48 protein-coding genes and 4 tRNA genes are annotated in these 52,579 nt (G+C 56.3%); 26 read left to right on the top strand and 26 right to left on the bottom strand.

From position 1 onward, the window contains the following. The 3 genes from ACYVG7_RS06660 to ACYVG7_RS06650 form a co-directional block, all read right to left on the bottom strand. Positions 1-296 (bottom strand): DUF6531 domain-containing protein (locus ACYVG7_RS06660; protein ID WP_460882430.1); only part of this gene is annotated, 296 nt, incomplete at its 3' end. A gap of 394 nt (positions 297-690) precedes the next feature. Next, a complete protein-coding gene (locus ACYVG7_RS06655; RefSeq protein ID WP_460882429.1) occupies positions 691-894 on the bottom strand; it encodes an antitoxin Xre/MbcA/ParS toxin-binding domain-containing protein in 204 nt (67 codons plus the stop codon). 57 nt (positions 895-951) lie between these two features. Then, positions 952-1,152 (bottom strand): helix-turn-helix domain-containing protein, encoded by a 201-nt coding sequence (locus ACYVG7_RS06650; protein ID WP_460882428.1) that lies wholly within the window; start codon positions 1,150-1,152, stop codon positions 952-954. Positions 1,153-1,283: 131 nt separating this feature from the next. Here ACYVG7_RS06650 and ACYVG7_RS06645 point away from each other — a divergent pair, with 131 nt between their 5' ends. From ACYVG7_RS06645 to ACYVG7_RS06630, 4 genes are all read left to right on the top strand, one after another. After that, positions 1,284-1,493, top strand: coding sequence for a hypothetical protein (locus ACYVG7_RS06645; protein ID WP_223938684.1), 210 nt, complete (start codon positions 1,284-1,286; stop codon positions 1,491-1,493). Positions 1,494-1,502: 9 nt separating this feature from the next. Further along, positions 1,503-2,675, top strand: coding sequence for a tyrosine-type recombinase/integrase (locus tag ACYVG7_RS06640; RefSeq protein WP_460882427.1), 1,173 nt, complete (start codon positions 1,503-1,505; stop codon positions 2,673-2,675). A 125-nt stretch (positions 2,676-2,800) separates the two neighbouring features. Continuing rightward, positions 2,801-3,091, top strand: coding sequence for a type II toxin-antitoxin system TacA family antitoxin (locus ACYVG7_RS06635; RefSeq protein WP_460882426.1), 291 nt, complete (start codon positions 2,801-2,803; stop codon positions 3,089-3,091). A 65-nt stretch (positions 3,092-3,156) separates the two neighbouring features. Next, positions 3,157-3,582 carry a GNAT family N-acetyltransferase gene (locus ACYVG7_RS06630; protein WP_460882425.1) on the top strand — a complete coding sequence of 142 codons (426 nt, stop codon included), beginning with the start codon at positions 3,157-3,159 and terminating at the stop codon, positions 3,580-3,582. Between the two features lie 13 nt (positions 3,583-3,595). On the opposite strand, the gene ACYVG7_RS06625 is transcribed toward ACYVG7_RS06630, so the two are convergent. The 7 genes from ACYVG7_RS06625 to ACYVG7_RS06595 form a co-directional block, all read right to left on the bottom strand. After that, positions 3,596-6,733, bottom strand: coding sequence for a tyrosine-type recombinase/integrase (locus ACYVG7_RS06625; protein WP_460882424.1), 3,138 nt, complete (start codon positions 6,731-6,733; stop codon positions 3,596-3,598). 89 nt (positions 6,734-6,822) lie between these two features. Continuing rightward, positions 6,823-9,204 (bottom strand): site-specific integrase, encoded by a 2,382-nt coding sequence (locus tag ACYVG7_RS06620; protein ID WP_460882423.1) that lies wholly within the window; start codon positions 9,202-9,204, stop codon positions 6,823-6,825. Then, on the bottom strand, positions 9,194-9,784 hold the full coding sequence (locus ACYVG7_RS06615; RefSeq protein WP_460882422.1) for a hypothetical protein: 591 nt from the start codon (positions 9,782-9,784) through the stop codon (positions 9,194-9,196). Before ACYVG7_RS06615 ends, ACYVG7_RS06620 begins: the two co-directional genes overlap by 11 nt. 390 nt (positions 9,785-10,174) lie before the next feature. Continuing rightward, positions 10,175-10,258, bottom strand: a tRNA-Leu gene (locus ACYVG7_RS06610). A gap of 55 nt (positions 10,259-10,313) precedes the next feature. Further along, positions 10,314-10,389: transfer RNA gene (locus tag ACYVG7_RS06605), tRNA-His, on the bottom strand. Between the two features lie 39 nt (positions 10,390-10,428). Further along, a tRNA-Arg gene (locus ACYVG7_RS06600) sits at positions 10,429-10,505 on the bottom strand. Positions 10,506-10,521: 16 nt separating this feature from the next. Beyond that, a tRNA-Pro gene (locus ACYVG7_RS06595) sits at positions 10,522-10,598 on the bottom strand. Positions 10,599-10,791: 193 nt separating this feature from the next. Between ACYVG7_RS06595 and folD the strand changes: the two genes are divergently transcribed. Continuing rightward, on the top strand, positions 10,792-11,646 hold the full coding sequence (folD, locus tag ACYVG7_RS06590; protein ID WP_460882421.1) for a bifunctional methylenetetrahydrofolate dehydrogenase/methenyltetrahydrofolate cyclohydrolase FolD: 855 nt from the start codon (positions 10,792-10,794) through the stop codon (positions 11,644-11,646). A gap of 83 nt (positions 11,647-11,729) precedes the next feature. Here the strand turns inward: folD and hutZ are convergent, their stop codons facing one another. From hutZ to ACYVG7_RS06570, 4 genes are read right to left on the bottom strand one after another with little or no spacing between them, the layout of a single operon-like run. Then, positions 11,730-12,275 carry a heme utilization protein HutZ gene (hutZ, locus tag ACYVG7_RS06585; protein ID WP_460882420.1) on the bottom strand — a complete coding sequence of 182 codons (546 nt, stop codon included), beginning with the start codon at positions 12,273-12,275 and terminating at the stop codon, positions 11,730-11,732. Positions 12,276-12,286: 11 nt separating this feature from the next. Then, complete coding sequence (gene hutX, locus ACYVG7_RS06580) at positions 12,287-12,799, bottom strand: heme utilization cystosolic carrier protein HutX (protein WP_460882419.1); 513 nt, start codon at positions 12,797-12,799, stop codon at positions 12,287-12,289. Then, the gene (hutW, locus tag ACYVG7_RS06575) at positions 12,786-14,177 is read right to left on the bottom strand and encodes a heme anaerobic degradation radical SAM methyltransferase ChuW/HutW (RefSeq protein ID WP_460882418.1); all 1,392 of its coding nucleotides are present in this window, start codon (positions 14,175-14,177) and stop codon (positions 12,786-12,788) included. Before hutW ends, hutX begins: the two co-directional genes overlap by 14 nt. A 37-nt stretch (positions 14,178-14,214) precedes the next feature. Then, positions 14,215-16,212 carry a TonB-dependent hemoglobin/transferrin/lactoferrin family receptor gene (locus tag ACYVG7_RS06570; RefSeq protein WP_460882417.1) on the bottom strand — a complete coding sequence of 666 codons (1,998 nt, stop codon included), beginning with the start codon at positions 16,210-16,212 and terminating at the stop codon, positions 14,215-14,217. 224 nt (positions 16,213-16,436) lie between these two features. On the opposite strand from ACYVG7_RS06570, the gene ACYVG7_RS06565 reads away from it, so the two are divergent. From ACYVG7_RS06565 to ACYVG7_RS06550, 4 genes are all read left to right on the top strand, one after another. Beyond that, on the top strand, positions 16,437-17,168 hold the full coding sequence (locus ACYVG7_RS06565; protein WP_460882416.1) for an energy transducer TonB: 732 nt from the start codon (positions 16,437-16,439) through the stop codon (positions 17,166-17,168). 120 nt (positions 17,169-17,288) lie between these two features. After that, positions 17,289-18,158, top strand: coding sequence for a heme/hemin ABC transporter substrate-binding protein (locus ACYVG7_RS06560; RefSeq protein WP_460882415.1), 870 nt, complete (start codon positions 17,289-17,291; stop codon positions 18,156-18,158). Between the two features lie 3 nt (positions 18,159-18,161). Then, a complete protein-coding gene (locus ACYVG7_RS06555) occupies positions 18,162-19,172 on the top strand; it encodes a FecCD family ABC transporter permease (RefSeq protein WP_460882414.1) in 1,011 nt (336 codons plus the stop codon). Further along, entirely contained in the window at positions 19,169-19,930 is a 762-nt protein-coding gene (locus ACYVG7_RS06550) for a heme ABC transporter ATP-binding protein (RefSeq protein ID WP_460882413.1), read from the top strand. The genes ACYVG7_RS06555 and ACYVG7_RS06550 overlap by 4 nt, the downstream gene beginning before the upstream one ends. 143 nt (positions 19,931-20,073) lie before the next feature. Here the strand turns inward: ACYVG7_RS06550 and fabV are convergent, their stop codons facing one another. Together fabV and ACYVG7_RS06540 are read right to left on the bottom strand one after the other, a co-directional pair. Then, entirely contained in the window at positions 20,074-21,273 is a 1,200-nt protein-coding gene (gene fabV / locus ACYVG7_RS06545; RefSeq protein WP_460882412.1) for an enoyl-ACP reductase FabV, read from the bottom strand. A gap of 144 nt (positions 21,274-21,417) precedes the next feature. After that, positions 21,418-21,846 carry a type 2 periplasmic-binding domain-containing protein gene (locus ACYVG7_RS06540; RefSeq protein ID WP_460882411.1) on the bottom strand — a complete coding sequence of 143 codons (429 nt, stop codon included), beginning with the start codon at positions 21,844-21,846 and terminating at the stop codon, positions 21,418-21,420. A 422-nt stretch (positions 21,847-22,268) separates the two neighbouring features. Between ACYVG7_RS06540 and ACYVG7_RS06535 the strand changes: the two genes are divergently transcribed. The 9 genes from ACYVG7_RS06535 to ACYVG7_RS06495 all read left to right on the top strand — a co-directional run bounded on the left by ACYVG7_RS06535 (position 22,269) and on the right by ACYVG7_RS06495 (position 33,111). Next, a complete protein-coding gene (locus ACYVG7_RS06535) occupies positions 22,269-24,032 on the top strand; it encodes a DEAD/DEAH box helicase (RefSeq protein ID WP_460882410.1) in 1,764 nt (587 codons plus the stop codon). A gap of 13 nt (positions 24,033-24,045) precedes the next feature. Continuing rightward, positions 24,046-25,521 (top strand): D-alanyl-D-alanine carboxypeptidase/D-alanyl-D-alanine endopeptidase, encoded by a 1,476-nt coding sequence (gene dacB / locus ACYVG7_RS06530; protein ID WP_460882409.1) that lies wholly within the window; start codon positions 24,046-24,048, stop codon positions 25,519-25,521. 399 nt (positions 25,522-25,920) lie between these two features. Beyond that, on the top strand, positions 25,921-27,135 hold the full coding sequence (locus ACYVG7_RS06525) for a pyridoxal phosphate-dependent aminotransferase (RefSeq protein WP_460882408.1): 1,215 nt from the start codon (positions 25,921-25,923) through the stop codon (positions 27,133-27,135). A gap of 101 nt (positions 27,136-27,236) precedes the next feature. Further along, on the top strand, positions 27,237-27,551 hold the full coding sequence (locus ACYVG7_RS06520) for a hypothetical protein (RefSeq protein WP_460882407.1): 315 nt from the start codon (positions 27,237-27,239) through the stop codon (positions 27,549-27,551). 54 nt (positions 27,552-27,605) lie between these two features. Continuing rightward, positions 27,606-28,208 carry a 5'-deoxynucleotidase gene (yfbR, locus tag ACYVG7_RS06515; RefSeq protein WP_460882406.1) on the top strand — a complete coding sequence of 201 codons (603 nt, stop codon included), beginning with the start codon at positions 27,606-27,608 and terminating at the stop codon, positions 28,206-28,208. A 159-nt stretch (positions 28,209-28,367) separates the two neighbouring features. Continuing rightward, positions 28,368-29,687: a DUF945 family protein gene (locus ACYVG7_RS06510; protein WP_460882405.1), complete on the top strand. Its 1,320-nt coding sequence runs from the start codon at positions 28,368-28,370 to the stop codon at positions 29,685-29,687. Positions 29,688-30,051: 364 nt separating this feature from the next. After that, the gene (locus ACYVG7_RS06505) at positions 30,052-30,177 is read left to right on the top strand and encodes a hypothetical protein (protein WP_460882404.1); all 126 of its coding nucleotides are present in this window, start codon (positions 30,052-30,054) and stop codon (positions 30,175-30,177) included. Between the two features lie 527 nt (positions 30,178-30,704). Further along, entirely contained in the window at positions 30,705-31,124 is a 420-nt protein-coding gene (locus ACYVG7_RS06500; RefSeq protein ID WP_460882403.1) for a DsrE family protein, read from the top strand. Between the two features lie 271 nt (positions 31,125-31,395). Further along, positions 31,396-33,111, top strand: a complete 1,716-nt coding sequence (locus tag ACYVG7_RS06495) for a bifunctional diguanylate cyclase/phosphodiesterase (protein ID WP_460882402.1) — start codon at positions 31,396-31,398, stop codon at positions 33,109-33,111. On the opposite strand, the gene ACYVG7_RS06490 is transcribed toward ACYVG7_RS06495, so the two are convergent. From ACYVG7_RS06490 to ACYVG7_RS06475, 4 genes are all read right to left on the bottom strand, one after another. Further along, positions 33,075-33,554: a DUF2059 domain-containing protein gene (locus ACYVG7_RS06490; protein ID WP_460882401.1), complete on the bottom strand. Its 480-nt coding sequence runs from the start codon at positions 33,552-33,554 to the stop codon at positions 33,075-33,077. The genes ACYVG7_RS06495 and ACYVG7_RS06490 overlap by 37 nt on opposite strands. A 94-nt stretch (positions 33,555-33,648) precedes the next feature. Further along, positions 33,649-36,054 (bottom strand): YgiQ family radical SAM protein, encoded by a 2,406-nt coding sequence (locus ACYVG7_RS06485; protein ID WP_460882400.1) that lies wholly within the window; start codon positions 36,052-36,054, stop codon positions 33,649-33,651. Between the two features lie 189 nt (positions 36,055-36,243). Further along, on the bottom strand, positions 36,244-36,453 hold the full coding sequence (locus tag ACYVG7_RS06480; protein ID WP_460882399.1) for a cold-shock protein: 210 nt from the start codon (positions 36,451-36,453) through the stop codon (positions 36,244-36,246). Positions 36,454-36,796: 343 nt separating this feature from the next. Then, entirely contained in the window at positions 36,797-37,177 is a 381-nt protein-coding gene (locus tag ACYVG7_RS06475; RefSeq protein ID WP_460882398.1) for a diacylglycerol kinase, read from the bottom strand. A 151-nt stretch (positions 37,178-37,328) separates the two neighbouring features. Between ACYVG7_RS06475 and ACYVG7_RS06470 the strand changes: the two genes are divergently transcribed. Continuing rightward, positions 37,329-38,390 (top strand): 3-deoxy-7-phosphoheptulonate synthase, encoded by a 1,062-nt coding sequence (locus ACYVG7_RS06470; protein WP_460882397.1) that lies wholly within the window; start codon positions 37,329-37,331, stop codon positions 38,388-38,390. Positions 38,391-38,480: 90 nt separating this feature from the next. Here ACYVG7_RS06470 and ACYVG7_RS06465 read toward each other — a convergent pair whose 3' ends face one another. Continuing rightward, positions 38,481-39,290, bottom strand: a complete 810-nt coding sequence (locus tag ACYVG7_RS06465) for an ATP-binding cassette domain-containing protein (protein ID WP_460882396.1) — start codon at positions 39,288-39,290, stop codon at positions 38,481-38,483. Beyond that, positions 39,283-40,317, bottom strand: a complete 1,035-nt coding sequence (gene btuC, locus ACYVG7_RS06460) for a vitamin B12 ABC transporter permease BtuC (protein ID WP_460882395.1) — start codon at positions 40,315-40,317, stop codon at positions 39,283-39,285. The genes ACYVG7_RS06465 and btuC overlap by 8 nt, the downstream gene beginning before the upstream one ends. A gap of 164 nt (positions 40,318-40,481) precedes the next feature. Between btuC and ACYVG7_RS06455 the strand changes: the two genes are divergently transcribed. From ACYVG7_RS06455 to ACYVG7_RS06445, 3 genes are all read left to right on the top strand, one after another. Further along, positions 40,482-40,838 carry a DMT family protein gene (locus ACYVG7_RS06455; protein WP_460882394.1) on the top strand — a complete coding sequence of 119 codons (357 nt, stop codon included), beginning with the start codon at positions 40,482-40,484 and terminating at the stop codon, positions 40,836-40,838. 149 nt (positions 40,839-40,987) lie between these two features. Continuing rightward, entirely contained in the window at positions 40,988-42,130 is a 1,143-nt protein-coding gene (locus tag ACYVG7_RS06450) for a PilT/PilU family type 4a pilus ATPase (protein ID WP_460882393.1), read from the top strand. Between the two features lie 149 nt (positions 42,131-42,279). Next, complete coding sequence (locus ACYVG7_RS06445; protein ID WP_460882392.1) at positions 42,280-43,173, top strand: DMT family transporter; 894 nt, start codon at positions 42,280-42,282, stop codon at positions 43,171-43,173. A gap of 25 nt (positions 43,174-43,198) precedes the next feature. Here ACYVG7_RS06445 and rsuA read toward each other — a convergent pair whose 3' ends face one another. Then, positions 43,199-43,888, bottom strand: coding sequence for a 16S rRNA pseudouridine(516) synthase RsuA (rsuA, locus tag ACYVG7_RS06440; RefSeq protein ID WP_460882391.1), 690 nt, complete (start codon positions 43,886-43,888; stop codon positions 43,199-43,201). 137 nt (positions 43,889-44,025) lie between these two features. On the opposite strand from rsuA, the gene ACYVG7_RS06435 reads away from it, so the two are divergent. Beyond that, the gene (locus tag ACYVG7_RS06435; protein ID WP_460882390.1) at positions 44,026-45,228 is read left to right on the top strand and encodes an HD-GYP domain-containing protein; all 1,203 of its coding nucleotides are present in this window, start codon (positions 44,026-44,028) and stop codon (positions 45,226-45,228) included. A gap of 85 nt (positions 45,229-45,313) precedes the next feature. Here the strand turns inward: ACYVG7_RS06435 and fabB are convergent, their stop codons facing one another. Then, the gene (gene fabB / locus ACYVG7_RS06430) at positions 45,314-46,528 is read right to left on the bottom strand and encodes a beta-ketoacyl-ACP synthase I (protein ID WP_460882389.1); all 1,215 of its coding nucleotides are present in this window, start codon (positions 46,526-46,528) and stop codon (positions 45,314-45,316) included. A gap of 118 nt (positions 46,529-46,646) precedes the next feature. On the opposite strand from fabB, the gene mnmC reads away from it, so the two are divergent. Next, positions 46,647-48,779, top strand: a complete 2,133-nt coding sequence (gene mnmC, locus ACYVG7_RS06425; protein WP_460882388.1) for a bifunctional tRNA (5-methylaminomethyl-2-thiouridine)(34)-methyltransferase MnmC2/FAD-dependent 5-carboxymethylaminomethyl-2-thiouridine(34) oxidoreductase MnmC1 — start codon at positions 46,647-46,649, stop codon at positions 48,777-48,779. 267 nt (positions 48,780-49,046) lie between these two features. Here mnmC and ACYVG7_RS06420 read toward each other — a convergent pair whose 3' ends face one another. Next, positions 49,047-49,652, bottom strand: coding sequence for a DUF922 domain-containing protein (locus ACYVG7_RS06420; RefSeq protein ID WP_460882387.1), 606 nt, complete (start codon positions 49,650-49,652; stop codon positions 49,047-49,049). A gap of 261 nt (positions 49,653-49,913) precedes the next feature. Between ACYVG7_RS06420 and corA the strand changes: the two genes are divergently transcribed. Further along, positions 49,914-50,861: a magnesium/cobalt transporter CorA gene (gene corA, locus ACYVG7_RS06415; RefSeq protein ID WP_460882386.1), complete on the top strand. Its 948-nt coding sequence runs from the start codon at positions 49,914-49,916 to the stop codon at positions 50,859-50,861. A gap of 294 nt (positions 50,862-51,155) precedes the next feature. On the opposite strand, the gene yfcD is transcribed toward corA, so the two are convergent. Continuing rightward, positions 51,156-51,710, bottom strand: a complete 555-nt coding sequence (yfcD, locus tag ACYVG7_RS06410) for an NUDIX hydrolase YfcD (protein WP_460882385.1) — start codon at positions 51,708-51,710, stop codon at positions 51,156-51,158. Between the two features lie 148 nt (positions 51,711-51,858). Between yfcD and ACYVG7_RS06405 the strand changes: the two genes are divergently transcribed. Further along, a complete protein-coding gene (locus ACYVG7_RS06405) occupies positions 51,859-52,350 on the top strand; it encodes a GNAT family N-acetyltransferase (RefSeq protein WP_460882384.1) in 492 nt (163 codons plus the stop codon). Positions 52,351-52,579: the final 229 nt, after the last annotated feature.

Here is a 52,579-nt window from a genome sequence, read left to right as displayed (position 1 = left end):
GCATTGATGCTGCCACTCAGGCGAACAGTCCGCTCGAAGCCAAAACGCCAGCCATTGGCATCGGAATCATCCCAGGCCCCCAGACTGTTGTAGGTGCGCTCGGCAATCACATCCAGACCACGTCCAACAAGAATTTCGTCCTGGTCGGAGAGGACCAGGTTGCCGGTTGCGGCATTGACGTAGTTACTGACTTTACCTTGACCGATGGAGGAAGAGCCGGCACCGAACTGGCCATTGAGGCGTTGCAGGGAGGAGCCGGTAAGGCCGAGGCCATCGTTAAAGATAAGAGCGGTCATGAGGAAATCCTTGTCACACGCAGGGCTGGGCCACAGGCGCAGCACGATGCTGGGTTAATGCGTTACAAGGGAGATCCGTGGGTTCGGGAAAATGTTAAGGGGTGAATTGAGATTCAAATCACAAATCGAAGGAAAGAAAGACGTTCAGGGATTAAACCTTCGCAATTGGATTGGCCATGGGGCCTAGGTTGCAGCTGCATATATTCGACACAGAAAGCATAATTGAGTAGATGTTTACAGTCCCCCTCCACACATAAAGCTGACGGGCACCTTTAAACTTTGCAAAATTCCGACACGAACTTTGCAAAAACTGGACGATATTATCGCCCTCACGGCTAGGAGCTCTGCCCTACCCCAGTGGGCTTGCGTAAACGTCGCCTGTGCGTGACGAAATTCAAATGATAACCCCATGCTCAATCTGACCGACCAACGTGACGACCTGGTCAACGCCGCCTTCGGTTTCAAGCATCGCCAACGGTGTCAGCCCCGCAAAAGCTCTGGCCGGCTTGGCCAACCAATCGACAGCTTTACGCTCATCACCATCAAACAAACGTGTTGCAGCCTGCAAGGCAACAAGATAATCCGACTCTTTGAACATGCGCAGCCTCCTGCCAATGAATGGCGGAATAGCAAGGACCCGTTGGTCACGAAGACTTCAATCCACTAACTCGTAGAGATCCGCAATACCAACCTGTAGATATTTGCAGAGCGCCTCGACCACATCGAGTTCGATGCGTGTCGCGGTCTCGTTATAAAGCCGGGTGATGGTGCCACGATTGATACCCGTGTCCCGTGCAACATCAGCGATTTTTAGCCTGCGCTCACCCATGATCCGTGACAGATGACACTTAACCATTATCTCCCCCGACAAAAAATAACCCACAGGAGATTAAAATAATCTTGCGGGACACAAAAAGATGTCCAATAATGCTCTACAGGAGAACATCAAGAGCTCCTGAAGATGATAATGCATTTTGGAGAGCCATTATGACATACACCTATCTTACAACAGAAGAGTTGTCGGCCCGGATCAAATACGACTCTCGTACCATCCGCAACCAGCTGAAGGATTCCATCTTCATCGAAGGAACCCACTACATCCGCCCCTTCGGTGGCCGCAAGCTGCTGTTCCTCTGGGAGCCCATCGTCGAAGAGCTCCATAAGCACAGTGTCTTTTTTGAATCCTTCCACGGCTAAGGACAGACTATGGCGACCATCTATACCAACCGCGATGTGCTCTACATTGATTTTCGCTATAAAGGAAAACGTTGCCGCGAACGAACCGGGCTGCCAGACACAGAATTGAACCGCCGCAAGCTGCTGCAGTTTTGTGAGCGCATGGAAGCGCAACTAGTTCTCGGACAATTCGATTTCTGTAAAACGTTCCCTAATAGCCCACGCTGTGCATATTTCCATCAACTGGCACACCGTGAAGCACTCTACAAAGCCGGTTGTCCCGCTTTTTCCGAGTTTGCCGAGCAATGGTTCCTTGAAAAACAGGCAGAATGGCGTACCTCTCATAAAGAGACCATTCGCCAGATCCTTGATTTACACTTGCTACCACGCTTTAGCGCCCTCGCCGTCAACCTCATCACCAAAAATGAGATCATGTCGTTTAGGGCCTCCATTGCAGGCCTATCCGGGCGGGGCGGTAAACCAATCTCGGCCTCGCGGATCAATCACATCATGACACCGCTGCGCATGATCCTCAATGAAGCAGCAGACCGTTTCGAGTACCCATCCCCATGGCGCAATATCCGCGCCGTCAAGGTCCCAAGAACCACCATCATGCCGTTTAGCTTGCCACAGATCGACAGCATGCTGCGTATGGTGCGGCGCGATTTTCACGCCTATTACACGGTGCGCTTTTTCACTGGGTTGCGCTCCAGTGAGTTGCATGGATTAACTTGGCGCCACGTTGATTTTGAGCACCGACAGCTACTGATCTACCAAGCCTGGGTACGCAACGAGTTGATCCCAACCAAAACTGATGGCTCCTATCGCTGCGTGCAGATGAGCGCTCAGGTCTTTGAGGTGTTACATCAACACAGGCAGACACAGCATCGGACACAGCCAGATGATTTTGTATTCTGCTCCCGCAGCGGCACGCCACTGGAAGATAGGAATGTGGCGAATCGCGTCTGGTATCCGCTGTTGAAGCTTCTCTCTTTGGAGGCTCGCAAGCCTTATCAAACTCGACATACCACCGCTACTCTCTGGCTAGCGGCCGGTGAAAGCCCGGAATGGATTGCCCGACAACTGGGACATAGCAGTTCCCAGATGCTGTTTCGCGTGTACTCACGTTACGTCCCTGATCTGGCAGGCCGTGATGGCAGCGCATTTGAACAGTTGATGCAACAGCAAGGCATCCACTCATGAACGCTCAGCAGCACCGGAGCGAGACGATGGTGGACTGAAGCTCCGGCCACTTCATGCCGCACTGGATGCCGTGCGTCAAATGTACTAACATCCACCCATTAGCAGATTTTTACCGAGGGATCATCATGTCCACCATCACCGCTTCCCCATCGAGTCATCGCATAGGCTTTCGTGTTACACCAGAGCAGGATGCCATTTTGCGCAGGGCGGCCAAGGTAGCCAACAAGACTATCACCGACTTCATCCTGGATAGCGCTTGCCTTGTTGCAGAGGAAACCTTGCTCGATCAGCGATTGTTCATGGTTGAAGGTGAACAATATGCCTCATTGCTGGAGCTACTTGAGCGCCCCGCGCAGGTCAACGAGGGAGTACAAGACTTGTTCTCTCGCAAGGCACCCTGGGATACCCAATCATGATCCTCGGGCCTATGCCTCTTGATGCGCATCACGCGCTCGATAACTTTGACTGCGGGAAGTTGTCCTTGAATGACTGGTTACGACGCCACGCAAGGCAAGCACAGGGCGGTGGCTCGGCTAAAACATTTGTGGTCACGGAGAATGAACGTGTCATTGGCTATTTCAGCCTAACCGTTGGGCAAGTCGATACTCTGGACGCCCCCGAACGGATAAAAAAAGGAATGGGTCAATATCCTATTCCGGTTGTCATCCTGGCTCGCTTGGCGGTGGCTAAACAAGACCAAGGGCGGGGAATTGGCCCTGGCATGCTCCAAGATGCCATCCGTCGCTCACTTCTCATCGCCGAACAAGCAGGCATTCGAGCAATACTGACACACCCGATTGACGGGGAAGCCTCGCAATTTTATACCCGCTTTGGATTTATCCCTTCACCGCTCAATGAACAGCAATTACTGCTACTTCTTAAAGATGCAAAACGCTCGCTAGGTTGAATACTGTTTAGCTTTAAATGCCCAAAAAATCACGTTTTTTCTTGGTTCTTAACTGATGTAACTCCTCAACACTCAGTAGACGCAGCGCCAATACAAAGCCAAGCGTTCTCAGCAGCGGCGTGCTGTAGCGCCGGTAGAAGATCGGTTTCATTTCAAGTTGCTGACGAGCAAGCCTCCTCTGCAGGATCCCCTCTTCGTCTGGATGAATGACTCGCAATAAAGCGCGGTGACTACCTGAGCGTTCGAGGTATTCCACTCTTATCGCCTTGCTTTTAATGGCTCTGCGCCATGTATCCCGACCCGATTGATCCGTGCCACACATCACCGTGATTGCGATCCGAGAGGCGGGCACCAGCTCCAACGTCACCGACAAAAAACGCAATAACTGATCCGGATCGGTAAACGGCAATTCGGTGTTGTGTGAATTGCTGCGCACCAACAAATATCCGACCCATGTAATCAATTCCTCTTTTCGAGACCGGTATATATCTCGAGCCTTATCGACCACCCGTACCAGCTCGGATTTTTCAGCGTAACTGCGCAAATCACCCGGCAATATGGCCTGTCTGGATGGCGAGGACAGACGTTTTCTATGCCGCTGCGTCATAAATGACCCCAGCAGCGAAAGCTTCTGCAGCCATTCCGTCAATTCCGCAGGTGTCACATCGTAGCGATCCAGCATCGACCTCACATTTTCACGACGGGCCAGCATGGTCAGCAGATCCAGAACTGCAAAAAAATCCAACTTGAGCTTGATCTGAGGTGGTATGGGCAGCAGCTCTATGCCCCCCCAAAAAACCTCAACCAGATACGGTGCCAGCGATCGATATAACTGGGTGTGACAGCGTTCAGATGTCAGGCTTCCCTGCATCCAACCGAGTTGCTGCATAGTCGCCTGCGGCTGCCCAGTGAAGTATCTGCGGACTTCGGGGTTCCAATCGTAGCGAGCTTTCATCAAACAGCAGGAAGAAACCAGGTCGCTAAAGTGTAGATAGTTACAAAGTGTCGTTTCTGGGGTCAGATGCCCCGCAAATTCCGCCAGCCCCCAGTAGTCTGCCCGGCCATGTCCATAGGCGATAGTTTGGCGGATCTGTTCACATTGTGTGGCATTCCACGGCAAATAATGCTGCCAACCCGGCCACTGATGAATATCCAGTACCGCGTGATGCAACACTAGTTGCAGCCGACTCAGTGCCGTATGTCTCAGATGATGAAAGGTTAAGTGCAGGCCTGTTATTGGCCATAGTAAACGCGTCAATGGTCCTGTTACCTCGGCAGGACTTAATGGGATCAACGCCCCCTCCTCCGATGGAAATGCCAGAGCCTGAGTATTCCTCTTGATGCGTGACCATAACGGCCGAAAATAGGCGTCGAGATACTGCCGTTCATCATCGGTCAGCAGTGTGCCTAAATGAACCCGACGCGTTGCACTCGCACTTTTCCCATCATCCAGCTGGGTATTGCGGATCTCGATTAACAGCTCCGGCCCTTGTTCGATATCCTGGAGTCGCAATTTTAATAGCTCGCCAAGGCGCAATCCGGCCCGATATCCCACGAGATACAACGCGACGAGCATCTGCCTGTATCCCGGCGATAGCTCGGAAATGCGTTCGACTCCTCGTAAGAACAGGCGGAATTGGGGTTCACTTATATAGGCCGCCCGTACATGGGGGGTCTCACGTACACGCGACAGCAGATCTTCAGGCAAGGGAGCCAGTCCATATTTCAAGACAGCAAAACGATGCAGATGACTCAATCGCTCGGCGATATAGCGAACATTTTTCTGTGCTACTCGCGGCGGACTGGCATCTTGCCTCCCCTTATCATCACGCAGCTCATCGGCAGGACTGAATTCATCCAGTACACACTCAACATCAGCGATGTTGTCGCCTTGATATTCCTCCAGTAACGCACGATAACGCTGCAAAAAATCTTCGCCACTCCAGTCATTCAGCGATTGGCCATAACACACATTCAGCCACTGCTGCCCACCTCTGCTTAGATAGGAGCGCGCCGTTGACGGCTTATGGTTCTGGATCTTGAGCCCATCAAGTAGCCAGTCCGTTAAAATCTGTTCTGTTCGACTTAGCTTATGGTCCGATAGCAACGCTTCCAGACTGGCGATACACTCTTTGGCTCTCTTTTTATGCGTGGCGTCCGACTTTTCCGCAAACAGAATACGCAGTTGTGATAACAAAGGGGAATAGGCGCGATCTTTACCATGATAGCGACGAGCAGGCGCCAACCGATCCAGTTCCACATCCAATTCAGACGTCGATTGCAGCAACAACTGCGACTCAACCGGCAACGCTGGATGATGCAACGCTAACCAATGCGCATGCGGAAGGGGAACCTGCTTGAAAAAGCCGCTCGCGGTATGTGTCAGGATCTGTGGCCATTGAACCCCCGGTTGTAGGCTGCTCCACAATGTCGCAGCCTGACAAAACGATTTGATACTCCGCAGGGGTGAAACCAAACGAGAAGAAGCCCAGCTACTGAAGGCATCCAATCGCTCCGGTAACACAAAGCGCGCATTCCTGCGGCGATACCAACGATACAGCAGTCCCTGCAATGGCATCGTCAGAAAAATCTGCAACTGGGTGACAGCATGTTCATCACCATGGTGGTTGGTAGCCATACCCTCGTAGCGGACGCTCAGCTGCATCCAGACCAGACGGCCATTCCCGCATAGGGGCTTTTTGGCCACGATGGCTTGCATCAGCGAATGCAGGATCGGTAGTTGATGAACGCCACTAAAAAAGACGGCACAATGCAGAATATCAATTAACAATTTTTCATCAGAAACATGCACCGCAGTCCGGCTGGCGATATTTTCCAACCATGCATGATGGGCCTGCGCACAGAGCCGGGCTTGATCAAAAAACGACTCGTCATAACGGGAAGGTGTTCGTTGAATGGTTAACGGAATAGCCGGCAGTGGCAATTGCCATATTCCACTGCGGTTGCCCTCATGCAAACAGCCCAGCAAAAATTGCACTCCTCGCTTAAACTCGCTCTGCTGTCGATATACATCCGCCATTTTTTCCAGGAGATGGGGCCAAGCATCCTCGAATCCCTGCACATCCGGTACGTCATTCAGCATGCCAGGCATATAACGCAACAGGACAGCAAGGGCTCGACGATATAGCATGTTCTGTTCGCGCCTTGCTCGTGCTGCACGGCCCCGCCGCCCAATGGTCGGGACATTTTTTTGCTCTTTGAGATACTCTCGCCAGCGGTTTAGCGGGTTTTCCATCCAGGCAGAACCTCCAGACCCAAAGACTGATGCCAACGATCCAGGATCTCGACCAGTTGGTAGAGATCACTAATCGGCGCACCGCTGCATGGATGCGAATATTCAAATCCCATCGCCTCATGTCCCAGTAAGGCGTCGATCAAATCACTCTGAACCTGCAGCTCCAGTAGATGCGAACGAACAGCATGCCGGTGCCAATTAGACGGAAACGGGAACAAGCTATCGAAATGCAAATCCATATTGGATGGGGCTAGAGGCTGGATCTCGAGCGTCCCTCGTTCATCGCCCGCTTCGCCCCAGAACAATAGTGCGCCTCGATTATCAAGCGCCTCTCTAGCGGCCTGAGCCAAGACTGTATAAATAGGCTTCCGCAAACGAGACAAAAAATCGAGATGCTTTTCCCAGATGCGTAGCTGCTGAATAGCCAACTCACTTAGGGGAACCATCCGTGCGGAGCTAACCGCACGGGCCTCCTTATCTGTTAAACGGATCAGGCGCAGATCCAGACAATAATCTTGACGCCGACCATACATTTCAGTAACAGGTCGAGCTGCCGTTGATAAGTTCAGGATCAACAGGCAATGGCGAACGAGCAGGTTGTGATACTGCACCAGCGATACATGCCCTTGTTGGGCCGCAACAACTTGCGAGGATAAATAGTGCTGGTATTGCGTGAGAAGACCTTTGAAATGCACTAAGTCCGGATAAAACCGCGACCCCACGGCCTGACCTGCTTGGCTCGATTGCAAGGACGGGGCAGTAATTTCCATCCCCAGCTCAGCCAGATAACGAGTCCAAATCCGAATGATCTGCTCCTGATGAACATGGCTGTAGGCCATCGGAGAACACTGTTGTGCCGTTTTCCCACTTAAAATCCCGACAATGGCGCTATCCACCCCCTCGCGCAGTAACCAGGACATCAAGTAGGTTTGAAGCTGACGACGAGTTAACTGTGTTCCTGCTCGATGATTGGCCGATTTAAGGGCTTCATCCAACTCTGCTGCCTTAAAGCTTGACCAAAGCCCCGTCTCCAGCAAACGACTAGTCCACGTTGGTAACGGCAGCCATAAAAACAGTGTCACAGGCGGTAAAAAGCGGTTGAGCTCTTGGTGAACACGGCTGTTAGCAACTTCAATAAACCGCTGCAACCAGACACCATCTGAAACCAGCCAAACACCATTTCCATTCAGATACTCTAATTTTTTCGAAAAAACATGACCTGCAGTTGACCGTTTGATCGAGGGAGCCCGCCAGACCGGTAAACGCTCCCGCTCCTGTCCACTCATTCCAAGCACGATTTGCAACAACCACCAATACGCAGGATGAGGGCCTTCGGCCGGAGCATACTTTAACAGGGCCAAAACGAAACGCCGGATCTGTTCAGGTGTGGCGACAGCCAGATTTGCCGGTAACATCTGTGCTCGTTTGGATAGAGACTGAGCCACAGAACGACATTGTAAAAACCGAGCCTGGATATCCATAGAGCCAGTCTGCGCGCCAATAACCAGTGCCGTCTGTACTACATGGCTCGCGCTGCGCTCCTCCTCTATTTGCCAATTCCGCGCTTTATATCGTCCCTGCCTGAGAGACACCTCGCTTAGGATCTTGATTCTGGTAACGTCATCAATCCACAGCTCGGTGTGCCATTCCAGGCGACTTTTAGGCTTTTCACCCGGACTCCGTGCTCCTACTTTTCGATCCTTTCTACGGGCTTGATATAAACGATTTAACAGCGCTTCCAACGCGGTCGTATTGATGACTACTTTCTTATTCTTAGAATACTGATCGCGCTGCTCTCGGATAGCGATCAGTAACTGCTGGATCGGCTGCAAAAAATTAACCGCTGAAAGCGCTTTGATCATCAAGTCACGCCGATTATCGACAAACAACCGGACATTGCGCAGCGCCTCTTCTATGGTGTTGTCATGCATGATCCCCTGCTGAAAGTTAATATGCGTCAAGGCGAGTGCCGCCAAAACCGTGACGCTTTTTAAATTTGCAAACAGCTTATCGTTGAGAGCTTTACCGATTTGCAACTCGGCCAGTAACGTATCAACCAGGTAGTGCTGACTGACGATGCGTTGTTTAACCAGGTATCTGCGCATTTTTGCAGGAGAAAGCCCCTCATCAGCCGGAGGCCACTCCATGCCAGACAGTCTGTGGATCCACTGCAACTCAGGCTCCAACAACGCACGAAACGATGGTTCAAAGTGATCCATCACCGCACAACAGGCCGTCAATTCGCTCAACAGTTGCAGATGCCAACCAGGTAGCGCCACCGGGAAAACCCATTCGCGTGATAACGCTCGCCCGGGCTCTGCATCGGGAGACGTCATCGTAGTATCAACAACGGAGTCATTTTGCATCGCCGAGATACTCGCTAAAAAAAGCGGGCTCCTCTGCCTGACGACAAGATGCCGAATCAGCCAACATTAATCGACGGGATGCCTGCGCACCTCGAGCCAGTTGAGACCGAGACAAACCTAGCGACCCAGCCCAATAGTCCTGAGTGATATGAAGGTCGTTGAACCATTGAAAACACTGCTTTTCGTCAAATACCTCCTGAAACATCTTACGAACCCGTTCGATGATCAAACGACTACCCGATTGACGCATCAAACGGACCCATTCTGCGATCGCCAAGCGACAGATTTCATCGTCATCCAGAGTCAAACGAACCAGATGAAAACCAGCAGGTGGTTCTGTCGGGGTTTTCCATGAAAAAAGTGGGAGAACGGGACCAATGATCTGCATCTTAGTAACCGTCTTACCCTCTTCAAGAACATCCACTTCTCGATAGTAGATTACTGACGGTTCAGCCGCTGTCTGAAGCCAGTTTGCAGCGCCGGAGATTAAGCCGCTCCCGCCACCATACTGACTCCATTCGTCATAAAAACGAGTCAATACCGGATGCAACGAATAGCAATGCGATGGTTTTGTTTTCATGCTGACCAATCCGAAACGGGCACCATGCAATGACAATACTACAACCTGATATATGCAGGTAACTCATTGTCAAATAATGATAAACCTATCGCAAACACGCTCTGGTATGGAAAACCGTACGCAAAAGACCCTGCGATACAAACGAGGGTTGAACAGTAGGAATAAACAGGATGGTGATCGACGCGATGATCAGCAACAACACCATTGCACCAACATCGTCATCCCAACACAGCGCAAATTCATAGCCAAACGAGGCCAAAATACATACGAGCCAGCCATTCGCATAGCCAGCTGGATAGTTTTTGAATCGGTAGCCCGAGAGACTACGAATGGATTTTCAAGACACAGAAACCAAAAACCCGGCACGATGGCCGGGTTTTTGGTTTTTCATGGTGCGGAAGGAGGGACTTGAACCCACACGCCTAAGGCGCCAGAACCTAAATCTGGTGCGTCTACCAATTTCGCCACTTCCGCAAAGAGGGCTTGGTTTTCGTCATCAACACAACTGATAACGCCAACCTGGTAATGATGGGGTGGCTGATGGGGCTCGAACCCACGACAACAGGAATCACAATCCTGGACTCTACCAACTGAGCTACAGCCACCACAGAACTTTGTTACTACTGCGTATTACGCAGGTCTAATGGTACGCCCTACAGGATTCGAACCTGTGACCTACGGCTTAGAAGGCCGTTGCTCTATCCAACTGAGCTAAGGGCGCACTGCCTTGCAAAGCGTGGTCGGTGATAGAGGATTCGAACCTCTGACCCTCTGGTCCCAAACCAGATGCGCTACCAGACTGCGCTAATCACCGACATTGTTGTAAGCGTACCGACAACGGAGGCGAATACTACCGATTAGAGTATGAGGCGTCAAACACTTTTCCCCCCAATAGTTTCAATCGCCTACTTCTTATTCTATGCCTCTTTTCCAACCGAGCCACACTAACGATTTGGTTAAAAAAATGCGACAATGCGCGCCACGAATACGCAAGGTGAGAAGGAAGCATGTCAGCCAAAATTATCGATGGAAAGGCAATTGCGCAGTCGGTACGTCACACTGTTGCCGCCCGAGTTCAACAACGGATTGCCGCCGGATTACGAGTCCCGGGCCTCGCCGTGGTGCTGGTCGGGGAAGATCCCGCCTCTCAGGTCTATGTCGGCAGCAAACGCCGCGCCTGTGAAGAGGTCGGTTTTGAATCACGCTCTTATGACTTACCGGTCTCCACAACGCAAGAAGCCCTGCTGGCCCTGATCGATGAATTGAACCAGGATCCGGCCGTCGATGGCATTCTGGTGCAACTCCCCCTGCCCGCGCATATCGATTCCACCTTGGTGATTGAACGGATCCAGCCCGATAAGGATGTAGACGGCTTCCACCCTTATAATGTGGGCCGACTGGCGCAGCGAATTCCCGCCCTGCGTCCGTGCACCCCCAAGGGCATCATGACGCTGATCCAGCATACCGGGGTCGATACCTATGGCCTGAATGCGGTGATCGTCGGCGCTTCCAATATCGTTGGCCGCCCCATGACGCTGGAGCTGCTGCTGGCCGGTTGCACCACTATCACCACCCACCGCTTCACCAAGGATCTGGAATCCTTTGTCCGTCAGGCCGATTTGCTGGTGGTCGCCGTCGGCAAGGCCGAGTTTATCCCCGGTGAATGGATCAAGCCCGGCGCCATCGTCATCGATGTCGGTATCAACCGTCTGGCCGATGGCCGTCTGGTCGGTGATGTCGCCTATCAGGCCGCTGCCGAGCGCGCCAGCTTCATCACCCCGGTTCCCGGTGGCGTAGGCCCCATGACAGTGGCCAGCCTGATTGAAAACACCCTGGAAGCCTGCGAGCAGTACCACAGCTGACTGTCTGTGCTAGAGCCGTTCGGGTGGTGCAAAAAGGGCTGTCAATCGACAGCCCTTTTGTTTGACGATGACCACAGCCGCCCTTAGCGGCTGGCGTCTGTTTCCAGGCTTGGGGGTTGTGATCTGTGTCCCTCGGTGAGATGTAGCACATCAATCAGATCATGGGGGTTGACGCGGTAGGCCTGACCGAAGCCCTTCACATACAATCCCATCTGCGGTTGCAGGCAGAATAAGGTGAAATCTTCCATCTTGGACAAGCCTGCCACTATCTCCCCATGCCGCGCCAGCAGAGCGGCAACACCGAGCTGCCACTCTTCGCTGTCACGCTCGACGATACGAACGCTGGCATCAAAGGTCAGCCGTTGGCGCGCGTACAGTTGGCGCGCATTGGCCTCATCTTCAATCAGCATCAGTGAGACTTTAGGCACCTGCTTGAGATTGCGGGCATGGCGGGCTATGTCGGAAATCAGCACATAGTAACCCTCCTGACCCAATGCAAACGGGGCGTAACTGACATTCGGCATGCCGTCGGCATCCACGGTGGCCAGCATCAGACTACGGCACGTATCCCGAAAAGCCTGGATTTCCGGCTCCAGCCGTTGTTGTAAACGTTGCTGTTTATCTTGCATCTTCCATCACCTCAAACCGTTGTTGCTGGCAGGGAATCCAGCTGTCGCCAGTGCTGGAAGCGGGTCACCTGATCGGCCAGCAAGCGGCGATCGGCATCACGGCCGAGATAAATCTTGAAGGCACAACGCCCGGAGGCGGCGATGAACGCGAAGGCATAGCTCTCTTTGCCCATAAACGGCTTGCTCAGCAGTGCAATATGCGTGATGCCATCCAGTTTGAGATGACCATGCAACCCCTCGTCACCCATCAAGTTGTAATAACCACGAGCCGTTTTGCCGGCTGGCAGCACGCCCTTGAATTCGAAAATAGAGCCGTCGGATTCCACAATCGTGGTCAGCGCGCCCCACTGGCTCAATTGCAGCAGCAGCGCCTCGGCCTGATCGCCAGACCAGAGGGTGACCCATTCGGCAGGCAAGAGTCCGATCAGCGCACCTTCTGTCAGCCCGAGTGTTTCCGCCATCGCCATCGTCGTCTGATGGGGATCCTCGGCAATCAGGGTGGCAAGTTGTTCAGTGTGCGGCATGTGTAGCTTCCTTATGTTGTTGCATCAAAGAGGATGGAGCCCCGGTACGACCGGCCAGAGCCGTCAAGGCACCTTGCGCCATATTCACGCTCCAGAAACGCCCGGCGAGGGTCAGCTCGGCAGAATCGGCTCGCAATTCCAGAAGACCTCGTTCGGCCCAAGCCTTCAGTAAGGGGGATAACGTCTGAAACAACTCGGGCTCACCGGCACGGGTCCAGAGGTTGCCATCCAGAATGCCGCGATCAAAGGCAGCCTTGAGCAGGCCGTCCCGTGCCGCCTGAGGGGCAGGCTCCATCATCATGGCAATAGGCCATGGCGTGCGGGTAAAAGACTCCCGATAAGCGGGCAGATCCCTATGTTGCATCAAGGCCACACCATTGATGTTACCCCCAGCACCGGCCCCCAGCGGCAAGACATCGGCGCTGGTTTTAGCCAGCGCATTGTAGCGGCTGCGTTCGCGTGCATCGCGGGCCCAGTGACTCACACTCAGGCGGGTCAAACCGGCGGCTTCCAGGGTTTGCGCCCCATAGGCGTACATCCGGGCTTTCATCGGCGTCATGGCTGGAGGTGGTTGTTTGCCCTGTTCGATGAGTCGGGCCATGGGTGTGCCCTGCATCTCGATCAATTGATAGAGATCGACGCCGTGGGCGCCACTGGCCAGAAAGTCGGCGATATCCCGCTGCCAGCAGGCCTCATCCTGAAACGGTAAGCCGAACAACAGGTCAATAATGATGGGCGCGGCATCGGCAGCAGCCAGTTGCTGCAGCCTGGACATGACGGCGTCCCGCAGATCCAGGCGCTTGGCGGCACGACGGACCTGACTATCAAAACTTTGCACACCAAACGAGAAGCGGTTGAACCCACCATGCAAGGAGGCATCGAACTTGTCGTCGTTGAAGCCGTTGAGCCGCCCTTCCAGGGTCATCTCACAATCGGCGCTGAGTGGAAACAAGCGCCGGATACGTTGTCCCAACTCCTGGATTTGCCCGGCACTCATGTCGGTGGGGGTCCCCCCCCCAACATAAACCGCATCAAAAGGCGCGGCTTGTACCCAGGGTTGCCGCGCCTTGTTTTCCAACTCCTGCCACAAGCCCTGCAGGTATCCATGGATCCAGTCCGGACTTGCGGCGTATTGAAAAAACGAGCAGAAGGTACACCGCACACGACAAAAAGGAATGTGCACGTACAAGCAACGGGCGCGTCCCGGAATCGGCTCGGAAGCCAGCAACTGATCCATCCGGGCGATCTGGGCTTCCGGTGTGGTCAGCGGTCGCCCGCCGCGTCCGGCATGAGCACTACTCTTGCCTGCAAAGGCAAATTGCAACGGATCCGGGGTCCTATGACCCAGGATCGTGGCATCGAACTGTGAAATATCCATAACTAGATAGAGCCCCGGTCACCCGGGGCTCGCCTCATCAGAATTGGTAAGCAACCGAGAGCTTGCCGTTACGACCCGGAGAATAGAGCTGGTTAAACGCTGGCAGATAGTACTGATCCGTCAGGTTATCCAGCGCCAGGTTGACTCGCCAATCTTGCCAGGTGCCACTTTGCAGCTGCCAGCGCATGGACAGATCGACCAGGGTATAGCCGTCATAGCTCGCCACGTCATTGTCTTCTGGCACATGGCTTTGTGAGCCGTAGTGAGAGACTTTGGCGCCAACATCCACATCACCGGCTAGTAAGCCCTGATTGATACCGAATACCAGCTTATCCGCAGGTACACCGGACAAACCATCGCCTTGGCTCTTATCAAGACCGCGTGTCTGGCCATAGGCCAGTTGCAGGCTCAGCAGCTGCCAACTGTAGTCTGCCGCCAATTCGTAACCCTTGAGTTGTGCCGAGGAGACATTGTTGTAGCTAGTCTGGAAGATCATGTTGGCGAAATCATTGACTACTTGTTGCTCGATGTAGTTATCCACATCGTTGTCGAACCAGCTGGCCGTCAGGCCCAGACGATCCTGAGTCAACACATCGTTGAAGGTAAAGCGGGCAGAGAGCTCCTTGTTCTTGGCTGTCTCGGCTTTCAGATCCGGATTGGGCTCGAAGGTATTACAGATCGTTGGTCCCATGCAGAAGTGGGTGCCGGAGGTAAAGAGCTCTTCACTGGTCGGAGCGCGGAAGGCCTCGTCATAACGGGCACCCAGCGTCAACCAGGAGGTGGTCACCCAGGACAAGCCAACGCTCGGAGAAATATGGTCTTCGGTACGAGCGGAGTTCGCCTGCTGCTTATCTTCGGTATGGAACTGGTCGTAACGCACACCTGGCGACAGAGTCCAGTCCCGAGCCAACGGAATGTCTGCCTGCACAAAGGTGCCCCACACACGGGCACGACCATCGGCCGGGATCGGACGGCTAGTCCCTTCGCGCTGGCCATCGGTCTTGTCTGCATAAATATCGGCACCCGCCAGCACCGAGGCCCACTCCAGTTCGGCGCGATTGTTCAGATTCAGACCCAGAGTCTGATAGTTCACCTCATCCTGTTGGGCTTTGGCGATACGGTATTCATCAAATTGGGTCTGGTTGACATAGGCTGTCACCCGGGTATCCAGCAACGGGTTGTTATCTGGACGCAGGCGATAATCCAGTGTCGAGTTAAAATCACGGGTCTGTTGATCGACCAGCGGCACCGAGCTGCTAACGTCAGCCGACGGGTTACTAGGGGCGTTCTGATTCGATTCGCTATGGCGCAGTGACAGCTGGATCCGCTGCGCATCATCCGGCTCCCAACCAAACTTCCCCATCACCCCTTGCTGACGAGCCGCCGAGAGTTGCAGATCTTCACCATTCCCGAGGCGGATATTGTTGCTGTCGTTGTAATAACCATTCAGCAACCAGTCACCCTGTTCGCCGGTTCGACCATACAGAGCCGTACTGGTCAGCGACTTGTCATCCGCCGTGTGGAAGCCCTGCTTGGCATAACCACCCAGCTCCTGACCCGGCTTGAGCAGATCATCCGCATTGCGGGTATTGGTGGCCACAACCCCCCCTAATGCACCACTGCCCCACAACGAGCTACTGGGCCCCTTGACCACTTCGACCTGTTCGACCAGCTCCGGATCAACAAAATAGGTACCGCGGTGTCCGGAGTTGGTGTTCTGACGAACCCCGTCAATGACTTGCAGCACCCGATTCCCGCTCAAACCGCGAACAATCGGTTGCTGCGCACCAGGACGACTACCACCTCCGACTTCCACGTTGTTTTCATACTTGAGTGATTCAACAACAGAGTCCGGTTGACGAGCTTCGATCGCCTTCTTGGTGACGACAGCCACGGCACGTTGCTGTTGATCGGCGGGCTTTTCATCCCGGGTTGCAGTCACTACGACGGTAGAGAGTTCATCCACTTCTTCTGCGGCAATGGCACCCTGCATTCCCATCAGGCCAGCGCAAACCGCCAAGGCAACTTTTGACATATCGTTCACGTTTTGAGTCCTTTTTTATAACTATTCCAGAAACTTGCGTCAGAATAATTCGGACCAAATCTAAATGCAAACGATTCTCGTTTGATCTTTATTGAGAGCTTTTGTATAGTCGCACCATCGATTTTCCCTGGTAGCGGGGTTGGACCCATGCCGCATGGAACGGGCAAAACATCATGATGCCAACAGCAAGGATCTGGATTTCCGGAGCCATCTCAGTGGCAATTCATCTTGGCATTTTTTCACTTGTGGCCTATTCCGGTACTCAGGCCAAGGCCCAATCCGGCTCCGCCCTCGAGAACAGCCGGATCAGCGTGCGGCATGTGACCGCAGCCGCACCTGTGGTCAGACAGAACATCCCGCCCCCCGTCATAAAGGCTGCCTCGGAGCCGGTAACAACCGCTGTCTCTGTCTCCAAGAACCTGCGAGCAACCCAGCAGAACAAGCTGGCGACAACGAGTGCACGTCCACACCCGCTCAAGGTCGCCACGAGTAAGACTGTCACATCGAAAAAGCCTCCCCAACCCAGAGAGCATGGTCAACAGAAGGCGACAGCTTCGGTTCATACCATACGCCCCGCGTCGCAGCCTGCCGCCCAATCGACCCGGGTGGCAGCAGCGCCTCGCCCACAAGTAACATCGCAACCGGTATCCACGGCTCGCCAGCAACTGGCTCTAGATCCCTACTATCCAGCGCGATACCGAGGGACGCCAACTCAGCCACCATACCCCAGATTGGCGGTGCGATTAGGGCAGGAAGGGACCACGCGACTCGTGGTCGAGATCAACCCCCAGGGCGAGGTAGTCGCAATTTCACTCCATAAAAGTTCCGGTTTTGCCGTGCTCGACAAAGCCGCCATCGCGGCAGTTCAGGAATGGAAATTCATACCCCCAACCGGGGTCACAGGGACCAGCAAAGCACTGGTGCCTGTGCGGTTCAAACTGAGCTAAACCATGCTGGTTCGATTTCAGCTCATGGCATGTGATCACCCCATAGCCGGTCATTCAAACCCCGTTATTGTTCATCGAACTTATTCATCGAACCGACCTCACTCACTGGAGATGTACCCCATGAAGAGTATGAAAAATCTGTGCTTTGTTAGCTGCGCCCTATTGAGCAGCACCCTACTCAGCCCTTCCCTGCTGGCTGCCGAACGGATTGTCAGTGCCGGTGCCGGTATCAGTGAGCTGATCATCGCTCTGAACGGCAGCAAGCAACTGGTCGCCACCGACAGCACCTCCCGTCTGCCCGCAGGCCTCACCCTTCCCAATGTCGGCTATCACCGGCAGTTGGCAAGTGAAGGGATCCTCGCACTCCAGCCGACCGTACTGGTTGGAAGTGATGAAATGGGGCCCGACCATACCTTGCAACAACTGCAACAAGCGGGCGTTCGTATCGATAAACTCTCATCACGTGCTGACGTCGCGACCTTGCAGCAGAACATCCAGCACTTGGGCACTCTGCTTGATCAAGCTACGGCGGCAAAACAGTTATCCCAACAGGTGGATCAGCAGGTGACAGCACTGCACCAGCAAGCCGGACAACTCAAACAGCGCCCGCGCTTGCTCTATCTGATGATCCACCCAGGACGGCCAGCCATGGTAGCCGGTGGCAACACCCCGGCATCGACCCTCATCGAACTAGCTGGCGGCATAAATCCGGCCGCCGAGCTCGCCAATTATCAATTGCTGAACCTGGAATCCCTGTTAGCCATGAAACCTGATGCGCTGTTGGTCAGCACCCGGAGTCTGCAGCAAGACCCTCAACTACTGCAGCACGCCTTTGCGCACATCAAGGATCACCCCCATTTGCAGAACCTGCCAATCTATCCTGTTCCTGGCCAAGCCCTGATCGGCGGCATGAACCTCAGCACCGTGAATGCAGCAACCCGCTTGCAACAGGCGCTGGTCAAAGCAGAAGCCACCGCGGAGACCCACTGAGTGATGCGTCTTGGTACCGGCGCGGCCCTGACGCTTCTGATCTCGCCCTTGCTTGCGATGGCCATGCTGTCGTTGGCGACTGGGGCACTGCCATTGACCCTGGGCGATACCTGGAGCGCATTGCGGGGCCTGGGCGATCCCACCCACCAACTGGTGATTTGGCAAATTCGTTTACCACGTAGCCTGATGGCGATTGCGGTGGGGGCTCTGCTCGCCCTCACCGGCGCCATCTTGCAGGGGTTATTCCGCAATCCACTGGCAGATCCCGGCATTATTGGCGTCAGTGGTGGTGCCGCACTGGGCGCTGGATTGGCTATCGTGTTGCTACCGCAGTTGGCCATTCCATGGTTTACCCTGGGCTCGACCACACTACTGGCATTTGTCGGCGGCCTGCTCACCACCTTGCTGGTTTACCGGTTGGGCCATACCGCCTATGGCACATCGATGGCCATGATGTTATTGGCCGGTGTCGCCGTGGGTGCCATCGCTTTTTCTGTACTCGGATTGCTCAACTATGTCGCCGATGATGAACAACTGCGGGATCTCTCCTTGTGGCAGATGGGTTCCCTCGCGGGCGCCAGCTGGCCTCGGGTCACGCTGTCCCTGCTGGCCACTCTCCTGCTCTGGGGCTGGAGCCAGCATCAGGCCAGGGCGCTGAATGCCTTGCTGTTAGGGGAATCGGAAGCCCGGCATCTGGGCGTAGCGGTGGAACAACTGAAACGGCGCGCCATTCTGGCGTGTGCTCTGGGCGTCGGCATTGCCGTGGCGGCCGCCGGTATGATCGGGTTTGTCGGTCTCATGGTTCCGCATTTGATACGGATGATCACCGGGCCAGATTACCGGCGCTTGCTGCCACTGAGCGCACTGGGAGGTGCCCTATTGCTGTTACTGGCCGATCTGCTGGCGCGCAGTCTGGTGCCTCCCGCTGAAATTCCGGTAGGCCTCATCACCGCCCTGCTCGGTGCGCCATTTTTCCTCTGGCTACTCAAGCAACGTCAGGAGGCGCGAGGATGATACCGCTGTCGATTGTCGATCTGCAGGTGCAGTTAGGACGCCGTCCGCTATTTGAGCATCTGTCACTGGAGCTGGAGTCCGGTAAATTGACCGTCCTGCTGGGCCCCAATGGCTGTGGCAAATCCACCCTGTTACGGACCATCTGTCATGACATCCCCTATCAAGGCGAGATCCGGCTGTTTGACCAGCCTCGGCAGCACTGGCACGCCCATGCATTGGCACGCAGGATGGTGGTACTGCCTCAAAGTTCGATGCTGGGTTTTGATTTTCGCGCGCGTGAGGTGGTCGAGTTAGGGCGCTACCCCTGGAGTTGTAGCCGCAACGAGAATCTAGGTCGCATCCAGAGCAGCATGCAGTCACTGGATGTCTGGTCGTTACGGGATGCGCCCTACCAGCAGTTGTCCGGCGGCGAAAAGCAGCGGGTGCATTTTGCCCGGGTGTTGGCGCAACTGGACCCTGATCAACCCGGATTATTACTGCTGGATGAGCCCACCTCGGCACTGGATCCGGGCCACCAGCATCAGACCCTACAATTGGCACAGGCCCAGGCCCGGGCGGGTCACTCGGTGCTGATCGTGCTCCATGATCTGAATCTGGCTAGCCGTTACGCGGATCGACTGCTGCTGATGCAAGAGGGCAAGATAGTGGCCGACGGCGCCCCGGCAAGCACCTTGACAGCCCGCAACCTGCATCAGCTCTACGGCGTAGGGCCCGAGCTATGGCTGCATCCGACCCACGGTCGGCCTGTGGTGATCTGAACCTGCCCGTTATTCCATGAGTCTGTGCGTCAATCCGCTCGCAGCGGATCGCCAAATCTGCAGCTTAAATGGCATAAAAAAAACAACGCCCTCCAATGGAGAGCGTTGTTTCGAGTCATCAGCAACTAAGCGGTGCGATCCGCTTATGCCAGCTCGATCACATCGAAGTTGACCTCGGTGGCGACGTCAGCGTCGTAGTCCACGCCCGCCCAGCCGAAGCCGAACAGCTTGAGGAACTCATCCTTGTAGCCTTGGTAATCGGTCAATTGGGAGAGATTCTCGCTGGTGATTTGCGGCCACAGATCGCGACAGGCTTGTTGCACGTCATCACGCAGCTCCCAGTCATCCATACGAATGCGACCCTTCTCATCGGTCGGGGTCGGCTCGCCTGAGTAGAGGCGGGTCCAGAACAGACGCTGGATCTGCTCCAGGCAACCTTCGTGCAGGCCCATCTGCTTCATGATCTGGAACGACATGGAAATATACAGCGGCATCACCGGGATAGCGGCCGAAGCCTGAGTGACCACCGACTTGAGTACACCCACGTAAGCACTGCCACCATGGCTCGCCAGTTTGGCGCTGATGGCTGCGCTGGCGCGGTCCAGATCTTCCTTGGCGCGGCCCAAGGTGCCATGCCAGTAGATCGGCCAGGTCAGATCGGTACCGATGTAGCTATAGGCCACACTCTTGGCGCCATCGGCCAGTACACCAGCCGCTTCCAGAGCATTGATCCACAGCTCCCAATCTTCGCCGCCCATCACCTTGATGGTGCTGGCAATCTCTTCGTCCGTCGCAGGTTCGACTTCGGCTTCGACGATGACATCTTTATTGGTGTCGATGGCCGTGGTCTTGTAGACCTCGCCAATCGGCTTCAGTGCCGAGCGGATCACTTCGCCGGTATCTGGCAGCTTGCGCACCGGCGAGGCCAGTGAATAGACCACCAGATCGATTTGACCCAGATCCTGTTTAATCAGCTCGATAACCTGATCGCGGCAGGCATGAGAGAAAGCATCGCCGTTGACGCTCTTGGCATACAGACCGGCTTCTTTCGCGGCCTTGTCGAAAGCGGCTGAGTTGTACCAACCCGCACTGCCGGTCTTCTTGTCAGTACCCGGCTTTTCGAAGAACACACCGATGGTTGCGGCATCAGAGCCAAACGCCGCGGCGATGCGTGACGACAGGCCGTAGCCGGTAGAGGCGCCGATCACCAGCACGCGCTTGGGACCCTGTTCCAGTTTGCCTTTGCTCTTGATATAGGCGATCTGTTGGCGAACATTGGCTTCACAGCCAGCCGGATGAGTGGTGGTGCAGATAAAGCCACGTACCTTAGGGGTAATGATCATGGTCGGTTCTCTAGTCAGTCGGTTTTGGAAAATCGAAGCAAATGATACACGATTGAAACGAGTTTGGGATGTCGGATGAGCTGACGACACAGTTGCGACCACAGTAAAGCAGAGGAAGAGTGATGGCTATCCACCCGACAGATATCAATGCGAGTGGTTTTTAACCTGTGGCCATAATCGTGACATCTCGGACTGGCAGATGTTCATATAGCCGCCATTGCCCCCAACCTGTCGATAACCCTGCTGCAGTTGTTGGCGTTGCGCCGTGGGCAATGATTCGGCAATCGCCAGATAGTAGGGTAGAGGGGCCGCACGGTAACTGATGCGCAATGTTTCCGGTGCAAGACGTAAGTGGCTAAGTGCCACCTGATAGAGTCGATCCGGAACTAACACGCCGTCGATACGTCCGCTTTGCAGCAAACGGACCCCTTGCTCAATCGTGCGGATTGGCACCAGATCGACGGATAAAGAGCCAAGCTGCTGACACAGAGCCCAGCAAGAGTTCACCGCAACACCGATGCGTTTGCCTTGTAAAAATGCCAGATCGGATTGCTCCGGAATATCCTGAGTCACGACCTGATCCTGCATATAAAAAATGGGCCCCCAATAATGATATCCCTCCGAGGGCGGTAATTGACCCGGGTGTGTCGCAGGAATAATCATCAGGTCAGTCTCTTGGCGTTTGAATTTCAGGATCAGCCGACTAACCGGGTAGCTCCGCACCGACACCGAGAGTCCGCTGCTACGGGCAAGGGCACGAAAATAGGCAGGATCTCACCCTGCCAGCCCCTCAGAGCGGAGTTCGGAAAAGGGCGCTTCATCCAGTACCGACACCGAAAGCGACGCTGGAGTCGTCTCCACCTCTCGAGCGGCTACACCCGTAAGCGGAAGCAGTAACAAAAAGGCGAAGAGAATATCCATGACGACGACTCATTAGTAGACTTGGAACAAGTGTAGTTCAGCCAGTCGTCCCTTCTGAGAAACGGATATTGCCATTGTTTATCCTCAGACCCTATCAGCAACAAGCCGTGGATGCGGTCATTCATCATTTTCGGCGCCGTGGTGAGCCCGCCGTGCTGGTACTTCCCACCGGAGCGGGCAAGAGTCTGGTCATCGCCGAATTGGCGCGCAAGGCCAAGGGCCGGGTGCTGGTGCTGGCCCATGTCAAAGAGTTGGTAGCGCAAAATCATGGCAAGTATCAAGCATTGGGCCTGCAGGAGGGATTGCAGGCCGATCTCTTCTCCGCCGGATTAGGCCAGAAGGAGAACCTGCGCCGCGTGGTCTTCGGCTCCATCCAGTCGGTCGCCCGCAATCTGCCACGCTTTAGCGAGCCGGTATCCCTGGTGATCATCGATGAGTGTCACCGGGTCGGGGAGGAAGAGGATAGCCAATACCATCAGCTGATCGGCCATCTTAAGAGCCACAATCCGGCACTGAAGATCCTCGGTCTCACCGCCACCCCCTATCGACTCGGCCTGGGCTACATCTACAACTACCACTACCGCGGTATGGTCCGGACCACGGAGCCACGATTCTTTGCCGACTGCATCTTCGAGCTGCCGCTCCGGCAGATGATCAAGCAGGGCTATCTGACCCCGCCCCGACTCATCGACGCACCCGCCGTCCACTATGACTTCAGCCGGTTGTTGCCTCGGGAAAACGGTCTGTTCAGCGATGCCGATATCGAACGCGAACTCAAACGCCAGACCCGGGTTACGCCACATATTGTTCGCCAAATCATCGAGTACGCCCAGGATCGGCAAGGCGTCATGATCTTCGCCGCCACGGTCGAGCACGCACGCGAAGTCACCGGCTTGTTGCCGGATGGCACGGCTGCTCTCATCACCGGTGAAACCCCGTTACCGGAGCGGGATCGGCTGATCGACGCCTTCAAGGCACGAACACTCAAGTTCCTGGTGAATGTGGCCGTGCTGACCACGGGATTTGATGCCCCCCATGTCGATCTCATCGTCGTGCTGCGACCGACTGAATCCCTCTCCTTGTATCAGCAGATCATCGGCCGTGGATTACGGCTGGCCGAGCAGAAACAGGAGTGCCTGATCCTGGATTATGCCGGCAATGCCTATGACTTGTTTGCTCCGGAAATTGGCGAGCCGAAACCGGCAGCGGATACGGTTCCGGTGCAGGTGCTTTGTCCGGCCTGTGGCTTCGCCAATCAGTTTTGGGGTCGATTGGGAACCAATGGTGAGGTGATTGAACATTTTGGCCGTCAATGTCACGGTTTTTTTGAAGATGAAGGTGGACATCGAGAATTTTGCGATTATCGTTTCCGGGCTAAAATTTGCGGCCACTGTGGTGCAGCCAACGATATCGCTGCCCGACGCTGCCACAGCTGCGATGCCTTGCTGCACGATGCCGATGATCAGCTCAAGGCGGCATTGGCGCTCAAGGACGCCAAAGTCATCCGCTGCGCTGGCATGAGCTTGCAAGCCAGTCGTAAACAGGGCCGCGAGCAACTGCTCGTCATCTATCACGATGAAGACGGCGCCGAGCTCAGCGAACGATTCAGTTTTGATAGTGCCGGCAGCCTGCAACGGCTGAACCAGCAGTTGATTGCGCGCCATTGGCGCGCACCGGGGTTACAACCCCAGCTCCAGACTCTCGCCAGCGTGCTCGAAGCCGAGCCGCTGTTGCGCCATCCAGATTTCGTCATTGCCCGCAAGCAGGGGCATATCTGGCGCATCACCGAGAAAATTTTTGATTATCAGGGCCGCTTTCGTACTGCTTACGCCCTGTAACCGAGGTTCTACCATGAAGTTGTTGATGTCATTACTACGCCCTGCCCTGTTGGCGGCAACCCTATTCGGCGCCCTGTCGGCGCAAGCGGCGATCCCGGTTCCAGACGGTGCCCGGGTTGCGGTGGCTTACAAAACGCCGGGACAAGCCTCGATCCAGGGCGTACATACCGATGCCTTTATGATCCCCGCCTCGACGCAAAAAGTGTTGACCGCCACGGCGGCTGCGCTCTACCTGGGACTGGATTGGCAATTCAAGACCCGCCTGCTGGCCGAAAATGGCGCCATGGCGCAAGCCAAGGCCAATGGCGGAGTACTGCAGGGTAATCTGGTGCTGGAGTTCAACGGTGCCCCGGATCTGACCCGCCAGGCACTGATCAACTTGCTGGCCTATGTCCGCCAGCAAGGCGTCACCCAAATCAATGGCGATATTCTGCTGGATGTCAGCAACTACGCCGGTTATGACCGCGGCAATGGTTGGTCATGGAATGATCTGCCGGTCTGCTTCACGGCTCCGGCCTCGGCGGTCATCATCGATCGCAACTGTGTCTATGCCCAACTGCAGGCCGATCAAGTCGGGCAAGTTGCTCAACCGATGATCAAGACCGGCCAACCCATCACCATCACCAGTGAAGCGCAGGTCGTCACGCTCAATGACTACTACTCGGGCTGCGAGCTGGAGGTCAATCTCGACTCTGGCAACAACTACCATCTGACCGGCTGCATTCCGGCACAAAAAAATAAACCCTGGCCTCTCTCCTTTGCGGTGCAGGATCCGACGGTCTGGGGCATCAGTATCACCGATTGGGCCGCCAAACGGGCTGGCTTAACCCTGACTGGAACCGTGCATTCGGTGCGCAAGACGCCACCCAATCTGGTCGAGCTGGCCCATGTGCCATCAGCCCCGCTGAGTAAGTTACTGGATCGGATGCTGAAAAAATCGGACAACCTGATTGCCGACAGCATTGCCCGCGCCTTGGGTCATCTCTATTTCAAACGCCCGGCCAGCTACGCCAGTGGCGCCGATGCCATACGCGAAATTCTGCGCACCAAAGCCGGGATCGATCTGGGCTCGGCGCTGCTGGCCGATGGCTCGGGTCTCTCGGCCCACAACCTCATCAAAGCCAGCCAGATGCTGGAGGTGCTGGATTTCATCGCCCGCAACAATGAGCAGTTGCAGCTCATCGAGAAGTTGCCGGTTGCCGGGATGAGCGGAACTTTGGGCTCGCGCGGCAGCGTGCAGATGCCACCGCTGGTGAAGAATGTGACCGCCAAAACCGGCACCTTGCAGAATGTCTCCAATCTGGCCGGGTTTATGACCACAGCCTCCGGGCAACGCAAAGCCTTCGTGGTGATGGTCAACGGCTTGACGTTTCCGCCCAAGGTGCGCCAGGCCTTGAAAGCTCACCGCATCGCCTCACCCCATTACAAGTTCGAACGTGCCGTGCTGGAGCAGATTTATCGCGAGCAGCCGCTGCAGATCACCGATTAGCACAGACTAAACTGGGCTCTTCACCGGTTCGCGGTGGAGAGCCAGCCCCGTAACACCACACCTGCTGCACACCTTTCCAGCCACTGATGACCGTTTTTGTCCCGCCATGAGGCCCAACGGCTGGATCCTGCCTCGACAATTGCACCAATTCGGCAATAGAGGATCCCGCCATTGCTGGGCTCCCAGCCAGTACAGGTCACGCACCTGAATTGCCGCAGCAGCACATACATCTATAGTCACAAATAAATGCAGTCATATATTTGTTATAAAGACAATTTAGTCGCCACTCACACTGAAAAAATATCCGGATCCATGGTTGTCACACAGGCCATGAGGGGGAAGAATAGATGCCCTTGGAGACGATTGGAGTATGTCTCCTCCGGTATTGCAGAGGCACAGATGTATTCGATTGATAAAGCACACAAACTGGACAATGTCTGTTATGACATTCGCGGCCCAGTGCATAAAGAAGCTCGCCGTCTGGAAGACGAAGGGCACCGCATTCTGAAACTCAACATCGGTAATCCCGCCCCCTTTGGTTTTGATGCCCCGGAAGAGGTGATCAAGGATGTGATCGTCAACATCGCCCAGGGCCAAGGGTACTGTGATTCCAAGGGGCTCTTCGCGGCCCGCAAGGCAATTGCCCAGCACTACCAGCAAAAGGGGCTGCGCAAGGCCGATGTGGATGATATCTACATTGGCAATGGTGCCTCCGAGCTGATCGTGATGGCCATGCAAGCCCTGCTGAACAATGGCGACGAGATGCTGGTTCCGGCCCCGGACTACCCCTTGTGGACCGCCGCCGTCACCCTCTCCGGCGGTCATCCGGTGCACTATATGTGCGACGAGCAGGCCGAGTGGTATCCGGATATCGACGATATCAAGAAGAAGATCACCCCCAAGACCCGGGGTATTGTGCTCATCAACCCCAACAATCCGACCGGCGCCGTGTACAGCACCGAGTTCCTGCTGGAAGTGATTGAGGTTGCGCGCCAGAACAAGCTGATCATTTTCGCCGACGAAATTTACGACAAGATCATCTATGACGACATCGCCCATCACAGTATCTGCACCCTGTGTGACGATGTGCTGGTGGTGACCTTCAACGGCTTGTCCAAGGCTTATCGGGCCTGTGGTTTCCGTCAAGGCTGGATGCTGGTCAGCGGGCCGAAGCAACATGCCCGTGGCTATATCGATGGTCTGGAGATGCTGGCCTCCATGCGCTTGTGTGCCAACGTGCCGATGCAGTTTGCCATCCAGACCGCGCTCGGTGGCTACCAGAGCATCAATGAATTGATCCTGCCGGGCGGCCGCTTGCGCAAACAGCGCGATCTGGCCTGGGAGCTGATCAACCAGATCCCCGGCGTCTCCTGCGTCAAGCCCAAGGGGGCGCTCTACATGTTCCCGCGGCTGGATCCCAAGGTCTACCCGATCAAGGATGACCAGAAGCTGGTGTTTGATCTGCTGCAGCAAGAGAAGCTGTTAGTCGTTCAGGGCACAGGGTTTAACTGGCCCTCTCCCGACCACTTCCGACTGGTGTTCTTGCCCCAGGAAGAGATATTACAAGACGCCATCGGCCGTCTGGCCCGCTTCCTCAAGACCTACCATCAGTAGGTAGTTGCGAAACCACCGGGGCGAGCGATTTGCTGGCCCCGGTTTTTTTTGCTCGCTGCAGATGATACTGTGGCGCCACAGCTTTCCATGCCGAGAATCTCATGTCCTATCAACGCCTTCTGCTCCTCCCCTGTTGCGCCCTGCTGTTAACCGCTTGCGGCGAACCCAGCGAGGCCGATCTGAAAGCCGCCGTAGAAAAGAGCCTGCTCCAGGCCAACCAAGTCACCAGCCTGGTGCTGGGCGATAAAGGCAAGATTGAGGTCGTGGCCGTGCATAAACTCGGATGCGACAAAAAAGATGGTGCCTATGCCTGCACCATTCAGGTCGAAACCAAGTTGCCCGTGGTCGGCAGCCAGCGTAAAACCCAGCAAGTGATCATTGCCGATGGCCCCGAAGGCTGGGTCTTGGTCGAATAACGAGTGTTGGATGGGGCTGATCATCACCCCCTATCCCTGTCTTCAGGAGTCTTGATGCCGGTTTCCAGTCACTTTTTTGCCCAACTCTCGCGGATGCGGCTGATTTACCGTTGGCCCCTGATGCGCAGCGTGCAGCCGGAAAATATCAGTGAGCACAGTCTGCAAGTTGCCATGGTGGCCCATGCGCTGGCCCTGATTGAAAACCGCAAATTTGGCGGCCAGCTCAATCCGGATCGCATCGCGGTATTGGCCCTGTATCACGATGCCACCGAGATCCTGACCGGCGACCTGCCCACCCCCATCAAGTACCACAATCCGGCGATTGCCGCCGAGTACAAGAAGATTGAGAAGCTGGCTGAGCAACGTCTGCTCCATATGTTGCCCGCTGAATTTATCGATGATTTCCGACCGCTACTGGATTCGGATCAACAGGACCCACGCCAATACACGCTGGTGAAGGCCGCCGATACCCTGTGTGCCTATAGCAAGTGCCTCGAAGAGCTGGCGGCCGGTAACCACGAATTCGAAGTCGCCAAACGACGGTTGGAGAAAATGCTGGAACAACGCATGACCCCGACGGTGCGGTATTTTCTGGATACCTTTATGCCCAGCTTTTCCCTCACCCTGGACGACATGAGTCAGGACCAGGAGGAGTAACCCGCTCCGTCATGGGGCTCAAGATCCAGCAGTGATGCCGAGCCCCAGATCAGCCCATCTGCACCATTTGAGTCAGATTTCATCAAACTGTCATAAAAACGCCGCATCCTAGCGCCATAGACTCGGACCGTACCGGGTTATCTCTCTGGCAAGGATGCTATGCGAACCATCAGACACTATTGGCCCTTCATTGTTGCTGTCAGCCTGCTGTTGGTCTTATTCGTGGCATTTACCCTGCAGAGCGGATCCCGCTACGAAGCACAACGCCAGGACTGGCTCGAGCGGCTGAATCAAACGCCGGGTATGGGAGCCACCTGGTTTAGCTATGACGAGGGGCTATTCCGCCACAGCGGCGAACTGCACCTGAGCCTGGTGGATCCGGTCAGCCTACTCACGGCTCTTGGCCTACCCGCGCAAACGGGGCTCAGCCAGCAGTTGGCCGGGATGGGACCGCTGGAGCTCTATATCCGCATCGATAGCTGGATGCTGCCGGGTTATGTCCGCAGTGAAGGGCGACTGGTCAGCAACCGGGGCACTCTCGCCACCCTGCTGGAAAACGGCCAGCTACAGCTCGGCGAACCCACCCTGCACTGGCAGGCGCGCGGCTGGAGTGAGCAGATGACCTCACAACTGGATGCCGACGGCATCACGCTGCAGCTGAGCGACAGTCGCATTCACCTGGATCCGCTGACGATCACCATGACCCAACAGCCCGACCAGCGTATCCAACTGCAGTGGCTGCTGAACGGCGTCAACCTGACCCAGGGTGACAACGACCTAGCCCTTAGCGGCGTGCAGGGTCAACTCACCCTGCAGCCCTCCCATGATTTCTGGTTAATTCACGATGTGAACCTTCAGGTCGCCGAAGCCAGCTATCGTGCAGGAGACCAACCCCCCCTGGATCTGACCGCCGCCCCCCTCAAGGGCAGCGTCAAAGAAAACCGCCAGGGACTGCTCTCGCTGGTGGATATGCATTGGCAGGGAGCTGTGGCATTGCTCGGCATCAATCACCACGCCTCTCGCCATGAGCTGGAAGATCTCGCCTTCGGCGTGGGGCTCTCCGGCATCGATCAGCAAGGCTACAAGTCGCTGGTGATGAGCGCTGCCACCAACTTCAGCGATAAGCCCTCCTGGCTTGCGGCCCTGAATCGGGTCACCCGCTCCGGTTTTCACCTGCATCTGGAGCCCTTCACGCTACGCCTGCAGCAGGGGCACTTTCAGGCTGATGGCGAGGTCACCTCCCGCCCCTTCGACATGGCGCAACTCAATGGTCTCGCTTCGTTCCGCTCCCTGTTGCAGGGTGCCCTGAGTGTGGAGGCCGATCAGGCGTTGGCACCACTGTTTGTCGAGGATGAGAGCCTGTTGCTCAGTATGCAGCAGGCCGGTTTCATCGCCCGCAATAGCCAGGGCCAGCTCAATACCCGCCTGCGCATGGTCAACGGCAAACTCTCGGCCAACGGCTACAAGCTACCTTGGTAATAACCCAGCGGCGGGGATAGAGCAACGTCAGAAACTGACTCAAACGCGTCATTGTTGTTCACCAAAGCGGTGCAGTGGCCGGGTTTGATAGCAGAAACGCCATCCGGACGCCTGGTAGACGCCACCATAAGGTCCGATAAGACCTGCATTCCTCGCGGCTTGCTAAAAATTTTAAGCCTATCAACCAAGTTGGTATGCCATTTGAATGATGAATATCAGAGAGATCGAGTAAGCAGGATTGCAAACAAGCTTCGAACAAATCTGATTTTGCATCCAGATGACCAAAGGTCATGATGGTGTCATATAGGAATGACAATCTGTGCATAGCTAAATATTAAACAAAATAATGTTGAGGAGAGCACCTATGAATATCACCCACGATGATAGCAACTGGGGATTAGCCACCGTCTGGATCGTCGGTATTGCCATCGGCGGTTCGATTGAAATTGCGATCCAACTGCTGAGTCAAAGCCTGACGCTTTGGTTGTAGTCCGCTAGCCTGCCCGGCGAACGATGCGATACCACGTTGATGCAATACCACTTTGTTGTGCCACTTGAGTAACAGATTTACCCCTTCATGTTTTGCTCAACCGGTTTACGGCCTGTAAACCGGTTTCTTTTGATCGCGATAAACGGAACCGCCATAAACAGCATAACGAACATGCAACATTTAAATAATGCACGGACTTCATCATATAAATACATATATAAAGCAATGTTAAACCCAATTAAAGCATAGAGGGAAAATCCATTCTTCATTATAAATACCCTGCATTAACCCCTCATGTAATTTATATCGATGCCAACAAAATGATGGCATTAACGTAAAATGAATACGGCAGATAAGATATAAAAATAATCAACCAAATCAGAGACCAAGAGATAATTTCACGCCATTCTGTAACTCATCTCACACTTATATACAGGGACTGGAATAAAAACGGTCAGTACGGACTAGACTTGACTAGCCTGTTAATTTGCTGACAGATAATGAATATCTCACTGAAGGAAACGGTCATGACAATCAGAAATAATATCCTGTTTATTGCGGCGCTGTTATTTAGCTTATGCGCCAACAGCGCAGTTGAACTCAATAAGGATCCACTCTTTATTAATCTGACATCCAATGAGAGCCATAGGGCGACGATGGCGATCGGTTTTGGTAACAACCAACTCCTTAAAGGACATCCACTGGTAGTATTTCTCAATGACAAGGGGGTCTTACTGGCTTCTGCAAAAAACAGCTCGAAGTTTACAACCCAACAACAATTAATTCAGGATATTATTAAAAGCGGCGGCACTGTGTATGCCTGCCCATCCTGTATAAAACATTATGGCGTGAATGAAGCTGATTTAATTCCAGGCGTTAAAATTAGTAATCCGGATCTGACCGAAGCGGCATTATTTGCCGACGATGTCCGAACACTCTCCTGGTAATAAGCCTCTTGTTTGCCAAGGCTTGGCATCAGACCCGGACTTGCCGTGCGCAACGTCCCTTGATGCCAGACCTTGGGGCTTGCCGAGTCCCCTGAGCGCCACTCATCCGAGCCCACGTTCAGTCCCCTGCACCCTCATGACGCTGCGATAACCGGCCAATAAAAATTTGTTTTAGATCAATGAGCAAGCCGTATTGAGTGTCTTGTCATCTTGCTGTCATCCAGAGCTTTTAGCGTCCAGAGATACTTGCACTCACCTGTTGCCGCCTTCTATGCCAACTCTGGATTCCATCCTGGCGAATGCCGATATCCACACCCTGTTTCAACCGATCATGGATGCCCATCAGCATACCGTTCTTGGCCATGAGGCGTTAAGCCGGGGGCCAGAGCACAGCCCCTACCACAGTGCGGCCGCCCTGTTTAATCTGGCGAAAACCTGCCAGCGCAGTGTCGAGCTGGAACAGCTGTGTCTGGAGTTAGCTATCAGCCAGTTCATGGCTCTGCAGTTGGAAGGCCGACTGTTTGTCAATTTGTCCGCCGCCGCAGTGTTGGCCCTGGACGTGTCAAAACTGGTCAGCCAGCTGGCATACCAGGGTTTAGCCAGCGAACGACTGGTCATCGAGCTGACCGAGCAATACCAGAACGATGTGGAGAGCCTGCGCAGCGTTGCTGCGTCGTTACGTGAGGCCGGGATTGCTCTGGCGCTGGATGATCTGGGAGCCGCGTTCTCCGGTCTGCGGCGCTGGCTGGATCTAACGCCGGAATTTATCAAACTGGATCGCTATTTCATTCAAAGCCTGCACGAGGATCCGGTACGTCGCCTGTTTGTCGCCAGCCTGCTGGAGCTGGCGAACCAGCTGAATACCGCGTTTATTGTGGAAGGCGTCGAAACCCTCCAGGAGTGGCATGCGCTGCAACAACTGGGTATTCGCTATTACCAGGGCTATCTGTTGGGGCGGCCGCAACCGGTGCCCGCCCCCGTAGCATGGCCGCCGATACTCGCCACCGGAACGGGCCATGAGCAGCAAACGCCGATGCGCGAGCTGGTGCATCCCATGCCTACCCTCACGCCGGAGCGGCCCTGCCAGGAGGTGTTCGAGCTGTTTCATCAGGATGAACAGTTGCATTGTCTGCCGGTGATCACCCCACAAGGCAAAGCCATCGGCATCATTCGCCGCAATCGCTTGCTGGCCCATTTTGCCGAGCGGTTTGGCCACTCCCTGTATGCCAAGCGCCCGGTGCGCAGCCTGATGGATCATCAACCGATCCAGGTAGATGCCGGGCTCGATGTGCTGCAGGTCAGCCAGCATCTGATTGAACACAACAGCGACGAGATGGATGCCTGGTTTATCATCTGCGAGGAGGGCCGTTATCTGGGCATGGGCAGTGTGCGCGAGCTGATGCGCCGCCTGACCCATTACCAACTGCAGATGGCCCGGCACGCCAATCCCCTGACCTTGCTGCCGGGGAATGTACCCATCCAGCAGGCCCTGGAGCGGGCAATTGCGATGCAGGAGCGCTTCCATCTGGCCTACTGCGATTTGAACTTCTTCAAGCCCTATAACGACGTCTATGGTTATGACCGCGGCGATCAGCTCATCACCCTGGTTGCCACCTTGCTGCGCAAACACCTCGGCCAACGACATAACTTTATCGGCCATCTGGGCGGGGACGACTTTATTCTGCTACTGCGTCATCCGGGGTGGGAGCAGCACATAGTGGCGATGCAGGCCGAACTCCGGCAAGTGCGGCAACACTATTATCGGGATGAGGATTGGCGTGCTGGCGGCATCCAGAGCCTGGATCGTGATGGCCAACCCCGGTTTTTCCCACTGCTGGAGCTGGCGATAGGTCTGGTTGGCTGGCAACCCGGATGCGGTGTCACGGCGACACAACTCAGTGAACAACTGACCCAGGCCAAGAAAGCAGCCAAGCAGTTGAGCGGTGAAGACTATTGGCTGGAAACCGGAGGTCGGGTTGCCTGTTGAACCTCGACCTTGGCGCCTGCATCGCGCAGCATCTGGATCAGTCGCGGCTGCTGTTCGCGCGCCAGGCGTTGACCGATACGGATCATCTCCTCGCGCAGGAGCGGTGTATAACGAACGTACTTCTGCCCGCTCGGGGTGCGGAAGAACAGCACCATATCCCGGATCTCCGGGCCACTGAAGTGACTGTGATAGCTCTGCGCCAGCTCGGCACGCATCCGCTCCCAGGTCAGATACTCTTTGGCCCAACGCTGGACAACGCCCTGATAGCGGGCCATGGCCGGTTGCTTGCGGATCATCTCGCCCAGCACCTGATGGCTCAGCTGCTGGTACTGGGCCTTGCCACCAATCAGATCCGCCAATTCCAGCGCCGGATCGCTCTCCTGCGCCGCCAGCGGCAAGCAGACCAGACATAACCACAACCAACGCCAAGCTCCGACTCTCATGTTTCCACCTGAATACTTTAGTTTTGCGGTAGGTTAGACATGAAAAAGACCTGGCACAAGCCAGGTCTCCTATTTATCCCATCTGCATCATGGCTTAGCGACCTGCTTTGCCGCCGGGCGCCGCTTTGCGTCCCTCGCTGCGGGCAGGCTTGCCACCCAATCGTTCCGGCGAGGCGCCTTTCCCCGATGGCCCCGGCTTGCCGCCCGATCGCTCCGCCGATGCACCAGGCTTGCTCGGTTTGCCAGGCGCGCTCGAAGGTTTCCCGGCAGCCGTGGCTGACTTACTCCCTGCAGTTGCCGGTTTGGCGGCATACCCTGAAGTCGATGCTCCCGTCTGTCGCGCCCCGCTCGCCTGCGACTTGCTGCCTTGGGACTTGCCGCCCTGAGGCTGGGACTGGGAATAGGGCTGGCGCTGGCGGACGATATCGGTGTGCCGGGTCAGGGCCACGCGGCTATTCCCCGCGCCTGCGGGCCGCTCATCGCGGCCTGCGGGTGGCACCAGATGCTGCGGCCCCATACCGATCAGGCGACTGAGCCCCATCTCCTGCAACGCTTGACGGATCATCGGCCAACCGGCCGGATCATGGTAACGCAGGATCGCCTTATGCAACCGACGGCGACGCTCGCCCTTGGCGACAAACACGGCTTCCGATTTGTAGGTGACTTTGTGCAGCGGATCCACTTCCGAGTAGTACATGGTGGTAGCCGTCGCCAACGGAGACGGATAGAAGTTCTGCACCTGATCCAGCTTGAAATCATTGGCCTTGAGCCACAATGCCAGATTGACCATGTCCTCATCCCGAGTACCCGGGTGGGCCGAGATAAAGTAGGGGATCAGGTACTGTTGCTTGCCTGCCTCGCGAGAATACTGCTCGAACAACTCCTTGAAGCGGTGATAGCTGCCCATCCCCGGCTTCATCATCATCGCCAGCGGCCCCTCTTCGGTGTGCTCCGGGGCAATCTTCAGGTAGCCGCCGACATGGTGCTTGACCAGCTCCTTGATATAGCGGGGATCCTCCACCGCCAGATCGTAACGCACCCCGGAGGCAATCAGGATCTTCTTGATGCCTTTGAGATCCCGGGCCTTGCGATACAGGCTGATGGTCGGCGCGTGGTCGGTGTCCATATGGTGACAGATGGTCGGGTAGACACAGGAGGCGCGACGGCAAGTGGATTCCGCTTTCGGGCTCTTGCAGCGCAGCCGATACATATTGGCAGTCGGCCCACCCAAGTCGGAGATCACCCCGGTAAAGCCCGGTACCTTGTCGCGGATCTCCTCGATTTCGCGCAGGATGGACTCTTCGGAGCGACTCTGGATGATGCGGCCCTCGTGCTCGGTGATCGAGCAGAAGGTACAACCACCAAAGCAGCCGCGCATGATGTTGACCGAGGTCTTGATCATCTCATAAGCCGGGATCTTGGCCTTGCCATAGGCCGGGTGCGGAACCCGTTTGTAGGGCAACGCAAAGACGCCGTCCATCTCCTCGGTGGTCAAAGGGATCGCTGGCGGATTCACCCACAGGTAGCGATCGCCATGTTTTTGCATCAGGGCCCGAGCGCAGCCGGGATTGGTTTCCTGATGCAATACCCGGGAGGTATGGGCGTACAACACCTTGTCGGCTTTGACCTTCTCGTAGGACGGCAGCAGCACGTAGGTCTGCTCCCAGGGTTTGGGACGCGCCGGTTGCACCAGGATCGCCTTGGGCTCAGGCTCGGAGGCCGGCTCCGGCGCACAAGGTGCCCCCTCCATATAGGGATTGAGGATCGGATCTATCTTGCCGAGCTTATCCAGACGGGTGGAGTCCACGCCGCGCCACTCCGGCAAGGCCTCGCGGCGGATCACGGCCGTGCCGCGGATATCCTGCATCTGAGCGACGGTATCGCCACGCGCGAAACGATGGGCGATCTCGACCAGGGGTCGTTCGGCATTACCGAACACTAGCAGGTCGGCCTTGGCATCAAACAGCACCGAGCGGCGGATGGTTTCGGACCAGTAGTCGTAATGGGCAATCCGCCGCAACGAGGCCTCGATACCGCCAATCACCACCGGGACCTCTTTATAGGCCTCCTTACAGCGCTGGGAATAGACCAGCACCGCCCGATCTGGACGCTTGCCGCCCTCGTTCCCCGGGGTATAAGCATCGTCATGCCGCAACTTTTTGTCCGAGGTGTAGCGGTTGATCATCGAGTCCATATTGCCTGCCGAAACCCCGAAAAACAGGTTCGGCTTGCCGAGCACCATAAACGGCTCTTTGCTGCTCCAGTCCGGCTGGGCAATGATGCCGACCCGAAAACCTTGCGCCTCGAGAAAACGACCAATCACCGCCATGCCGAAGCTGGGGTGATCCACATAGGCATCGCCGCTGATGATGATGATGTCGCAGCTATCCCAGCCCAGCTTATCCATCTCGGCACGGGACATAGGTAAAAACGGTGCCGGACCCAGGCACTCAGCCCAATATTTGGGATAGGAAAAAAGAGAAATATCTGGCTGCTGCATACCACGGGGCCTGAGGCTGAAAACGAGGGGCGGCATTATAGCTTGTGAAAAAAATGTTGGCGAAGGGTATTTTTTGAGCGGAAACAAGCGAGTCTATTCACCGATGGCGATAAGACGCCCATAAAACAAAAGCGCCCATGAGGGCGCTTTTTCTTTTGTTAGCAGCCGAAGCCACCAACACCTGCAAGCTTACAGAATAGTTACGTTCTCAGCTTGCGGGCCCTTTTGACCTTGGGTCACGCTGAACTGCACGCGTTGACCTTCAGCCAGGGTCTTAAAACCTTGAGCGTTGATTGCTCTGAAGTGTACGAATACATCCGGGCCTTGGTCCTGCTCGATGAAGCCGAAACCTTTAGTCTCGTTGAACCATTTTACCTTGCCAGTGCGGACGTCAGACATAATAAATTTCCTAAGTAACAAATATAACTGTGCCTTGAAATGAGGCGGTACAAGCTGAGAGGTGTTGACTTACTAAACCTAAACGAGGACGTTCCGCAAAGGATTGGCTTCGTTATCGAACAATAAGCTGGGACACTTTCAAGCTGTTTGCATTGTAAGCGCATCCCCCTATAAGTCAATCGCATTATCTGAAAAACGATATGCAGTTTCCGAAAGAGTGATAAACCTCTCGCTTATCAGTGGGATGGCAAGCGGGGCGGCGTATGCAGCCCAACAGACTCACGCCGTCGAGCGCGAAGGGGGACTGCTTGGTTATGCACTATTGCCGCCACTGGGTGCTGAATTACCACCAATGCAGCAGGTTACTGCCGATGACAGAGCCCCACACCACAAGGGTCAGCCCCAGAGATAAAAACACCGCCGCCGAACCCAGATCCTTGGCGCGGCCGGAGAGCTCGTGGTGTTCTGGACCGATGCGATCGACTACGGCTTCAATGCCAGAATTGAGCACCTCGACGATCACCACCAGCCAAGCGACCACCAGCATCAGCAATTGCTGGGTGATGCCCTGCCCCAACAGAAATGCCAGCGGGGTCAGCACTAACATCAGGATCAACTCCTGACGAAATGCCGCCTCATGGCGCCACGCTGAACAGAGCCCTTTGGCACTGTAGCCTGCCGCCTTGATGATGCGATAAAGACCGGTATTGCCTGGTTTAGCCAACTGACACCTCGTTACAGTACTTTGCGGGACGCTAGATGCTAGCAAAGTACGCCTAGAAGCTAAACCTCCGGCAACATTTCCTTCTTGGTTCATTTCTATTAAGGTATTCAACCTGCTCGCAAGGTCACAGTGACCCGCCAAGGAATGAAGAATGTCGATCCTTACTGATGAACTCAGAACCCAGAAACTTGAAGCCCTCATCACGCCCCGGGAACTGGCCACCAGTTCGCCGCTGACTCCAGAGCTTGCTCGCCATATCCTGCAAGCCCGCCAGGAAATCGAAGCCATTCTGGCAGGAAACGATCAGCGTTTGCTGGTGATTGTCGGTCCTTGCTCGCTGCATGACCCCGAGGCGGCACTGGCCTATGCTCGTCAGTTAGCCGCGCTTCGGCTGCGCTATGCCGACAGCCTGTGCATCGTCATGCGCGCCTACTTTGAAAAACCACGCACCATTATCGGCTGGAAGGGACTCATCAATGATCCCTATCTGGATGGCACCTACAACGTCAATGCCGGTCTGACCCTGGCGCGCCAACTGCTGCATGACATCAACAGCCTGGGCGTTCCCACGGCGACCGAGTTCCTGGATATGGTGACCGGGCAATATATTGCCGATCTCATCAGTTGGGGTGCCATCGGTGCGCGGACCACCGAAAGCCAGGTGCATCGGGAAATGGCCTCGGCCCTCTCCTGCCCGGTGGGCTTCAAGAACGGTACCGATGGCAATATCCGTATCGCCATTGATGCAGTGCGGGCTGCGGCGCACAGTCATATTTTCAATTCGCCGGATAAAGACGGCAAGATGACCATCTATCGCACCAGGGGCAACCCCTTTGGTCATGTGATCCTGCGCGGCGGCCGTCGGCCGAACTATGACACCGCCAGTGTGGATGCCGCCTGTGCCGATCTGGCCAAAGCGGGTCTGGCCGAACGTCTGGTGGTGGATTTCAGTCACGGCAACAGTCAGAAAGATCACCGCCGTCAGCTGGATGTCGCCGACGATGTCTGCGATCAGTTACGGCGGGGTCGTACCGGCATCGCCGGTGTCATGATTGAAAGCTTCCTCGTCGAAGGGCGTCAGGATGTGGTGGATGGTTGTGCCGCGACCTTCGGGCAAAGCATCACCGATGCCTGTATCGGCTGGGAGCAGACGGAAAGCATACTGGCCAAACTGGATAGCGCTGCCCGCGAGCGGATCAGCCGACTGGGCTGAAACCAACGGAGCTAAACCGACTGAGCTAAGTCGCACCACGCTCTGGAGCTGTGTTCAAGAACATGACTCCGGAGCGTCGGTTACCACTTGCTATTCACGTTCATCCCCGCGGTCACCCGCACTCTCTCCCGAGCCGGTATCCGAACTCAGTGCAATCGGCACCAGACACTGATGTTGGCCATCACTGAGCCGTAGGGTGCGGATCTGGAACGCCCGGGCCAGCAGCGCCTCGTCCAGCACTTCGATGCCCCCTTGCGCCACCAGCTTTCCCTCGTGCAGACACAGGAGCCCATCGGCATGACTCAACGCCAGATTAAAGTCATGAACCGAAAACAACACCATGACGCCGCGTGCCACCAACTCCTGCAGCAGCGTCAGCAGTTGCAGTTGATGATGCCAATCCAGTCCCGCCAGGGGTTCGTCCAGCAGTAGCAGTTGGCCGTGAGGGTTCAGATCCGGCCAGATCTGCAGCAAGGTTTTAGCCAGCAACACCCGCTGCTGTTCACCGCCCGATAACTGACTAAAATCTCGCGCCAGTAAATGACCCAGCTCCAGTCGCGTCACTAGCTGTCCCAACACCGCCTGCACCTGAGCGCTAGGCACGTCCAGCATGCTGGCCCCCAGCTGCAACACATCCAGACAGGAGATCGTCAGCAAGCTGCTTTGGCGCTGGGGCAACATGGCCCGCACCCGGGCGGCAGAACGCATATCCAGATCCAGCAGAGAACATTGCCCCAGTTGTACCTGGCCAGCAGCGGGCAGCAGATTGGCCAGCGCCAGCAGCAACGAGGACTTGCCACTGCCATTGGAGCCAATCAAGGCGATCAGCCCGGGTTGCGAGCAGTGCCAGCTCAACGGCGCCAGACGACCTCGGACACTCAGATCCCGGATATTAAACATGACGGCGTACCAGGAGGAAAATAAGCAGTGGAGCCCCGAGGCTGGCGGTGATGATGCCGACCGGTAATTCACCGCTGGGCAGCAGATTACGGGATAACAGATCGGCCAATAACAGCGCTACGGCCCCGGCCAGCATGGAGGCTAACAGCACAAAGCGCGCACTGCCCCGCCCCAGAAGCCGCATCAGATGGGGGATCAGTAGTCCGATGAAGCCAATCGAGCCAGCCAGCGCCACCGCCAACCCGCTCAGGACACAGACGGCGAACACCAGTTGCCAGCGGATGCGCCGCAGATCCAGTCCCATCAACTGGGCCTGAAAATCGCCCAACTGTAACAGGGTCAAGCTATCGCGACGCACCACCAACCAGGCCATCACCGCCAGATAAGGCAACCACCACCATAGGGGTTGGCTCTGACCGTAGGCCAGACTCCCCATCATCCAGAACATCATCTCGCGCAGGGATTGATCGTTGGCAAAGTAGAGCAACCAGGTGGTGATGGCGCTGCTGCAGATACCAATCGCCACCCCGAGCAGCAGCAGCCGCACATTATCCAAGCGTCCACCGCGCGCCAGAAACAGCAGGGTACTGGTCACCAATAGTGCCCCGCCGAACGCCGCAATCGACAATCCCCATGGCGGCAGCATCACCCCCAGGCGTTGGGCCAGAAACAGCATCATGACCGCCGCCAGGGATGCGCCGCTGGATACCCCGATGAGGCCCGGCTCGGCCAGAGGATTTTGCAGCAGGGTCTGCAGCACGCAACCCGACATCGCCAAGCCAGCCCCGAGCAGCATCGCCAGGCAGGCTCTGGGCAAGCGCAGCTGCAGCAAGACCTGCTGCTGCAGGGGGGATAGGGCATCACCGGCCAGCAAGCGGCTCAAGGCGACGGGACCTACCAATAAATTAGCCACAAATACCACGAGCAGTAGCAGTACCAACCCGATCAACCAACGGTGCTGGACCCGCTGCTGCCGCAACAATAAAGCATTCACCCGATTCACCTTTACACCCGATAAGGCGCTCATACTAGCAGTTGGCTGCAGCCAGATCACGAAGACCGCCATGCCATCCCCGCACCGCAGAGATCCGTTCTCGCATCCGTAGTCCAAGAGGCGGCTTATTGTACCGCCACACTTTATTCATGACGCGACATCGGCTATAAAGCGTCGACCTTGCCGCGGAGTACCCCATGAACCCGATCCTCACCAGCTCCCTCTTGCTGCTATGCAGCAATATCTTCATGACCTTTGCCTGGTATGCCCATCTCAAGGAGATGAGCCACAAACCCTGGATCATCGCCGCCCTGATTTCTTGGGGCATAGCGCTGTTTGAATATATGCTCCAGGTCCCCGCCAACCGCATCGGCCACACCAGCCTGAGTGTGGGGCAATTGAAAATCCTGCAGGAAGTGATAGCCCTGACCGTGTTTGTACCCTTCTCGGTGCTTTACCTCAAAGAGCAGATCAAACTCGACTACCTGTGGGCCGGACTCTGCATTCTAGGCGCAGTCTTTTTTGTGTTTCGTGAAAAGCTGTTTGCGAACTAGGCCATATAACGCACTGATAAACCGAGAATATTATCTGTATCCCTACCACAATCACGTAAACTGCACCCTATAGACTCGCCATGCGCGAACTGCCGAAGCAGAGGACAGCTGCTAGGCTTAAGACTCGACACCAAGGGAGTGAGCAAGACATGGATCTTGATCAAATGCTGCAGATCCTGGCCAGCCAGGATGGTTCCGACCTCTACCTCGCCACCGGCGCGCCGCCTTGTGCCAAATTCCAGGGCATTCTCAAGACGCTTAATGAAACGCCGCTGCTGCCTGGCGAAGTGGCCCGCATCGCCCATGACATCATGGATGAAGAGCAACGGCAGAGCTTCGAGAAGGATCTGGAGATGAATCTGGCGCTCTCCATTCACAAGGTCGGACGCTTCCGGGTCAATATCTTCAAGCAGCGCAACGAGGTCTCCATAGTCGCACGGAATATCAAACTGGATATTCCACGCTTCGACGATCTGTTCCTGCCGCCGGTGCTGCTGGATGTGATCATGGAAAAACGCGGCCTGCTGCTGTTCGTTGGTGGTACCGGCTCAGGGAAATCCACCTCCCTGGCTGCCCTCATCGACCATAGAAACCGTAATACCAGCGGCCATATCATCACCATTGAAGACCCGATAGAGTACGTGCACACCCATCGCAAGAGCATCATCAATCAGCGCGAAGTGGGGGTCGATACCCGCAGCTTCCACGCCGCCTTGAAAAATACCCTGCGTCAGGCGCCCGATGTCATTTTGATCGGTGAAATCCGCGATCGAGAAACCATGGAACATGCCCTCGCCTTCTCCGAAACCGGGCACCTGGCCATCTCCACCCTGCACGCCAATAATGCCAACCAGGCGCTGGACCGGATCATCAACTTCTTCCCCGAGGAGCGGCGGCCACAACTGCTCAACGATCTGGGCAACAACCTCAAGGCCTTTGTCTCCCAACGCCTGGTTCGCACCAAGGATGGCCAGCGCCGCGCCGCCATCGAAATCATGATGGGCACCCACACCATCCGGGATCTCATCAAGCGCGGTGAATTCGGCGCCCTCAAGGAGATCATGGAAAAATCGGCAGCGCTGGGCATGAAGACCTTCGACAATTCGCTGTTTGAACTGGTCGTCGAAGGGGTGATCAGCGAAGAGGAAGCACTGAAAAACGCCGACTCGGCCAACAACCTCAAACTACGCATCAAACTCTACCAGGAAGATGGCCAACTCAAGCAGAGCGCCCAGACCTCGGGCTGGAGCCTGGATCCGATCGACGAGATCAATCCCGATCCTTTCGCTTGAGTCCCCTCTAACGGCTGGTTACAGTAAGCACCGACTCGGGCCCCTCTCTTGGGGCCCGAGTGTTTTATGGCATTCCCCGGTTGTCTGTAGAACCGGCTATTTGTAGGACCGGTAGCTCTTAGGACCGGTAGCTCTTAGGAATAAGTACTATGCATTTCGAATGGCTGGCCCTGGCGGCCGCCCTGTTGTGGGCTCTGGCCAGTCTGCTCTCCGTCAAACCGGCCCGTCATCTGGGCGCCTTTGCTTTCAGTCGCTGGCGCATGGCCTGTGTCACCCTGATGCTGGGCAGCGCCAGTCTCTATACCGGCGGCTTTGCCACCCTCAGTTGGCCCCAGATTGCGCAAGTGGGTTTATCCGGGCTGATTGGCATCTTTATCGGCGACACCGCCTTGTACGCCTCGTTGAACCGGCTTGGTCCCCGTCGCGCCGGTCTGCTGTTTGCCAGCCACGCGCTGTTCTCTGCCCTTTTGGGAGCCTGGTTGTTTGCCGAGGTGTTATCAGGCCCCCGCTTGTGGGGCGCGGCCCTAGTGCTGGCGGGTGTGGTGATTGCCATTGGTTATGCACGTCGCCCAGGGACCCATATTCTAGAGCAGGTCTCGGGGCCACTCTGGCTGGCCGTCGGTTTGGGGCTGTTGGCTGGATTGTGCCAGTCGGTCGGAACCCTGCTGGCCAAACCCGTGATGAGTCAGGGCGTGGATCCGGTGGCGGCATCCTGCGTGCGCATGGCTTGCGCTCTCACGGCGCACCTGGTGTTGCGCTGGAGCCAGGCCCCGGTTGCCCGGCCCCTGAATCCCATCACCTGGCCGATCCTGGGCATAGTCGCCAGCAACGGTTTTCTGGCCATGACCCTCGGCATGACGCTAATCCTGATGGCGCTGAGCCGTGGTGAAGTGGGCATGGTCGCCATTCTCTCCTCCACCACGCCGGTGATGCTGCTGCCGCTGTTGTGGCTCTATACCCGGCAACGTCCGGCGCTGTCGGCCTGGTGCGCTGCAGCTCTGGTCGTCGCCGGGACGGCCCTGGTGCTCAGCGGCAAGCTCTGAACGGAAGACACCCGACGCGGTACCACTAGAAGGCCGCGATTTCGGCAGCGGTCAGCGGCCGGTATTCGCCGGGCGCCAGTTCGGGAGCCAGCACCAGCTCGCCAACCTGTTCCCGATGCAGACGCAGCACCTTGTTGCCAATGGCGGCAAACATCCGCTTGACCTGATGGTACTTGCCTTCATGAATCGTCAGCAGCGCCTCGGTCGGGGTGACCAGCACTAATTCGGCCGGCAGAGTCAGAGCGCGCTCGCCCCGTAACTGCACCCCTTCGGCAAAGAGGGCGATAGCAGACGGATCGACCGGATCGGCCAACCAGGCCCGATAGGTTTTGGCACACTCATGACGGGGGGACGTGATGCGATGTGACCACTGGCCATCATCGGTCACCAGCAGCAGACCCGTGGTGTCCAGATCCAGACGGCCCGCGCAGTGCAGCTTGCCGAGCGCAGGCTCTTCAAATAGCAAGAAGACACTCGGATGATCCGGATCATCATTGGAGCAGACATAGCCTTCGGGCTTGTGCAGCATGAAATAACGCGGTCCGGTCAACTGCAGATCCTGGCCATCATAGTGCACCACATCTTGCTCACCGATCTGGGTGGCCGCCAGTTTGTTCACCACGCCATTGACCAGCACTTCGCCACTGCGGATTAATTTTCCTGATTGGGAGCGGGTCAACCCCAGGCTTTCACTCAAAAATCGCTCTAATCTCATAACGGTTATTCCCAATGCATGAAAGCCGAGCATTATAGGCACAGCCTGCTATAAGGTGTAGCAACATGAACACCGTCGCTGACAAATGCTGCTCGCTAGGAGACAATCTCCGGCAATGAGCAGGGAAGATGTAATCCATGAATCAAGCCAATAGCACACTGAATTATCAGCAAGTTAGCATTCAGAATATCGAGTTGGGCATGTATGTGGTCGGCATTGCCCAGCAAACTTGCGCCAACGAAATCAAGCAGACCGGGCGAGTCACCAGTAAGAGCCAGATCCAGGAATTGCATCGCCTCGGGGTGCGCAGCGTGTGGATTGACCCCAGCCGGACCCGGCAAGCAGCAGCGCAACCCCAGGCAGTGGCCCGCGATGGAGGTCAAGGTTCAAGCGACAACGGCAAAGACGAGAGTCGTCCCAAACAGGAACAGCGCATCCGTCGCCTCTATCAAGAGGCGAAGAGCATGCAGGTCAAACTGTTTCGCAATCTGAAAAAAGGCGAGCCAGTTCAAGTGGCGGAGCTCGAAGCCATTGCCGACGATCTGGTGGACTGCATCTTCGATAATCGGGATGCTCTGTTCTGCCTGGCGCGGATCCGTGAAAAAGACAGCTACCTGATGGAGCACTCCCTGAATGTGGGCATGCTGCTGGCCAATTTCGGCCGCTTCCTCGAGCTGGAGCGCCCCATACTGCGGGAATTGACCATCGGTGGTTTGTTGCACGATACCGGCAAGATCATGATCCCCGATGCCGTGCTGCACAAACCGGCCAAACTGAGTGACGATGAATTCACCCTGATGAAGAGTCATGTCACCCACAGCATCGAATTGCTGCGCGATGCCAAGGGGATCACCGACATCATGATGACGGTCGCCGCCTGCCACCACGAACGCCTGGATGGTCGCGGTTATCCCCATGGTCTGGCCGCTGAGCGGCTGTATCTCTACGCCCGGATGAGCACCATAGTCGATGTCTATGATGCCTTGACCGCCGATCGCTGCTACAAGCCGGGCATGCCAGCGACGGCAGCGTTCCGTATTTTGTTGCAAGGGGCTGGCAGCCAGTTTGATGAGGATCTGGTGCGCAAATTCATCAAGTGCATGGGCATCCACCCGGTCGGTAGCCTGGTCAAGTTGCAAAGTGGCAAACTGGCCATAGTCGTGGAGCGCAATGAACTAGCGCCGCTGCAACCCAAGGTCAAGGTGATTTACAGCACCATAGGCCAGCACCACCTGGAGGTGAAATTGCTGGATCTGGCCCGTGCCGGCGCCAATGAAAGCATCGAAAGCGCAGTCGATCCCAAGGCCTATGGCATAGATCTACGCCGCTATCTCGCCTGAGACATCCGCTTTCCTGAAGAGCAATAAAAAGGCCCCGCTGAAATCCCAGCGGGGCCTTTTTCATGACAGAGCCTCTGAAGGGGGATTAGCCCTTGTACTTGCTCATCACCAGAGTGGCGTTAGTGCCGCCAAAACCGAAGCTATTGGACATCACGGTATTGAGCTCGGCTTCTTCATAGGCCTTGACGATGGGCAGGCCGACGGCCAGATCATCTTCCTGGCTGATGTTGATGCTCGGTGCAATGAAACCATGCTCCATCATCAGCAGGGAGTAGATGGCTTCATGCACACCGGCAGCGCCCAGGGCGTGACCGGTCATCGCCTTGGTCGCCGACAGCTTGGGAGCCTGATCGCCAAATACGGCACGAATGGCTTCCAGCTCCTTGACATCACCAACCGGCGTCGAGGTGCCGTGGGTGTTCAGATAGTCAATCGGTGCATTGGCAGTCGCCATGGCTTGACGCATGCAGCGGGCCGCGCCCTCACCGGACGGAGCCACCATGTCATAACCATCGGAAGTGGCACCATAACCGGTCACTTCGGCATAGATCTTGGCGCCACGGGCCAACGCATGTTCCAGCTCTTCGACGACCACGATCCCGGCACCACCGGAGATGACGAAACCGTCACGCTCGGCATCATAGGTACGGGAAGCCAGCTCTGGCGTCTCGTTGTACTTGCTGGAGAGTGCACCCATGCCGTCAAACAGACAGGCCATGGTCCAGTCCAGCTCTTCACCGCCACCGGCGAAGACCACATCCTGCTTGCCCAGCTGGATTTGCTCGACCGCACTGCCGATGCAGTGGGCGGAGGTGGCACAGGCCGAGCTCAGGGAGTAGTTCACGCCCTTGATTTTGAACGGAGTGGCCAGACACGCGGAAGTGGTAGACGACATGGTGCGGGTGACCATATACGGGCCGATACGGCGCACACCCTTTTCGCGCAGGGTATCGCAGGCTTCCAGTTGGTTCTTTGAGGAAGCGCCGCCGGAGCCGACGATGAGACCCGTCCGCTCGTTGGAAACCTGATCATCGGCCAAGCCGGAGTCAGCAATCGCCTGCTGCATGGAGAGGTAGGCATAAGCCGCTGCTTCGCCCATGAAACGCAGAACCTTGCGATCGATCAGCTCAGCCACGTCCAGTTTGATATTGCCCCAGACACGGGAGCGCAAACCATATTGTTCAAACTGTTCGGAATAGGTGATGCCTGATTTGCCAGCCTTCAGGGAGGCCAGAACTTCGGCGACATTGTTGCCAATGCTGGAGACGATACCAATACCGGTAATAACTGCTCTTCTCATCGAATATATTCCACTTAGATACACTATTCTTCGCCGCATTCTACTCGTGATCGCCTGCAAAACTGGTCTGCTTTCACGTAAGATAGCCGCCGCTTCTGTGAGGTCCGTCGAGGTTAAGGTGTCTCCCCAATCCCCATTTCTCCCACCGTTGAACCCTGCCGAACTCAGTTGGAACGAACAGGGAAACCCGGTTTCGTCCCAATTCGGTGATATTTACTTCTCGAATAACGATGGTCTGGACGAGACCCGTTTCGTATTCCTGCAGCATAACGGCTTGCCGGAGCGTTGGGCAACGCATGATCGGCCATTATTTGTCATTGGCGAGACAGGCTTCGGCACCGGACTCAACTTTCTGGCGGTTTGGCAAGCCTTTCGCCAGTGGCGCGCCGCCCAACGCCCGGGCGTTGAGCGTCTGCACTTTATCAGTTTCGAAAAATACCCCATCCATCCCCGCGATCTGCAGCAAGCCCTGACGGTCTGGCCGGAGCTGGCCGAGCTCGCGACTGAGTTGGTCGCCGTATACCCTGACGCCGTCCCCGGTTGTCACCGCCTGCAGCTCGATAACGGGCGCGTGGTGCTGGATCTCTGGTTTGGCGATATCAAGGAGACCCTGGACCAACTCTGGCATCCGACTCACGGCGGTCTGGGCCACGGCGGTCTGGTTGATGCCTGGTTTCTGGATGGCTTCGCCCCCAGTAAAAACCCCGAGATGTGGACCGAGCATCTGTTCAACGGTCTGGCCCGGCTGGCACGCCCCCACGCCACGGTCGCCACCTTCACCTGCGCCGGCTTTGTGCGCCGGGGCCTGAATGCGGCTGGCTTTTTGATGCAGAAGGTCAAGGGCCACGGCAGCAAGCGCCAGATGCTGGCCGGGGTGCGCAACGAGCACCCCCTGGCCGCACTGGGGCTGCCCTGCTATCAGAGACAACAGTATCCGCACCCGAATAAACCCGTATCTCCCACTCGCCACATCGCCCTGGTGGGTGGCGGTATTGCTGCCGCGACTCTGGCTCTGACGCTGGTCCGTCGAGGGCAGAACGTGACACTGTTCTGTGCCGATGCCGAGCCCGCCGCCGGTGCATCCGGCAACCGGCAGGGCGCCGTCTATCCGCTGCTCAATGGCGAGCATGATGGCCTGTCCCAGTTCTATGCCGCCGCCTTCGGCTTTGCCCGGCGCTGGTATCAACCCCTGCTGTTGCGCCATCGGGTGCCCCATGACTGGTGTGGCGTGCTGCAATTTGCCCACGACGCCAAGAGCGCCAAAAAATACCGCAAACTGGCGCAAGGCCCCTTTCCACCCGAGCTGGTGCAGAGCATCACGCCGCAGATGCGGGATCAGCTAGCCGGATTGTCACTAGCCAGCCCGTTTAGCGACACCAGCCTGTTCTATCCCCAAGGCGGCTGGGTGTGTCCCCGCGCCCTGACCCGGGCCCTGCTCGATGAAGCCGCAGCCAGCGGTCTTTTGCAACAACACTACAACGCCGAGGTGACAGCCATAAGTCATCACGACACCGGCTGGCAGCTGACGCTGAACGACACCGCCGGGAACCCTGCAGCAACAAATATCACCAGCGAATCCTTTAGCGATCTGGTGCTGGCCAGCGGTCATCGCCTCGCCCAGCTGCCGCCGACGGAAGCTGTGCCCTGTTATCCGGTGCGCGGTCAGGTCTCCCATCTGCCGGCGCAATCGCCACTGGAGTCGCTCCGCACTGTCTTGTGTTTTGACGGCTATATGACACCGCTGGATGGCGAGGGGAAACTCTGTCTGGGAGCCAGTTATGGCCGCGGCGATACGACACTGGATTACCGCCCGGACGAGCAGCAGGAGAACCTAGACAAGCTGCGCCACAGCCTGCCGGATCAGCGCTGGCCGCAACAGCTGCAACTGGGCGCCGAGGCGCGAGTCGGCATTCGCTGCGCCACCCGGGATCATCTGCCGCTGGTCGGTGCCGCGCCGGATATTCCAGCGCTGGAGCAGCTATTGGCCGCGCCCGGGACCGAGTGGCAACATCAGCCGTCCCCCCGGCAACCGGGGTTATGGCTCATCGGTGCACTGGGAGCCCGGGGCCTGTGCTCTGCGCCGTTACTGGCCGAGATCCTGGCCTGCGAGATCTGTGGCGGCCATGAGGGCGAGCCCTTACCACTCGCCATTGAGCAGCTGGCCGCCCTGCATCCGGCGCGCTTCTGGTTGCGACCCGCGCTGCGCCGCTTGCCAGTCGCCCGCTTGCGTCAAACCACAGACCAGCGCTAACGCAGCAGATCACCAACCGCGAAGCAACTAACCAACAGGGCCACATCATCGTGGCCCTGTTGGTTGACTGATCCGGCACCAGGCTCAATAACTACTGCTGACTATGCTGCACCGATGATTATGCTGCACCGAAGGAGAAGCTCACGCTGACACGCCGTGAACCGATCCATGGGGGCTCCACTGCGCCATCCCTGGCGCAGAGGGTCAGCTTAGAGCTACCCCCTCGCTGTGCCGAGTGACCGGCTATTCGGAACGGGTGAGACGAGCTTATAGTCGCGGATAGGAAACGCCCATCAGCCGTCCCTTGCCGGTTTCGCTCTGATAGCGTTTGGCCTGCTCCCGGGCGGCATCCAGCGCCTGGTAACCGATGGCATCGGCCTGAGTGCGCAACACCTGGCAGGAGCTATTGACCGGCAGGCTGGCCACACCCTCACCAATCTCCTTGGCAGCGATCTGCACGATGGACTTGTGGCGCCCCTCATACTCCTGCATCGCCGACAAGAAGCCATTCCAACTGCTCTGGGTCTCGGCGGCCAGTGAAGAGAGCTGCAACCAGTTCGGCATGGTCAGCTCCACCTTGGTCGTCACCTTGACCCCGTACAGCTGGCAATGTTCACTCTGTTGACTCATATCCAGCTGCCAGCTCAGCTGGTAGATGGCCTTGCCAATAGCACGATGCCCGGCGCTGCTGGTCGGCGCGGTGCGCAGCAGACGTTGTTGTAGATCCGCCCCCGAAGCCGCCGAGACATCATAAAAGTGCATCTTGACCTCGGTCTGCGGGGTGATTTTGACATCCTTGTAGCTCTCGGCCGCCACTGGGGTCAGCCCGGCCATCAGCAAACTCACCATCAGAGTGATCATTCGGTACCGCATGCTTGTGGAGATCCTCGCTTTCCATCCAAACGCCATTTCCCTTATGGGGCCCAAGTAAACCATTCCACCCGCCAGATTGCAGTACAAGTTCGCAAATGAGTTCGGATCTGTGATCTACACTCGGCAGGGAGCCCCGTCAACGGCCGGATAATTCTGCTTTTTTTCAACCGGCTCCAGCATCAGACCTGACAATGTAAAGAAGGCCGCGTATAGTGCGACTGGCAAAATTACACCCCCATTCAGACTCAATAAGGGGACTCAATGATCACCGCATACATGCTCAATAATAAAGTCCTTGAGGTGGTACCGCTCACGACCAGTGACGTACTGCCGCCGAATAGCATTTGGTTGGATGTCTATAAACCGGATGATGACGAGCGCGAATGGTTAAGTGGCCTGTTCCTCGAAGATGTGCCCGAGGAAGAGGAGCTGGACGAAATCGAGGCTTCGGCCCGTTTCTACTGGGACACAGATGGCATGCATATTCTCTCGCTGTTCCCGCAACGGATCGGCGGTGAGACCCGTGGCGTCAACATGTCGTTTACCCTGCGCAATAACCTGCTGATCAGCTTCCGCGAGGAAGATATCGGTGTGGTCCGTTTGCTGCGTCATTATATGCGCCATGATCGGGTAGAAATCGAAAATGCCATGGATATCCTGCTGGAGCTGCAGGATCTCAAAGTCGAATACCTGTCGGATCTCATTGAGGATGGATACACCACCCTCGAGGAAACCTCCGAGCAGGTGCTGAACGATGACGAGATCCACGCCATGTTGCAGGAGTTGATGTCCCAGGAAGAGACCAACAGTCAAATCCGTCTGGCATTGCACGATACCCGGCGCGCCTTGCGATTCTTGCGCCGTACCGTGCGTCAGCACCTGACCACAGAGCAGAAGAAGACCATCGACGAGGTGCTGCACGACATCGAGTCGCTGTTGCCCCACACCCAGTTCCTGTTCGACAAGATCAACTTCCAGCTGGAAGCGGCCATGGGCTTTACCAATCTGCAGCAAAACAAGGTCATCAAGATCTTCTCGGTTGCGGCCGTGGTGTTCCTGCCACCCACCTGGATTGCCAGTATCTACGGCATGAACTTTAACAAGATGCCGGAATTGGGCTGGGACTACGGTTACCCCTTTTCCATCGGCCTGATGCTGCTGTCGGCATTTGCCACCTACTTCTTCTTCAAACGTAAGGGCTGGCTCTAAAACAAGGCTCCGTTGTCACCGTCACCCTGAAATCAGCCGGGCACCCATCACCCGGCTTTTTTCTGCCTGCATCTTTTCTAACTAGCTGATCCTAATGATGCGCCATCGACCGGGAAGCACACGCTGACACGCCGTGAGCCCATCCATGGGGGCAGCACAGCGCCATCCCTGGCGTGGAGGGTCAGCTTAGTGCTACCTAAGTCGCTGTAGTGGGTGACCTACTATTCGGAGCTATTTAGTTGGCGCAACTTAGTTGGCGCAACAGACTCGCTCGCCCTCGCTGATGGACTGACATTAGACCGGGGGCGTCTCGGCACTCCCTTGAGCTTTACGACGCTGCCACTCGGAAAAGGCCACCAGGGAATCGGGCATAAACTCATGCTGTTGCGCCAGGATCTGCTCCGGACTCATGAGCAGCACATACTCGACTTCGCTGGCCTGCAGCTGCAACTCGCCCTCGTAGCGGCAACTGTAGAGCGAGCCCCAAACCTTATTGTCTTCATGCTCGCTGTAGAAGGTGCCCCAGGCTTCCAGCGGGACATCGCGAATACCCATCTCCTCCTCCAACTCGCGCAGTGCCGAGGGCAGGTACGCCTCGCCGGTCTGCACCACGCCGCCACAGCAGGCATCCAGCATGCCGGGGCAATAATCCTTCAGCTGGGTCCGGCGCTGCACATACAGATGCCCCTGGCGATCTTCGATAAAGATATAGGTGGCGCGATGGCACAGCACTTCGCGTCGCATCCGGCTACGCGGCACCGCCATCAGCACCCGGTTCTGCGCATCGACCCAGTCGACCCACTCTTCCTGATCGCTCGTCGGGCTAGTCGGATTTAGTTCTTGGCTCATCTTCTGGCTCCTGCGGCTCATCCTGCTCTTGGCTCTCGGCACCCGGTGTGCACAGCACACCGCACACGCGGGCGCTGCCTTCGGCATCGGTTTTTGCTAGAATCAGCCCTCGCCCACAGCCGGACTGATGCTAAGCACCGCCCCTATCATGCCACAACTGACCATTCGCCCCATCCAGGAACAAGATTGGCCCGCCATTCTGGCCTTGCAGGCCGAAGCCTATTACGCCGTCGAGCCGGAAAGTGAAGCCGTGCTGAAATCCAAAACCACGCTGGGGCCTGAGACCTGTCTGGTGGCCTGCCGTGGCGCGCAGATCCTGGGTTACTGTCTGGCGCATCCGTGGGACGCGCGGCAACCGGCGGCGCTGTATCGCTGCTACCCGCACCCGGCCGGTGAAGAGAGTCTCTATATTCACGATGTGGTGGTATCCCCCGCGGCTCAAGGCCTGGGGATTGCCCGACGCTTTGTCGAGCAGACCCTGAACTGCGCCCGCAAAAAACGCCGTCGCCAGCTCTCCCTGGTGGCGGTGCAAGGCGCCGACCGCTACTGGGCGCGCTACGGGTTTCAACCTGCGGCTGCCAATAAAGACTTAAGCGAATACGGGGAGCAAGCGGTCTATATGCGCAGACCGCTGAGGTGAGGAGTCGACAGCAGGCTCAGACAAAGCCACACCGGATTCAACTGCCGGGGAAGCGCAATCTGATGATTAAAATGCCCATCGGCCAGAAAAGAACGTTACAGCGTAAGTGCCGCTAAATCGGCCTACTTGCCTTCGTTCTATTGCGTCACTTTTTTTGCAATGGGCTCCAGCGGGACGTTCCAGGGCAGCAGGGCTTCGAGTTTTTCTAGGGTATCGGCCTCGCCGATCT

The sequence above is a fragment of the Pseudaeromonas pectinilytica genome, from assembly GCF_054780855.1.
This window is presented reverse-complemented; position numbering and strand designations above follow the sequence as displayed.

What these genes read in the sequence shown, in the direction of transcription:
- ACYVG7_RS06525 (WP_460882408.1), top strand. Translation starts at nt 25,921, where the DNA reads ATGTATTCGATTGATAAAGCACACAAACTGGACAATGTCTGTTATGAC.
- ACYVG7_RS06635 (WP_460882426.1), top strand. Translation starts at nt 2,801, where the DNA reads ATGTCCACCATCACCGCTTCCCCATCGAGTCATCGCATAGGCTTTCGT.
- ACYVG7_RS06465 (WP_460882396.1), bottom strand. Translation starts at nt 39,290, where the DNA reads ATGTTTAATATCCGGGATCTGAGTGTCCGAGGTCGTCTGGCGCCGTTG.
- ACYVG7_RS06495 (WP_460882402.1), top strand. Translation starts at nt 31,396, where the DNA reads ATGCCAACTCTGGATTCCATCCTGGCGAATGCCGATATCCACACCCTG.
- ACYVG7_RS06655 (WP_460882429.1), bottom strand. Translation starts at nt 894, where the DNA reads ATGTTCAAAGAGTCGGATTATCTTGTTGCCTTGCAGGCTGCAACACGT.
- ACYVG7_RS06640 (WP_460882427.1), top strand. Translation starts at nt 1,503, where the DNA reads ATGGCGACCATCTATACCAACCGCGATGTGCTCTACATTGATTTTCGC.
- ACYVG7_RS06470 (WP_460882397.1), top strand. Translation starts at nt 37,329, where the DNA reads ATGTCGATCCTTACTGATGAACTCAGAACCCAGAAACTTGAAGCCCTC.
- ACYVG7_RS06435 (WP_460882390.1), top strand. Translation starts at nt 44,026, where the DNA reads ATGAATCAAGCCAATAGCACACTGAATTATCAGCAAGTTAGCATTCAG.
- ACYVG7_RS06560 (WP_460882415.1), top strand. Translation starts at nt 17,289, where the DNA reads ATGAAGAGTATGAAAAATCTGTGCTTTGTTAGCTGCGCCCTATTGAGC.
- ACYVG7_RS06645 (WP_223938684.1), top strand. Translation starts at nt 1,284, where the DNA reads ATGACATACACCTATCTTACAACAGAAGAGTTGTCGGCCCGGATCAAA.
- rsuA (WP_460882391.1), bottom strand. Translation starts at nt 43,888, where the DNA reads ATGAGATTAGAGCGATTTTTGAGTGAAAGCCTGGGGTTGACCCGCTCC.
- ACYVG7_RS06455 (WP_460882394.1), top strand. Translation starts at nt 40,482, where the DNA reads ATGAACCCGATCCTCACCAGCTCCCTCTTGCTGCTATGCAGCAATATC.
- hutX (WP_460882419.1), bottom strand. Translation starts at nt 12,799, where the DNA reads ATGCCGCACACTGAACAACTTGCCACCCTGATTGCCGAGGATCCCCAT.
- ACYVG7_RS06555 (WP_460882414.1), top strand. Translation starts at nt 18,162, where the DNA reads ATGCGTCTTGGTACCGGCGCGGCCCTGACGCTTCTGATCTCGCCCTTG.
- corA (WP_460882386.1), top strand. Translation starts at nt 49,914, where the DNA reads ATGATCACCGCATACATGCTCAATAATAAAGTCCTTGAGGTGGTACCG.
- ACYVG7_RS06625 (WP_460882424.1), bottom strand. Translation starts at nt 6,733, where the DNA reads ATGCTATATCGTCGAGCCCTTGCTGTCCTGTTGCGTTATATGCCTGGC.
- dacB (WP_460882409.1), top strand. Translation starts at nt 24,046, where the DNA reads ATGAAGTTGTTGATGTCATTACTACGCCCTGCCCTGTTGGCGGCAACC.
- ACYVG7_RS06520 (WP_460882407.1), top strand. Translation starts at nt 27,237, where the DNA reads ATGTCCTATCAACGCCTTCTGCTCCTCCCCTGTTGCGCCCTGCTGTTA.
- ACYVG7_RS06620 (WP_460882423.1), bottom strand. Translation starts at nt 9,204, where the DNA reads ATGCAAAATGACTCCGTTGTTGATACTACGATGACGTCTCCCGATGCA.
- ACYVG7_RS06485 (WP_460882400.1), bottom strand. Translation starts at nt 36,054, where the DNA reads ATGCAGCAGCCAGATATTTCTCTTTTTTCCTATCCCAAATATTGGGCT.
- ACYVG7_RS06445 (WP_460882392.1), top strand. Translation starts at nt 42,280, where the DNA reads ATGCATTTCGAATGGCTGGCCCTGGCGGCCGCCCTGTTGTGGGCTCTG.
- ACYVG7_RS06490 (WP_460882401.1), bottom strand. Translation starts at nt 33,554, where the DNA reads ATGAGAGTCGGAGCTTGGCGTTGGTTGTGGTTATGTCTGGTCTGCTTG.
- ACYVG7_RS06405 (WP_460882384.1), top strand. Translation starts at nt 51,859, where the DNA reads ATGCCACAACTGACCATTCGCCCCATCCAGGAACAAGATTGGCCCGCC.
- fabB (WP_460882389.1), bottom strand. Translation starts at nt 46,528, where the DNA reads ATGAGAAGAGCAGTTATTACCGGTATTGGTATCGTCTCCAGCATTGGC.
- ACYVG7_RS06480 (WP_460882399.1), bottom strand. Translation starts at nt 36,453, where the DNA reads ATGTCTGACGTCCGCACTGGCAAGGTAAAATGGTTCAACGAGACTAAA.
- fabV (WP_460882412.1), bottom strand. Translation starts at nt 21,273, where the DNA reads ATGATCATTACCCCTAAGGTACGTGGCTTTATCTGCACCACCACTCAT.
- hutZ (WP_460882420.1), bottom strand. Translation starts at nt 12,275, where the DNA reads ATGCAAGATAAACAGCAACGTTTACAACAACGGCTGGAGCCGGAAATC.
- ACYVG7_RS06650 (WP_460882428.1), bottom strand. Translation starts at nt 1,152, where the DNA reads ATGGTTAAGTGTCATCTGTCACGGATCATGGGTGAGCGCAGGCTAAAA.
- folD (WP_460882421.1), top strand. Translation starts at nt 10,792, where the DNA reads ATGTCAGCCAAAATTATCGATGGAAAGGCAATTGCGCAGTCGGTACGT.
- ACYVG7_RS06570 (WP_460882417.1), bottom strand. Translation starts at nt 16,212, where the DNA reads ATGTCAAAAGTTGCCTTGGCGGTTTGCGCTGGCCTGATGGGAATGCAG.
- ACYVG7_RS06510 (WP_460882405.1), top strand. Translation starts at nt 28,368, where the DNA reads ATGCGAACCATCAGACACTATTGGCCCTTCATTGTTGCTGTCAGCCTG.
- btuC (WP_460882395.1), bottom strand. Translation starts at nt 40,317, where the DNA reads ATGAGCGCCTTATCGGGTGTAAAGGTGAATCGGGTGAATGCTTTATTG.
- yfbR (WP_460882406.1), top strand. Translation starts at nt 27,606, where the DNA reads ATGCCGGTTTCCAGTCACTTTTTTGCCCAACTCTCGCGGATGCGGCTG.
- yfcD (WP_460882385.1), bottom strand. Translation starts at nt 51,710, where the DNA reads ATGAGCCAAGAACTAAATCCGACTAGCCCGACGAGCGATCAGGAAGAG.
- ACYVG7_RS06420 (WP_460882387.1), bottom strand. Translation starts at nt 49,652, where the DNA reads ATGCGGTACCGAATGATCACTCTGATGGTGAGTTTGCTGATGGCCGGG.
- ACYVG7_RS06505 (WP_460882404.1), top strand. Translation starts at nt 30,052, where the DNA reads ATGAATATCACCCACGATGATAGCAACTGGGGATTAGCCACCGTCTGG.
- hutW (WP_460882418.1), bottom strand. Translation starts at nt 14,177, where the DNA reads ATGGATATTTCACAGTTCGATGCCACGATCCTGGGTCATAGGACCCCG.
- ACYVG7_RS06615 (WP_460882422.1), bottom strand. Translation starts at nt 9,784, where the DNA reads ATGAAAACAAAACCATCGCATTGCTATTCGTTGCATCCGGTATTGACT.
- ACYVG7_RS06500 (WP_460882403.1), top strand. Translation starts at nt 30,705, where the DNA reads ATGACAATCAGAAATAATATCCTGTTTATTGCGGCGCTGTTATTTAGC.
- ACYVG7_RS06550 (WP_460882413.1), top strand. Translation starts at nt 19,169, where the DNA reads ATGATACCGCTGTCGATTGTCGATCTGCAGGTGCAGTTAGGACGCCGT.
- ACYVG7_RS06450 (WP_460882393.1), top strand. Translation starts at nt 40,988, where the DNA reads ATGGATCTTGATCAAATGCTGCAGATCCTGGCCAGCCAGGATGGTTCC.